Raw genomic sequence first — 56,438 nt, forward strand, 5'->3', positions numbered from 1 at the left:
TGAAGCCATCATAACCATGGATCAGAGGCCAATCATGCACTAACAATCATCTTGGCCCAGTCAGATGAGGCTGCTCACAATCGCATGGAATGCTGGCCTGTCCGAAAGGCCACGCAATGGTGGGGCTCCATGCAGCCAAGAACGTGCTCGCGTGTGTGGATGTTCGCAACGACGCTCCTCCTGGAAAAAATCTTGAGGTGTTTGTTGATCCAGATAGTCAGCGCGCGCCTGGTACCGTAACCATGCATACATGTGGCCACGAATTGGACGCCTTCATGATAGGTATCCACGTTGGTCGGAACTTGCTTCTATGTGGAAGGTATCGCTAGTAAAGCGCATTTAGATCCCGAGCAAACAAGAAGCGATAGATACCAACTGCACCTGGGAAGACATCTACTGCATCTCGTTAGTTCAGCTTGGGTTCCACCAATGCCATGCGCATGAAACAATGCCGCGAACAGGTAAGAAGGGCTGATAGGCGCCTTCGTAAACGATGCAGCATCGGTCATGAGCGGCTCGAACCGGTCCTTCTCTGCGCACAGCATCAAGGCCAGATGAGCGGACAAAACAACCATTCGGAAGGATTGTTTCCGACGGCCACGGCACAGAAGACGGCCACGGCACAGAAATAGCGGAAATTCTAAGCTTCCGCCAACCACCAACAGATCCCCGGCTGAAGTGACGCTGGACGGAGCCAACACAAGGAACCGGACCGTGCTGTTCTATCCAGGGGGAAATACGATTGATGATCTGCTGATCGTTGATGGGGTGAACCACTTCGGGAAAGCGCAATACCAGATCGACGATCCTCTGGGCGACATCGGGTTCAAGTTCTCCACCGGAGAGCGCATTCAGGCCGAGTGCGTCAGAGAGGGCAAGAACATCATCGGTGACCCCGAGTGCCAACGATATGAGGTCTACCGGTCGTCCTTCGACCCGATCGACGGCACCCAGGCTGATCGACCGATCCCCGGTCTCCAGCGCCCTCTCACGCGGCCTCAACACTCCGGATGGTCGCACCTGACACTCCAGACCGCACCCGTGCTGACCTCCGCCCCAGACGGTCTATGATACCTCAAGAGGCGCTCACACAGTCTCTGCTAAAACCGCCGACTCTCACGCATTCTTGGCTGCGTTTTGCCCCTACCACCGCCCCAATAATGACGGGTTCTCCGAAAAGCTGATACAATTCATGGACCGACAAGGGTTCCTGCCTTCCCAGCCACTACCCTCTCAGACAATGTGGTAAGGGTCCCGGGTCCTCGGATCGGCCGGAAATGCCCCTGTTTATGCCCCTGTTTGTGGGTGGGTTGTTGGCTGTCCAGGAGAGGGTTTCCCATACGGGGCCCATAAATGAGGAGGGGAGAATATCGGATCCCCCAGGGCGAAAGCTGAGCAGCCTCATCTGCATTTATCGGTGTCACGAGTGTGGTAACGGGTCTGGTTTGATATCAACCAATGCTTGCCAGCCGATACCACCCCAATTTGTCGATCGTTTGAGGCTGGGTGCTCACCATTCGAAACTACTGATGATCATTTGCCAGTAATAGTGATCCGGGACTCACCATTTGTCGTAGTAAAGGCATGATAACGCAAATTCTTGATTCCCCTTACGCCGCTCGGCGGTCTAACGTGGTTCAAACCCACGAAAGAATGCCTGTGCCTAAAAGCAATACCGAGATTTCGCAGCAGACCCGGTGGATGATTGCCGTACGTGACAACCGCGACCGCAACGCATTTGCTGCTCTGTTTGATCACTTTGCTCCTAGGCTCAAAGGGTTCATCATCCGTGCGGGGGCGTCGGCGCATCAGGCCGAAGAAATCGTACAGGATGTGATGCTGACGATCTGGCGCAAGGCGGCACAGTTCGATCCGCATCGCGCTCAGGTTTCAGCATGGGTTTATCAGATTGCCCGTAATCGGCAGATCGACATCGCCCGCAAAGAAAACCGTCCCACTCCCGAGGAACTAAAAGAGGAGCCGGGGACGGAACCCGACGCCAGCCAGATCCTTGGGCTGGAACAGGAAGCCAGGCAACTAAGACAAGCGCTTGCTGCGCTCAAACCCGAACAGCGCGAAATCATAGAACAGGCCTATCTTGGCGAGCTGACCCATCAGGAGATCAGCGCGCAGACGGGCCTCCCCCTTGGAACCATTAAGTCGCGCATCCGGTTGGGACTGGAGCGCCTCAGACACGAATTGAAGGACCTCAAGCAATGAGTGCCATTTCCCATCATGTCCCCGACGCCATGTTGGCGGCCTATGCGGCTGGCAACCTTCCGCACGCTTTCGCGGTGACCGTCGCGAGCCACGTGTCGTTGTGCGGACAATGCCGCGTGGCTCTGGGCGCGCATCAGGCGGTTGGCGGTGCCGTTCTCGAAGACACACCAGTTGTCGCGGTGTCGTCTTCATTGAAGGACGATATTTTTGCCCAGCTTGACGCGCCCTTTACGCCCGAGCCGGTGCACGAGCGCAATGGAATATTCCCCGGCCCGGTAATGGAAGCATTGAAGGGCCGTGAACCTCAGTGGAAAACTCTGGGCATGGGCGTCCGTCAGGATATCCTGTCAGCGGACACAAACGGTTCCGTCCGACTGCTCTACATCCCGCCGGGTCAGGCCGTGCCGGATCACAGCCATAACGGGCTGGAATTGACGCTGGTCCTACAGGGCAGTTTCAGTGATGAAACCGGTCGGTTCGGTGTTGGCGATCTTGAAATTGCCGATGAACACCTTGAACACACACCGGTTGCCGATGACGGAGCCCCCTGTATCTGCCTTGCCGCAACGGACGCGCGATTGCGGTTCCGCGCATTGGTGCCACGGCTGTTGCAGCCGCTGTTTCGCATCTAGGTCCAACGGCAAACGAACAACACTTTGAAGCCGCCATTTTTGGCGGCTTCTTTTTATTTTCAACGATTTACATCACGAATCCGTGAGGCCGTGATCCATCACAGGCGGCACACCGTAACCCTTGTACGAACATGAATTGAAACCGGGCAGGACAGGCCCATCAACAAGGAGACTACCCATGAAAACCACGATCAAAACCGCCATCGCCGCCGTCGCACTCAGCCTTTCTGCCGCCGTCGCGCAATCCAACACCATCGTCGACATCGCGGCTGGGGATGACCGCTTCTCGACGCTCGTGGCCGCAGTCACCGCAGCCGGCCTGGCAGAGACTTTGTCCGGTCCGGGCCCCTTCACCGTGTATGCCCCGGTGAACGATGCCTTCGCGGCCCTGCCCGAGGGTACGGTGGAAACCCTTCTCAAGCCCGAGAACAAAGGCCAGCTGACCAACGTGCTGCTGTACCACGTTGATGACCGCGAACTCACTGCCAACATGATCCCGACCGGGTCGAACTATTTCAAACCCGTCCTGAGCAGCGAGCGCCTGTGCATCACGGCCGGTGCTGAGGGGGTCAAGATTGCCGATGGCACGGGGCAGATGGCCAACGTGATCATCGCGGACATCAAGGCAGACAACGGCGTCATTCACGTGGTCGACAAGGTGCTGTTGCCCGGCACGCGCCCGGCCTGCCACTAAGATCGCTAGCCCTGCCATTTGAGGCAGGGCACCCAAAACAACTTGGGGCTGCCGAACTCTCGGCAGCCCCATTGTTTTGGTTAAAGGAAGAAAGGGCGTTACTTGCCGCGATAAACCAGCCAGTCCGGCAAAACTGCAAGCCAGCGGATCAACCAGGAAAACGGCGCTGGGAAATCCGTGCGGAAACGGCGCTTCTGCATGGCCTTGACCACGCGTGCGGCCGCCTCGTCGGGGGCCATCAGCATGGGCATGCGAAAGTCATTCTTCTGGGTCAGGCGGGTCTTGATAAAGCCGGGATTGACCAGCCGCACCACAATACCCGTGTCTTTCAGATCAAAGCGCATTGTTTCTGCCAGGCTGACCAGTGCCGCCTTGCTGGCGCCATAGCCGATAGCGGCGGGAAGCCCGCGATACCCGGCCAGCGAGCCGATCAGGGTAATGTCGCCGCGATCCTGCGCAACCATTTTTGGAACCACTTCGCCAAGGACACGCATCGCCCCGGTAAAATTGACATCCGCCAAGATCAACGCGGTTTCGCTGTCCCACTCTGTCGTGCGCATGGGCTCATAGGCGCCGGCGTTATAGATCACACCGTCCACGTCACCCACTGCTCGCGCCGCGCGACGCACGGAGTCGCCATCGGTCACGTCCAGCGCAAGCACGGTTGCACTGGTCAATTCGGCGTTAAGGGTGTCCAGTCGCTCTCGGTTGCGTGCCGACAAGATCAGCCGGGCGCCTTCTGCATCCAAACGTTTCGCCAGGGCACGCCCCAAACCTTCGCTTGCCCCGATGAGCCAATATGCTTTTTCGAAGAAATCGGTCATTTGCCGGGGCCACTCAAGGGCTGGCTTTCGCTTGTGAAAGTCGCGGGCGCAGGTTGTTTGCGAAGAAATGGTGCGCGTTTCAGATACAGGATCGCCGCTTGCCAATGGATCAGTGCCAGAACCCGAACCGCACCCAAGGGGCGGCGGACGGCGGCCCACAGAAGCGACTTGTTTGTGGCCACACACCGGTCGCCGGCCAACGTCGCAAGAACGCCCTGATCCTCATTTTCAAAGGAAATGCGAATGTCGATCCGTGTGTCGCTGAATCCGAAATTGAATCGGTAATGACCTGCGATTTTCTGAAACGGCGACACATGCATCAGCTTCTCGGCGATCAGGGCGTCGCCGCGTTCAATCGGGCGAAAATCTTCGTGTGCACAGAAATAGCAGTGTCGCTGGCCGAAGGTGCTGTTCACCTCGGCAACAAAGGCCCGCGGGGTGCCATCAACCAGCGCAATCCAAAAGCTGACCGGGTTGAAATGAAACCAAAGGAAGCTGGGCTGGGTCAGCAACAGAAGCTGCGCGTTCTTGGTTTGAAACCCGCGCTTGTGCAGAACCTGTTTGAACCACGCCAGGCCGCGCCCGTCGCCCCGCGCGCCGCCATGATGACGATCCCACAGCGACCACAGATTGAAACGGTTTCGCGACATCAGCGCAGGCGTCTTGGTGCCAAGATCGGTCAACACGAAATCGACACCGTAGCTGAAGGTGTTCTTCAGCGTTCCGCGGCGGGCGTGAAGGGTTTGGGCCTGAATATGTTCCAGCATCATACCTCGAATACGCGTGCGCGTGCCTGTTGGATCAGAACGCGTTGAAAACTTTTCTCCTGCTTTTCTGATCCAATCTGACGGGCCCCGCGTAAAAGCCTCATAACGTTGCAAAGATGAGGACGGAATGTTCGATCAGATCCACGGCCCAAGAAAGAAAATCGCAATTGTCGGCGGTGGCATATCCGGCCTCTCGGCCGCCTATTACCTGGCGCCCTACCATGACGTCACCCTGTTTGAAGCAGCCCCGCGGCTGGGCGGTCACGCCCGAACTGTTATGGCAGGCAAGAACGGCGACCAACCGGTCGATACCGGTTTCATTGTTTTCAACTATGCCACCTATCCCTACCTGACGCGGCTGTTCCGTGATCTCGACGTTCCGGTGATGAATAGCGAGATGAGCTTTGGCGCCAGCATCAATGATGGCTGGCTGGAATACGGCCTAAGCAACATGGGCGCGATCACGGCGCAGAAAAGCAACCTGCTGCGGCCGCAGTTCTACAAGATGATGGCAGATATCCTTCGCTTTGGAAAACGTGCCGAGGCCGCTGCCACGGATGACAACAAGACCATTGGTGAACTGGTCGATGAGCTGGGCCTCGGCGATTGGTTTCGCAACAACTACCTTATGCCGATGTGCGGTGCGATCTGGTCGACCCCGGTTGAAGATGTCGACCAGTTCCCGGCGAAATCGCTAGTACGGTTTTTCCGTAACCACGCGCTTTTGGCCGGGTCCGGCGAACATCAGTGGTGGACGGTGAAGGGCGGCAGCATTGAATATGTCCGCCGGTTGGAAACTGCGCTTTTGGCAAGGGGTTGCGTCATCCGCATCGATACGCCGGTCCGGCATGTCCAGCGCGACACCCACGAGGTTCGCATCTTCGCTGACAAGGGCTTGTCAGCATCTTTTGACGAGATCATCATGGCCTGCCATTCGGATCAAGCCCTGCAAATCCTCGGCAAAGATGCGACAACAGCCGAAGCCGAAGCACTTGGTAGTATTCGCTATCAACCCAACACGGCGGTCTTGCATTGTGATGCAAACCAGATGCCCCGGCGGCGCGCCTGCTGGTCCAGCTGGGCGTACCGGTCGCAAGACGGCGAAATCGGTCTCACCTACTGGATGAACCGACTTCAGAACATCCCCGAGTCCGACCCTCTGTTCGTCACCCTGAACCCGTCAACCGAGATCCCTCAGGACACGATCTATGACGTGGCGCACTTCGCCCACCCGATGTTCGACAAGGCCGCGCTCAAGGCACAGTGCGACATCCGCGAAATGCAGGGCCGCAACCGGACATGGTTTGCCGGGGCTTGGAACCGGCACGGGTTTCATGAGGACGGCATCGCCAGTGCAATGCGTATCGTGCGCGCCCTGAATGAACGTCACCAATTCAAAGGAATAGAAAATGCGCTTGACCAACAAGGCCCTGAAATCGAATTTCCTGTCGACCTGCGAGCGACTGCGTGACGGGCAACTGACCCTGCGAACCCCCGAGGGCGAGCGGTATCATTTTGGCCATTCCGGCCCCGAGGCCGAGATGACCATCCGTAACTGGGTCGCTGTGTCCGCATTGGCCGCGCATGGACAGGTCGGTCTTGGTGAAACCTATGTTCAGGGCCTGTGGGATACCCCATCGGTTGAAGGCTTGGTTGCCTTGGCCATGCGCAATCGCGAGCATCTGGGCGCCTTTGATCAGGCAAGCCCGTTCAACAAGGCCAAGTTCCGGTTGGTCGATACGGTCATGCGGGCCAACACCCGCCGCGGGTCGCGCAGAAACATCCGCTCGCATTACGATGTGGGCAACGAGTTCTACGCGCTGTGGCTGGATGAAGGGATGACCTATTCCTCCGGGCTGTATGAGCAGGCCGATGACGATCTGACACGCGCACAGACCCGCAAGAACGCGCGCGCCTTGTCGCGCCTCGGAAACGGAGAGCGCACGCTTGAAATCGGCTGCGGATGGGGCGGTTTTGCGGAACATGCCAGCGAAGAAGGGCGCGACGTGACTGGCGTGACCATATCCCGTAACCAGCACAGCTATGCCGAATGCCGCCTCGATGGCCGTGCTGACATTCAGCTTCGCGACTATCGAGACATCGACGGGCAATACGACAACATCGTTTCGATCGAGATGATCGAGGCCGTAGGCGAACGTTACTGGCCCAGCTACTTTGCCACGCTCAAGCGTAACCTCGCCGAAGGCGGGCGGGTGTTGTTGCAGGCAATTACCGTCAAGGACAGTTTCTTTGACACCTACAAATCTTCGTCCGACTACATCCGCCAATATGTCTTTCCCGGCGGTATGTTGCTGTCGGACAGCGTGATCGAGGGTCAAGCCAACAACGCGGGACTTGAGGTGCGTGACAGCTTTGCATTCGGGCAGGACTATGCTCAAACCTGTCGCACCTGGGCCGAGCGCCTGACCGCGCAAAAGCGTCGCGTTTCCGAAATGGGATATGGCGAGAGCTTCTTCCGCAACTGGCAGTACTATCTCGAGATTTGCGCGGCGTCCTTCGCCGTGGGGCACACCGATGTCGTTCAGGTGGAGTTGGCCCATGCGTAAAGTTATTTTAGCTCTCGTCGCGCTGGCGTTGCCCATGGGCGCGCAGGCGTCCACGATCAAAACCGCTTTGCCCGGTGCAGAAATGCGCGGCGCGGCCACCTTCCGCTATATCGGCTTCCCGCTCTACAAAGCCCAGCTGTTCACCAAGTTTGGTGCCCCGCTGGATTGGAGCAAGGACTTCGCGCTCGAGCTGAAATACCTGCGCAACCTGAGCGAATATGACCTGGTTGAAGGCACAATGCGCGAACTGAACCGTACCGGCGCCACCCTGCCGGTGCGCGGCCAGTTGCAAAAATGCTTTCGCCATGTGCGCAAGGGAGACCGCTATGTAGCTATCTCCGAAGGGCCAAACCAGGTCCGGTTCTGGCACAATGGAAAACGGGTTTGCACGCTAAGCCATCCGAGTATCAAAACCCGCTTCATGTCGATCTTCCTGGGCGACAACACACGTTCGAAATCCTTCACCCGGAAACTGAAAGGCGAGTGATGCTTTACCCGCGTGTCAGCCTCTATGCGCTGATGCTGGCCGCGGCTGGCATTCCGCTTTACATTCACTTGCCGCGATTTGCGTCGGTCGAGCTGGGCATCGGGTTGGGGGCAATTGGCACGATCCTGTTGGTTATCCGGCTGGTCGATCTTGTGCAGGACCCGCTGATCGGCTGGGCAATCGACCGCTGGCCGCGGGCGCAAATCCTGTTTGCCAGCGCCGCAGCGGTTGGGCTGGCCATCGGCTTTCCGTTGCTCTTTACCGCCCAACCGGGGCCAAACGGGGTGCCACGCCTGGTGGCAATCCTTGTTCTGCTGTTCTCAGCCTACAGCCTGGGCATGATCCTGCTCTACGGGCGCAGCGCCACGCTTGCGGCGACACCGACCCCGCGTGCCCTGATGACACTGGCAGCGTTTCGCGAGGGGGGTATGCTGGCCGGTGTCGTCATCGCCGCCATTGCGCCAGCGATCCTTGTCGTCCTCGGGGCTGCTGGACAAGGATACGAAGCCTTAGGTCTGTTTCTGGGCGCGTTGGCCCTTGGAGTGGCCGTGATTACCTTGCCGATCTGGCGTCGCGAGCCCGTCTTGGGTGAACGGCTTTCCCTTGTCGGCCTGCGCCAGGCCGGTGCGCTAAGGCTTCTTGTGCTGGCATTGGTCAACAGCCTGCCCGTGGCCATCACGTCCACCTTGTTCCTGTTCTTCGTTGAAGACCGTCTGCAACTGCCGGGCAAGGCCGGACCCTTGTTGATCCTGTTCTTTCTCAGCGCGGGTTTTAGCGTGCCGCTCTGGACCCGTCTGAGTCAGAGAACGGGTCCCAAGGCCACGTTGTTGATCGCCATGCCGCTGGCCATCCTCGGCTTTGTCGGGGCCGCTTTCCTGGCCCCCGGCAGTCACTTCGGGTTTGCGCTGATCTGTCTGGCCTCCGGTGCCGCCCTGGGGGCGGACATGGTCATCCTGCCCGCGATGTTTTCCGTGGCGCTAACCAATGCAGGCCTCAAGGCATCGCTGGCCTTTGGCATCTGGTCTTTCGCCGGCAAACTTGGTCTGGCCCTGGCCGCCTTTGCCGTTCTGCCCATGCTTGAAAACAGTGGCTTTACACCCGGCGCGACGAACAGCGCTGAAGCTCTGAAAACATTGAACATCTCTTACGCCGTACTTCCCTGCATCCTGAAACTCGGCGCCCTGGCTCTTGTCCTGGCGCTTCCGACGGAGAACCCAACCCAATGAAACTTCTTACAGCCTTCCTCTTTCTTGTGATTCTGGTCATGGCAGCAAAGTCCATGTTTCTGAGCTTTCGCGCGCAAAATCCGGCAGACTATGCCGATGCGGGACCCACCTTCTCACTCAAGACGCACCTGAACGGTGAAATCCTTTCCGAGGGACTGATCTACGGTCCAACGGGGAAAATGACCAATAGCTTCGTGGCCAAAATGGTCGGTGAATGGGACGGCGACACCGGTACGCTAAGTGAAGAGTTCACCTACTCAAACGGCAAACAGCAAAGCCGCAAATGGTTCCTGAAACTTGGTGATGGCAACACCTTCACCGCAACTGCCGACGACATCGTCGGCGAGGCACGTGGCGTCGTTTCGGGATCGACGATCAAGATGGAATACCAGATCGTTCTGCCGGAAGACGCGGGTGGTCACACGCTGACAGCAACCGACTGGCTTTACCTGACTGAAAGCGGCGTGATCATGAACAAGTCCGAGATGCGCAAGTTCGGCATCAAGGTGGCCGAGCTGGTTGCAACCATGCGCCCGGATCCCGACGCGCAACGCTGAACCGGCGTCGGCCCCGAAACAGAAAGACCCGTCCTGATGCACAAAAAATACCCCATTGTTGCGATAGCAGTTGCACTAGCGACAGTTGCGTTTGCGCTGTCGCCGTTGATGACAAGTGAATTCGCGGGCTACAGGCCCGAACAGTTTCCCGTGGTTCTGGAGTTCTGGCCGGTTCAACCAGCAGGGTGGGCCTTTGGCATCTGGGGTGCGATCTATATCTGGCTAATCCTTGGGGCAATCTGGGGATTGCTGAATGCGCCTCAGGATGAGCATTGGCAGCGGATGCGTCCACCGCTGCTGATCAGCCTTTGCCTTGGCATGTTCTGGATTGCCGCCGCGAACGCCGCGCCGATCCTGGCAACCGTGATGATCTTTGCCATAGCGGCGACCGCCGTTTTGGCCATGCTGCGCGCCGGGACAGACACCCCGGTGTGGCAGGTGCGCCCGGTCGCGCTTTACGCTGGGTGGCTGACGGCGGCGACCGGCGTTGGTGCCGGTGTTGTGCTCGGTGGGTACGGTGTGCTGAGTGGACAGGCTGCAGCTTTGGTCATGCTGGTGGCCGTTTTGGTGGTGGCATTGATCGTGCAATCCTTGCGACCGGCCGAATGGGCCTATCCGCTGGCGGTGATTTGGGCGTTGTGCGGTGTCATTTCGGCCAACGCATCGTCGTCCAACCTGACTGTGATCTTGCTGTCAGCGTCTGGAATCGTGGCGCTGGCCTTGGGCTACGCTCTGCGCAGGTCGACACCTTCGCCCCGCAAAAAAATCTTGTGACAGCCGATGCAACGCCCAATCGCATTTGCGCCACATCCCTCCAAATCGTGCCTTTCGGAGAAGCCTCTATGAAAACCATCCTCGCCCCGTTCACCTTTTTGATGTTGATGGCCTGTTCCGGCACACCGGGGCCGGATGACAAACCCCTTTCTGACCGGACCCTGAACCTTGAAGACTTCTTCGAGGGTGAAACAGTGGCCTATGGTCAATTCCAAGACGTGTTCGGCTATGTTCAACGTCGGTTCAAAGTCCAGATCTCGGGCACGTGGGACGGTAGAACTCTGCAACTGGTCGAAGATTTCACCTACGACGATGGGGACACCGAACAGCGTATCTGGACCCTTGAGAAAACCGGTGAAGACACCTGGAAAGGCACCGCTCCGGGTGTTTTAGGTGTCGCCACTGGCCGTGAAAACGGCGACACTTTTAACTGGACCTATCGCATCGACCTGCCGGTCCGAAAGGGAACCATGCGCGTCGATTTCAATGACTGGATGTGGATGCTGACAGATGATCGCGTTCTGAACCGTGCCTACGTGTCGCGGTTCGGAGTGCGCATTGGCGAAGCGACAATCGTTTTCGAAAAGGATTGATTGGTCGAGATCGCACTCAGGTCAGAAAGGCCGCTGGCTTTCCAGACAAGTGTTTCTGTACACGTCGGAGCCGGCCGCCTGCAAACATAAACGCCGCAATCCGACGACGCTGGACCATTGATCAAGCTGTCTGTCGATTATTAGTATAGCTTCTTCAAATCTTACTGGTGAGTTGCCGCACCGCACAAACCTTAGAAGTAGTGTGATCTTTGGCGTTGGTCAAAACAGCCTGACATCCGATACAGAGATGTCCGCTTGGAAAACGCGTCCCACTGCAACGATACCAATTCGACGCAACTTGGCGGGATCAAGAACTTGCTCCGTTCTGTGAGGTTCAAAGACACAAAAGGGGCAGCGCACAGTTGTCCATTGCGCTGTTGCACGGAATGACGTGCGAAACGAGTGCCATGGCCGGTCCAGACCTTCTGTTCGAATACGAAGATCATAGATCTCGTCATTACCGCAGATATCAATCTCGATGCCGGTCCAGTTGGTTGCATCCAGACTTGAACCGTCCCGCTTCAGATCCGACGCCATTTGAATGAAGCCGCCGTTGTTTTCCAGCGAGATCATCCCGGTCAGCCGTGTCGCGCTGCGCCCAACCACAACCTGAGTGGCAATTCGACCGCGCGAAACACCGCCCATTACGGCATCAGCGACATACTCCCAATTCGTTTCTAGCTTTAACACTAGGGCATCCTCTCAATGCGTTGGTGCCGAAATCAACGCGCCTCATAAGCTGCAAGAGCCCGTTGCCGACCTTCATTTAGTCCGACAATCGGGGTCGGATAAGGATCATCCGGTGACAGCCCCCAAGCGTGCGGGCAGGCGTCGAAAAACGCCAGAGCCTCGGGGCCGGGGTCAGTCACGAGTTCGGCCACAAATCTTTGAATGTACGTCTGTTCGGCGTCGAACTTCTGGGCCTGCGTTTCTGGATTGAAAATGCGGAAATAGGGCGCGGCATCCGGCCCGCTACCTGCAACCCATTGCCATCCCATTGCGTTTGCTGCCGGGTCCCAATCAATCAGGCACGCTTCGAACCACTTCTGTCCGATACGCCAATGCTTGAGCATGTGTTTGGTAAGATACGACCCAACAATCATGCGACCACGATTATGCATATGGCCCGTTACGTACATCTCCCGCATGGCCGCGTCGACAAGGGGAACACCCGTCCGACCCTGTTTCCAACGCAGGACCACTTCGTCCTCAAGGTTCGACCAAGGGAAGGCGTCCCACTCCGATCTCCAGTTGCTGTGAGTGATCTCGGGGGTGTGGAAAACCAGATGGTAAGCAAATTCGCGCCACACGAGTTCTTTCAGGAAATGCTCTGCCCCGCCAAGGCCTTTCAGATGCGCACGCAGTCCAGCATGCCAGACGGTACGAGGCCCGACCTCGCCCCAGGCCAGGTTCTCAGACAGTCGCGAGGTTGCATCTTGCGCCGGGTAGTCGCGACACTCCTTGTAGTCTCCGATTGCTCTCCGCAGGAAACTGGAAAGGCGCGCATTGGCCGCAGATTCGCCAACATGGGTATATCGCGCCAATACTTGTGCTCCCCGCTCCATACCCTTGCCGAGCGCCCAGCTCTGAGGCCGATCCGACGCCGGCCAGGTTTCAGGCGCCAAAAGGCGCGCCGGTGCGGGGTAAGACGGCGCGACATCCAGATCTCTTACCGCCCGCCACATCGAGCTATAGACCTTGAAAAAACCGCCTTGCTTGGTTTTGACCGTCCATGGTTCGAAAAGAACATGACCGGGCCAGCTTTTCGCCCCGAAACCCGCGTCTTTCAGCACTGATTTGACCTTGGTGTCACGCACAATCGCGTCAGGATCATAGGTCCGCGTCCACCAGATGTCCCCGGCACCGGTTTCACGCGCCAGGGCGAGCAGTTCGTTTGCCGCAGTTCCGCGACGCAAGATCAGTCTGGATCCAATTTCTTTCAGACGATCGTCAAAACATTCAATTGCTTTCAACAGGCGCCATTTAGGGGCCGCTCCGAAGGTTTCCGCTGCCTCATCCAGCAAGACCACTGGAATAACGGGGCGCCCGCTTTTGCCTGCTTCAGTAAGCGCCGCGTGATCCGCAAGCCTGAAATCCTTTCGGAACCAGAGAATTATGGGTTTTGCCTTGGTCATCAAACTTACGCTCTTTCTTGCTTCTCATATCACTACGAAGGCCAACCAGAGACGGTTCAAAAGAAGCCAGTTTGAGGCTCTTTTTTTGATCTTAACCAAGGTCCGAGCCGTATCAGCAACATGATCAAAAAATGCGGGCCTGATCACCATGCTGATTCAGGCCTCAGGAGGTCAAGAATCATGCGAAAATGCGAGATGCCCTTTAAGTCGTGTCCGGTGTGCTGTCGGCCGTTCTCGTGGCGTCGAAAATGGGCGAGATCGTAGAGCAATGTGCGATTCTGTTCTGAACGCTGTAGCAGGTCAAAGAAGGTAAATGCAGGATGACGCGCCGCGCACTTGTCATAGGGGCATCTGGGGGGATCGGCACGGCGCTGTGCACGGTTCTCGCAACTCGTGGCTCTGAGGTTACGCAGCTTTCGCGCTCGGTAGACGGTTTCGATGTGACGGACCCCGCGAGTGTTGAGGGGGCCATGAACGGGCTCTGCGCACCTTTCGATATGGTCTTGATTGCCAGTGGCGTTCTGGCCCCTGAGGGTACTCGACCAGAGAAGTCGCTCGCAGAGATCGATGCAGAAAACATGGCACGGGTCATGGCTGTGAATGCCATTGGCCCGGCGTTGGTTTTGCAACACACGCCTCGGCTTTTGCCGCAAGACGGACGTTGTGTGGTGGCAGTTCTAACCGCCCGCGTCGGGTCGATCGGCGATAACCAACTCGGTGGCTGGTACAGCTACCGCGCGGCCAAAGCTGCGGCTAATCAGATTGTGCGCACGACTGCCATTGAGATCGCGAGAAAGAGTAGAAAGGCTATTGTTGTGTCGTTGCATCCGGGCACTGTCGAGACGGCGTTCACCAAGGCTTATCCCGGGCATTCCAAAGTGACGCCGAATGAGGCGGCCACGAACCTTGTTGCAGTTCTTGATCAACTGACCCCAGCCCACAATGGTGGTTTTTTCGACTGGGCGGGAAAACCTGTCCCATGGTGAAATCTCGTCTTACCCTGGTGCTTGGTGACCAGTTCAGCGCTGACATTTCTTCCCTGCGAATTGCCGATAAAGAGCGGGGCGTCGTCATCATGGCCGAAGTCATGGCTGAGGCCACTTACGTACCACATCATCCCCAAAAGATCGCGTTTGTTCTGGCTGCGATGCGCAAATTTGCAATGGCACTTTGAGAAGATGGATGGGCGGTCGCCTATCTGCACAGCGCCGATCTTGATGATCCGCGCAAAATTAATGCACGAGCTTTCCTGGCCGTGAAAGACCGTTTTTCTTAGATTGGCGCGACGACAGTGCTGGTGCAGAGAATGGCCTCTCCACCCTGGGTGCTGGGAAGTCATGCATGTTTAACGCAGCACAGCTTTCACATCGCAGAAGTTTGAACAAAGCGTAACGTTTCCAGCGTGGCAATGACCAAATTGCAAAACAACACGGTCGTTACGTTAGTTCGCATTCAGAATTGGTAGCATTGAAAGGAAAACTCCAAAATCCTTTTCTAACCGCGTCGTCTTAGCGGGTGGGTTACCTCTAGCGTAATATCGCGCAAGCACGGCATGCAGTTTTTTGAATGCCGTGGCACTGGCGCGCTCGGAACGGTCTAATGTGGGATTGATGACAGCCATGTCATGATAGCGGAGCGGCGTAGGAGGGGTTCGTTGATCATTCAGCGTTTTAGCCAAAAGACTGCGGACAAAACCCGGATCGTGAGATTCGGCTTTGGCAACGGCGAAGGGTGCCAGTGATCCGAGCTTGTTGGCATAAATTGTTTTGCCGACATGCTTGCCACCGACGACCTTTTCCGTGGTGATCGGATCGTTTGAGACCAGAACACGGTACCCGGCGGGACGTGATGGATTTACAAGTCGTGGCAGGATCGACGGGTCATGTGCGGTCAGGGCCCTGACGTCGACCGGCCAGAAGGCCGTGTTGAACGCGACCGATTGCAATGATTTTTCCGTCAGCGTGGCGGCCCAAAGCTCATCTCCGGCGCGCGGAGCGCTGAAGCTGATCATTTTAGTTGCTGCCCACGGCCATGACCGGAGCCGGTTCGGCATTGATGGCCCTGCACCGTTCGGGCCGTACTGGTTGCCAAGAAGGACAGCGCTGACGAAATGCTGCGCCAGACCACCGCCGAGGCTGTGGCCTGTTACATAGATGTTTCGCGGCGCGGCGCCGCCGGTCAAACTGGCGCCACGATCAAGACAAGCAAAAACCTGCGGCAGGGTTTGGATCATCGATTTGGCAAATCCGCGATGCACCGTGCCAACCGTCGTAATAGCAGCCGCGCCCTCGTCTGGCCCGATGCGGAACCAACCCAGATCGGTTACCCAATCCGGATTGCCGCTTGCCGTTTTGGTGAAGTTCGCTTTCACAGCAGCGCGAAAGGCGGACCCGCTTCTGCTGCCGCGAAAAACGATATGCGCGTCATACTTGTTGCTACCGGGAAGAAACCGCAACAACACGAAGCCCATCAGGCTTTGCGAGGCCGGTTGCCCGGGCTCCCCCTTGTCGCCGGTGGCCCCCTCGAAGGCCAGAAGGATGTCGCGAGCGCCTTGATTGGCGGCGGCCTGTTTCGTGACCACCCGATTGACCGCGACATCGCCTTCGGGGCGCCCGGTTTTGCGGTAGCACATATAGGCATCGCGTATGCGGCCGACGATTTCCTTGGGCGGGGTGTACTCGGTCCAGCGGCCCGCCGGATTGAAGAGTGTCGAGCGCCAGGGATAAAGCTGATCATAGCGATAGATGATCGGATCGCTTCTTGGATTATCGTCAAACCCGGCAAGACGCCCGGGGCCACGATACCCGCCCAGCGGTGGGCGGGTTCGTTGCTGGCTGCGGCCCACAGCCCGGGCCCAGCCACGAACTTTGTTCATGATCTGGCCACGGTTCACGTCGCCCTGTGCAAATTCTTCGTAATATGGATCAAACGGCCAAATCAGGGTCTGGCTGTAAAGCTGATAGGCCAGGACCGACAAATCGAGGTTGTAGATCAGCGGCGAATAGGGAAATCCTCCGAGGTTCTGATTTTGCACGGTGTTTGGTGCCGGCGACCGCATTTTCACTGCGGTGCATGCGCTTAGCGCCAAGACCGCGAGTAAAAGCGAAACGTTCAAAGTTGTTCGCGGTAAATTGAATTTGGCCAAAGCCCGTATCCAAATTGCCATGGCAATTACCCTCCTTGGGCGGCCCTGCCAACCTGATTGACACCTCCGCAATTAGTCATATCGCGGCACTGTAAACGCCGGGCGTTTCCAAGCCAAGCTTTGTGACAACACGAGAGTTTTGAGGACCCAATCGGTCCCGGAAACCCCCCGATTGATTCAAGGCTTGTCCCGACCCTTAGCTGCCGTTGGCCGACGTCACCCCAGATAAATTTGGCATCCTGGAACATTGCCTGCGCCCTAGCGGATCCGATATTCTCCCCTCCTCATGTATGGGCCCCGTATCGCGTCCGCATCCTGCCCCTCACCAACCGTCCCGCTGGTCGTGTCTTCGCTCTAGCTCCGTTTGCCCGTTTCGCCCCCAGGAATGCCCCACTCTCGCGGCTCCTCAGGCTAAGTCGATGAATGGAGTTCCCCCGGTTTGATGGACACTTTTTCACTGATGAAGGAGAGTGTTTGTTATGCCGAGAACGAGGAACCCGTACCCTGCGGAATTCAGGGAGCAGATGGTTGCGCTGGTTCGCACCGGGCGCAGTGTTGAAAGTTTGGCGCGGTAGTATGAGCCCTGTGCTGCCACGATCCACGAGTGGGTCAGGCAGGCGGCTGCCGATGATGGTGATGATCCGAGCAGCCTGACCAGCGAAGAACGTGACGAACTGCGCCAGCTTCGGCGGGAGGTGAAGCAGTTGCGCCAGGAGCGCGACATTCTCTCAAAGGCCGCGGCCTGGTTTGCACAAAACGACGTGACATCGCGCAGGTCTTCAAATTCATGACCGCAAATCAGGCCGAGTATTCGATCCAGATGATGTCACGCACGCTGGGGGTGTCTCGCAGCGGGTTCTATGCCTATCACAGCCGCCCGCCGAGTGTTCGCCAGGTTGCCGATGAGGCGTTGAGCAAGCGGGTCACGGCGATCCACGAGGCTTCGAAAGAGACCTATGGTGCCCCCCGCATTCACGCCGAACTGGCCGATGAAGGTATCTTCGTTGGTCGCAAGCGTGTCGAGCGTCTGATGCTAGCTAAGGGCTTGAGGGGCGTTAGCCGCCGCAAGTTCGTGGTGACCACCGAGCGCGACCCAAGGGTGCGCCCTGCCGCCGATTTGGTGTATCGCAACTTCTATGCCCATGCGCCGAACGTGCTGTGGGTGGCCGACATCACCTTTGTGCCGACCTGGACGGGCTTTCTGTATCTGGCTGTCGTACTGGATGCCTTCAGCCGCCGTGTTGTCGGCTGGGCCATGGGCACACACCAACGAACGCAACGGGTATTGGATGCGATGAACATGGCCGTCACGCAGCGAAAGCCATCGAGTGTGATCCATCATTCGGATCAGGGGTCGCAATACACCTCTAATCCGATGGACTACGAGCCGGAACCGTCGCAGTACTGCGAGGGTTCACTTGGGCATGTTATTTTGACAACTGATAGCGGGTACTTGGCGCGAACCGCTTGTGCGTTTCAAAGCCTTGCCGGATGCATTTTTTCTGTTAACCTGCTCGTGGTATTCGTTTCTTGCTTTAGACGGTTTCTGTGAAGAACTAACAACAGGGAAAACTATGAAAAAGATACTACTTGCCGCCGCCGTGACCGGATCGTTGGTTGCTATGCCTGCCATTGCCGACACCAAGGCCGACCCGTTTGTTTCGACGCAGGGAGCGTTGAGCCCGTTGGCCGTGGCCGGGATCGCGGGTGGCATAATTATTATTGGCATTGCGGCTTCGGACGGCAGCTGAAAACAGTAACCTTACGATCTCCAAACCCAAAAACCGAGGGCGGTGCGGCCCTCGGTTTTTCTTTTTGTTCTATCGGAGGAAATCATCCGGATTTACTTTTCAAGTTGCTTCTTTTTCCGCGTTGATTGGAACCAGCGCGACCGGGTTCAAAGCAGTATTGCGAGGCAGGACCGGATGCACAAACTGTCCTCTTGAGTTGATGGAGCGGTTGTTCGCGGCGCAGGATCGGACAGTTAGGAGCATTGCCGCGCTATTGTCGCGTGATTTTGAGCGTTTGGAGTATCGGGTTTCAAGAAGAGACACGAACCTGAGACCATTTAATGCCGGTTTACAGCGCCGCCGCAAAGATCGGCACCGCTTCAGTCGTCCCATTCAACGTCAAACCGTGTCACGACATTTCGTACGTCTTCGTCACTGAGCCCCAAGGCCCGGACCCCGCGCAAGATGATCGCGAGTTTCGCGGTTTCCTCCAACTCCTCTATCGCGTTGCAGGCCGCCTCGACGTCCTTGCCCGCAACCACCGGGCCGTGATTGGCCAGCATGACGGCGCTGCGCTTACCCGCAAGCCCGCGTACAGCCTCGCCCATTGCTGGATCGCCCGGCATGAAAAACGGCAGGAGTTTCACCTTGCCCAATTTCATGATCGCATAGGGGGTTAGGTGCGGCAGAAAATCATCCGCGTCCGCGTCCGGCATCATCGACCAGGCAACCGCGTGGCACGAATGAAGATGAACAACGGCCCCGGCTGAGTGTCGCGTGTCATAAAAGGCGGAATGCAACGGCATTTCCTTTGTCGGCTGATCACCGCCAATTAGGTTGCCCTTGGCGTCAAATCGGCTGAGCCTGCCAGGGTCGAGACGGCCGAAACTTGTCCCTGTCGGTGACACCAGCAACCCGCCATCATCCGTCCGGGCGGAAATATTGCCGGTACTGCCACCGGTCAGTCCACGATCGAACATCGACTTCGCCAACAGGCAAATCTGTTCCCGCAATTCGGTTTCCGCGCTCATGTCGTCTCCAGCATGGCTTGGGCGTCCCGGAAAAACATTTCAGCCCCGAAATTCCCAGATTTAAGTGTCAGGGCGATGACATGCCCGTCCGACCGACAATAGGTCCAGGGCACACCGGGGGCAATTTCTTCACCGATATGCAATCGGTTGACGCCCAATGCCTGTGTCACCGCCCCCGATGTTTCACCACCCGCGACCACAAAGCGGCGCGCCCCGGCATCCCGCGCGGCGACAGCGCAGGCCGCCAAGGCGTGCTCGACAAGCTCGCCTGCATTTTCAGCACCTAGAATACCCTGCACTTTCTTCAACTCTGCTGGCTCTGCGGTGGCATACAGGATCGGTGCTCGGGTCAGATCTTGCTGTGCCAACCAGTTAAGGGCCGCCTGGGGCCCGTTGTTTGCCAGCTCGACCGGGTCGATCTGATATGCCGGAGCATTCGTTTCCAGATAACGGGCGACCTGCTGACGCGTCATTGCCGAACAACTTCCGGACAACACGATCGTCCCGGGGTCGGTCGAAGGTGCGAAGGCCTTCGACGCATCGGCGGCCAGAATACCCTCGGCCCGAAAAAGCTCGGGCAACGGCATCGCCACCGCGCTTCCTCCTGTTAAAAGCACCATTTCCCGGCAGGCATGCGCAATGACCTCGAGATCGGAATTGGCCACAGCGTCGACGACAACATGGGCCACCCCCTCCTCTTGCAGTTTTCGCAACTCTTTGCGGACTGTTTCGTCTCCTGCCGCCACGGCCAGCCGGTTGATCAGACCCACTTTCCCCTGCACCTGAGGGGACAGAATGCGCATCAGATTGCTGTCGCGCATGGGGGTCAGTGGATGATCTTTCATTGGGCTCTCCGCCAGGAGCTGTTGCCCGACAAAGAGATTGCCCATGAACACCGCACGGCCATTTTCGGGAAAGGCCGGACAATAGATCGTCTGTTCAGCGCCCAGATCTTTCATCAGGGCCTCGGCAACCGGGCCGATATTCCCTTTTGCGGTGCTGTCGAAGGTAGAGCAGTACTTCCAGAAAAACCGCTTGGCACCGGCCTGCTGCAACCATTTCAAAGCTGCTCGGGCATCTGAAACCGCCTCAGGCACGGGTGCTGTACGACATTTCAGTGCAATCACTTCCATCGCTGCCGCGTTGACAGGCGGTTCCTCTGGAACCCCGATCCGAAGTGACACGGGGACACCGCTGCGTGCAAGAAGGCCCGCCAAATCGGTAGCGCCAGTAAAGTCATCGGCGATACATCCAAGAACTGTCGGCATGGTTCGGATTCCCCCTGGTTTGAGCTGGCTGACCCGGAATTTCCTGCCCTAGTATCCTCAATCATCCCCATTTGGTATACCATTTTTGAGAAAACGGGCTAATATCCTAGGTAAACGAAGATCGATCAGAGGTTCCGTTGAAAATCACGCAAGTCATCAGCCATGTGCTGCAATACGATATGCCCGAGGAACTGGGCTATTCCCAGCAGTATTACACCAAACGCAGCGCCCATCTTGTCGAGGTTCGAACCGATGAAGGCATCACCGGGTGGGGCGAGTGTTTCGGGCCCGGCAATGTCGCGCTGGCCAACAAGGGCATCGTCGAGAAGGTCATTCAGCCGCTCATTCTGGGGGATGATCCGCTGGACCGTGACGTGATTTGGCACAAGGTTTACAATCTGACGCGCGACCACGGGCAAAAGGGTATGCCGCTGCAATCCCTGTCCGGTGTCGACATAGCCCTTTGGGATATCGCAGGGAAGGTCGCGGGACTACCCATACATAAACTGATCGGCGGTGCCCATCGCAGCGAAGTCGGCGTTTACGGATATGGCATGATGCTGCGGCGCGAGGACACGACCTCGCTTGCTGCGCGTTTTGAGGACGAGGCGGCCGCCATTCGCGAGATGGGTTTTGAGGCCACGAAAATGAAGGTCGGCTTTGGCCCAAAGGATGACGTGAAACTGGCCGAGGCCGTTCGACGCGGCGTCGGGCCGGACTATCCCTTCATGGTGGATGCCAATCATTGCTACACGACTTCCGATGCGTTTTACGTCGGTCACGCGCTCGAAGAGTTGGAGGCTTACTGGTTCGAGGAACCCGTGGCACCCGAAGATCTGGACGGATACCGTGAGCTTCGCCGCGGCCTGAAGTTGAACATCGCAGGCGGCGAAGCCGAGTTCAATCGCTGGGGCTGGCGGTCGATCCTCGAAAACCGTGGTCTGGACATCGCTCAACCCGAGGTCTGCGCCCTGGGCGGCATTTCCGAATACCTTCGCGTTCTGGCCCTGGCGCATGCCCATTTCACACCGGTGGCCAACCACGTCTGGGGCTCGGCCATTGCCGTTGCGACCAACCTGCAACTTTTGGCCGCTATGCCGCCCCTGCCAGGCGGAATGCATCAATGGTCACCTTGGCTCGAATTCGACACCACCGACAACAAGTTCAGGGACCAGCTGCTTGTCGACCCGTTGAACATTCAGGAGCAGGTCAAGAAGACCGGTGGCAAAGTCGCCATTCCAACCGGCCCGGGGCTTGGCGTTGAGCCGGACATGGGCTTCATCAAGGCCTATGAAGTTGATGCCTGACCGAAAAGCCACCATTTCAACCGGGATAAAACGACATGCCTTTTCTAGACGAAGATAGGCTGTTCCCTTCTGAACCGGGCCAGCGCGCGGTTGCCAGGGAACTCTATTCTACAGTGAGGGACGCACCGCTGGTCTGTCCTCACGGACACACCGAGGCACGCTGGTTTGCCGAGGACCTGCCATTTCCCGACCCGTCCGCTCTTTTTGTAATCCCGGACCACTACGTGTTCCGGATGTTGTGTTCCGCCGGAATCGCCCTGACTGACCTGGGTGTGCCGCGGGTCGATGGCGGCCCGGTCGAAGCCGATCCGCGCCGCGTCTGGCGGCTGTTTGCCCGGAATTACCACCTGTTCCGCGGCACCCCAAGCCGCCTCTGGCTGGACCATGCCTTCCAGGACGTGTTTGGCTGCGACACCCGGCTTACCGCTGACAACGCAGACTGGTACTTCGACCATATCAGTGACTGCCTGACGCGCGCGGAATTTCGCCCCCGCGCGCTGTACGACCGGTTCGGGATCGAAGCAATTTCGACAACGGACAGCCCGATCGACGACCTTCGGTGGCATCGCCAGCTCAGAGAAAGCGATTGGGCTGGCCGGATCGTACCAACCTACCGCCCCGACACTGTCATCGACCCCGAGCATGAAGGCTTCATCGAAAACATCGAAACGCTGGGGGCATTGACCGGCACGGACATCTCATCCTGGCAAGCCTATCTGGATGCGCATCGCATCCGCCGGGCCGCCTTCAAGTCCCTTGGAGCGACGGCGACAGATCATGGCCATCCATCGGCCAGAACCGCCGATCTACCCACGCCGGAAGCTGCTGCGCTCTATGCAACCGTTCTGGCTGGCAAAGCAACTCCCGACGAGGCCGAATTATTCCGCGCCCAGATGTTAACGGAAATGGCCCGGATGAGCCTTGAGGACGGTTTGGTCATGCAGCTTCACGCAGGGTCGCACCGGAACCATTCATCCACGGTTATGGCGCGCCATGGCCGCGACATGGGCTTCGACATTCCCGGACGAACCAGTTTCGTCGAACACCTCAAACCCCTGCTCAATGCGGTGGGTATGAAACCGCGCATGACGCTTATCCTGTTCACACTGGACGAAACCACTTATGGCCGTGAGCTGGCCCCCTTGGCAGGGGCGTACCCTGCACTCAGGCTCGGCCCGGCCTGGTGGTTTTTTGACAGTTTCGAAGGCATGTTGCGATACCGCCGACGCGTCACGGAAACTGCCGGGTTCTACAACACCGTGGGCTTCAACGACGACACGCGGGCGTTTTGTTCGATCCCGGCACGGCATGACGTGGCGCGCCGGGTGGACAGCACCTATTTGGCCGAGATGGTCACGACCGGTCGCCTCGACATTGACGAAGCGCATGACCTGGCACACGAGCTTGCGGGCGGCCTTGCCAGAAAAGCCTACAAGTTATGAAACACGCTGCCCGGTTGAACCGAAATGCCTTACCGCCAGGTACATCCATTCCAAGGCCGGGGATCGTTCATCTGGGTTTGGGGGCTTTCTTTCGGGCACATATTGCAACCTATCTGGCCGACGCCATGGAGGCCTCCGGCGGCGATTGGGGTGTGGTCGGCATCAGCCTCCAATCCACCGCTACGCCGGACAAGCTGGCACCACAAGACAATATGTACAACGCCGTCGAAGCGGGCCCCACGGGACATCGGTTCCGGCTAATGTGTAACATCACCGAGGCCATCGCAGCACGGGGCAACCCGGCCGCGGTCCTGGAACGCATGGCCGACCCCTCGACAAAAATCGTAACCCTCACCGTCACGGAAAAAGGGTATTGCCACGAACCCGCAACCGGGCGCTTGCGGCGCGATGCCCCGGAGATCAAGCACGACCTGATACACCCTGACGCCCCCCAAACGGCCATTGGTTACCTCGTCCGCGCCCTTGATCTGCGCCGTCGCGCAGGACATCGCCCATTCACGGTGCTAAGCTGCGATAACCTGCCGGGCAACGGCCACATGACGCGGGCGCTGGTGCTGGAATTCGCGGAAGCGATGGATGAAACCCTAGCCGTCTGGATTGAAGCAGAGGCACGGTTCCCCAATTGCATGGTTGACCGAATTGTACCGGCCACGACCGAGGCCGATATCGACATGGTTGCCGCAGAAACCGGTTGGCTTGATCTAACACCGGTCATTCACGAACCGTTCCGGCAATGGGTGATAGAGGATGATTTCGTCGATGATCTGCGACCTGCGATGGAAAAAACCGGTGCACAAATGGTCAGGGATGTCACCCCGTTCGAGGATATGAAACTGCGCTGCCTGAACGGCACGCATTCGGCGCTTGCCTATCTTGGCTATCTTTCCGGATATGACACGGTCAACGACACGGTTGCTGACCCGGTTTTCGAAACTTTCTGCCTGCGGCTCTGGGATACCGAGATCATTCCAACGCTTGAGCCAGTACCAGATATGAATATGTCAGCGTATTCCCGCCAATTGCTTGAACGTTACCATAACCAATCCATACGTCACGCGACCAGTCAGATCGCGATGGACGGTTCGCAAAAGCTCCCCCAGCGGATACTGGGGACAATCCGGGACAACCTGATGCGGGATCACCCCTGCCCCGGGTTGTTCCTGGTTGTTGCAGCGTGGATGAAATACGCGTCCGGGGTCGATGAGGACGGCGCGCGGATCAACGTCAGCGATCCTTTGGCCGGGCGTACAGCCGGGCTTTGGCAGAACAACCCATCGGCCCGGACCCGTACCAACGCCTTCCTCGCAATCAGGGACGTGTTCGGCGCGCGGGCAGAGGACAGAGCGTTTCGCGTAGGGCTGGAAAGCGCCTGTTCGGAACTGGAAACATTCGGCGCCCGCGGTGCTGTGGAAAGGAGCCTCCAATGAAGGAAAGCTGGCGTTGGTATGGCAATCTCGACAGGATCACGCTGCCCGAAATCGCCCAAACCGGGGCGACTGGCATCGTCACCGCCCTGCACGACATCCCATACGGTGAAGTATGGCCGGTCGAGGCAATCCGCACCCGTCAGGGTGAAATTGCTGCGCCGAACCTCGGGCTGGGCTGGAATGTCGTGGAAAGCCTGCCTATCCACGAGGCGATCAAGACGGGCGAGGGAAATCTTGCGCCGCTTTTTGCCGATTACCGGCAATCCATGGCCAACCTGGCAGCCTGCGGCGTGCGCGCGATCTGCTACAACTTCATGCCACTGCTCGACTGGACCCGCACGGACCTGGCGGCGCGGGTCGAAACCGGCGGCACGGCATTGCGGTTTTCTCAGGTGCACATGGCAGCATTCGAAATCCACATGGTCGGGCGAGACGGCGCACAGGATGACTATTCCGCGACCGTCCAGGCGGACGCGGCGCTCTGGTTTGAAAACAGCACGCGATCGGACCGCGACATCTTGCTCTCCAGCATCATGGCCGGCCTTCCCGGCGCATTCGCGCGCTATGACATCGCTGGCCTGCGTCGGGCGCTTGACGGGTATCGTGACATTGACCGCAATGCGCTTCGGGCCAACTATGCGCGTTTCCTTGCCGAAATCATACCCGCCGCAACCGACCTCGGCATCCGCATGTGCGTGCATCCAGACGATCCCCCCCGCGACATTCTTGGTCTGCCGCGCATCGTGTCGGACGCTGACGATATTGATTGGATCATGTCACGGCAGGACAGCATCGCGAACGGGTTGACGCTCTGCGCCGGCTCGCTGGGCGCGCACCCTGAAAACGATGTGCCCGCCATCGCACGGCGGTTCGCCGAACGCATCCATTTCGCCCATCTGCGCAATGTCGCCAAAGAACCGGACGGATCCTTTGAAGAAGCGGCGCATCTGGCCGGGGATACCGACATGCCCGCCCTCATCTCCGCCCTCTTGACCGAGGAGCAGCGGCGACAAGAAGCGGGATGCGTTGACTGCGAAATCCCGTTCCGCCCGGATCACGGTCACGAACTTCTGTCTGACGTGGGACGTGGAACGCACCCGGGCTATCCGTTGATTGGCCGCATGCGCGGACTGGCCGAGTTGCGCGGGGTGATTGCCGGGTTGACCTATGCCCGGTCCGCGACCGCGGCGTCATAAGCGGCAACAAGCGCTTTCGCCGCCTTGCCGACATCACTTGCCGACTTGCCCGGCGCGTACAAGGACGAGCCGATACCGAACCCGCTGGCCCCGGCCTGTACAAGCTTTGCGAAATTTCCGGCCCCGACGCCGCCAACCATGTAGATTTCCGTTTCCGGCGGCAAAACCGCCCGGATCGCCTTCAATCCGTCTGCGCCGAGCAGAAAGGATGGAAACATCTTCAACCCGGTTGCCCCGGCCCTAAGAGCTGCAAAACACTCGGTCGGCGTCAATGCGCCGGGGAAACTCTGCATCTTCAGCCGGACGGTCTCGCGGATCACGTCGACATTCGTGTCCGGCGACACCACCAGCTTACCGCCCGCGTCGGCAACACGTCGAGCATCACGCGGCTCCAGTACTGTTCCGGCGCCGATCAGGGCGGCGCCATTCAGGCGCGCCAATCGCTCGATACTGTCAAACGGGCGTGGCGAGTTCAACGGCACCTCGATCCGATCGACCCCCGCTTGGATCAACTCGGTTGCCACGACCTCGATTTCCTCTGGCGTGATCCCCCGCAGGATCGCAATCAGCTTTCTACTCATGTCTTGCCCCTTCCAGGATGGATTTGGCCGCGCATAACCCTTTCAGGGTTGCGGTTTCGACCGGTACCTCGCGCACTGTCACCCCGGCGTGGCGCAAAGCGTCGCCATAGATACCCGCAATCGACCCGCTCCCGACAACAGTAACGTTGTCCACTGAGCCGGGCTTCAACATCCGACCCAATTCCGCCCCAACCAACAATCCAGACAAGCGCGCCCGCGCTGCGCCTGCGTCTGATTCCTCCAACAACCCCTGTGCACGGATTCCGAACAGCGCCCCGGGCAACGCGCCGGGATCGGACCACGTTTCCTCGACCGCTGCTTGGAAAGACGCGTCGTCCCAGCCGGAATGCCTAACCGAATGCCGAAGGACCGAGGCCTCGGACAACACCGCAAACTGCTCGCCCGTCATGAAGGTCTGGAAACGCACGATCAAGCCATCTTGAACCTGAACCCACTTGGAATGAGTTCCCGGCAGGCAGACCAAGCCGGAAAAGCCCGGGTGGTCAAGAAGCAGCCCGGCAATCTGGGTCTCCTCCCCGCGCATCACGTCTGGTGGTATGCGTTGGCTGACACCGGGCAGAATGCGAACATCCAGCCTTGCGTCCCTGGCCGGGGCGGGGATCGCCGACGCCGGATCGCCGGGCGCGGCCGGCACGGGCACATAGGGCGCCTCGACCCAACCCTGTCGCGCACCGACCATCCCGCAGGCCATAACCAGCGTACGGCCTTGCCCGGACAGCCACGACTCGACAAGATCGAGCAGCGCCGGCTCAAACTCATCCCGCGCCAGTTTTCCCATTCCCTTGTCGGACTGAGCCTCTGCGATCGCCTTGCGCCCCTGCATTCGCCACACGCGCAGACGTGTCGTCCCCCAATCCGCCGCTATCCAGTCACTTGCAGTCACGACAGGCCCTTTAACCAAGGTCTTCCGGCAACAACGCGTCGGGCATGTTCTGATAGCTCACCGGTCGCAGGAAACGGCGGATAGCCATTGTGCCAACCGAGGTATGGCCGAAATTCGTTGACGCAGGATAGGGTCCACCATGGACCATGGCGTCACAGACCTCCACCCCGGTAGGGAACCCGTTGGCCAGCACCCGGCCGGCCTTGCGTTCCAGAACAGGCACCAGGGATTGCCCCATCTCCGTATCCGCCGCATCCAGATGCAGGGTGCATGTCAACTGCCCCTGAAGGCTGTCGGCCACTGCGCGCATCTCACCTGCGTCGTCAACCCGGACAATCAGGCCCAGCGGCCCGAACACCTCTTCGCCGAGAACCTCGTTTGCCAACCATTCTTTGCCGGTGGTCGCAAACAGATAGGGCGTGGCATTGCGCAGATCACAGACCGAGGTCAAAACCTCCTGCACACCGGCCGTCCCTGCCACACGATCGCGCCCTGCCCGATACGCAGCGGCTATGCCGTCGGTCAGCATGGTTTGTGCGCCGATCGGCTCAAGCGCCTTGGTGGCCGCCTCGATAAAGGCATCAGCGTCGGGGCCATCAATCACAACTGAAATACCGGGATTGGTGCAAAACTGCCCTGCCCCCATGGTCAGGGACCCGGCCCATCCCGCCGCAATCTCAGCGCCACGGTTGCTCAGCGCGGCAGGCAGCAGAAACATCGGGTTGACCGAACCAAGCTCTCCGAAGAAGGGGATTGGATTGCCGCGTTGCGCACAAAGATCAAACAGGGCGCGCCCGCCGCCAAGCGACCCCGTGAACCCAACCGCGTTGATCAGCGGGTGCTGGACCAGCGCCGTGCCCACATCGCGTTTGCCGCCCTGGATGAGTGAGAACACCCCGGAGTGAATGCCACAGCTCTTGATGGCGGCATGGATCGCTGCTGCCACGATTTCACCCGTCCCGGGATGGGCACTGTGCCCCTTGACCACAACCGGGCATCCAGCCGCCAGTGCCGACGCCGTATCACCGCCAGCCGTCGAGAAGGCCAAAGGGAAATTCGATGCACCGAAAACGGCCACCGGCCCGATCGGACGTTGAACCATCTTGATATCCGGGCGTGGCGGTGGCTGGCGATCCGGCATCGCTTCGTCATGCCGTCTATCAAGGTAATCGCCCTTCAGAATATGCGAGGCGAACAGACGTAGTTGGCCCGTGGTGCGGCCCCGCTCGCCTTCCAACCGTGCCTCGGGCAGACCGGATTCCTGACACCCGATCTCCGTGATCTCGGGCCCGCGTTGCTCGATCTCATCGGCGATTGCATTCAAAAATGCGGCGCGGTCTTCACGCGACGAATAACCATAGGTCAGAAACGCCTCTTCTGCTGCCTGGCAGGCTTGATCCACCAGGTCAGAAGTGCCGACGGAAAAGTCATGTGCAGGCCCCGAAGATGGCTCGGACTTGAACGTGGTTTGGCCTGCAATCCAATTGCCGGCGACTAGGTGTTTTCCATGAGGGGTGAACGTCATGTCGTGCCTTTCCGTATGTCTCGGGAACCGCCCTGCGGCTCTTTGTCAATGTTGCTCGCAGTACAAATAGCTTGACTCGACTCATTTTGGTATACCATTTTTAGAAAATAATATTGTAGGAGTATTTGGCTTCCAGACGCTCCTGGGCTCGAGTTGAGGAGAGGCAATTGCGACCAAGACGCCAAACAGGACGGATGACGATCCACCAGCAAGTCGTGCGTGAGCTTGCTGTCCGAATCCTGTCTGGCGAAGTCAACCCTGGCGATGTTTTGTCCACCGAAGATATCGCCAGCGCCGAGTTGGACGTCAGCCGCACCGCCTATCGGGAAGCCATCAAGGTTCTGACCGCCAAGGGGCTTCTGGAATCCCGCCCCAAGGTCGGAACAAGGGTATTACAGAAGACATTTTGGAACATGTTGGATCCCGACATCATTGGCTGGAAGTCGGAGATCGGAGACCGCGCCGGCTTCATCGACGACCTTTTCGAGTTCCGCCAAATCATCGAACCCGCCGCCGCCCGGCTTGCAGCGCGCAAGGCCACGCCGCAGGACATCGAACAGATTCAGGCCGCCTTTACCCGCATGAGCGAAACCGACGCGGAAAGTCCGGAAAATTTCGAGGCTGATTTCGAATTCCATAACGCCATCCTGCAGGCTTCGAACAACGAACTTCTTTGCTCGCTGGGGCACGTGGTCGAAGCGTTGTTGCTGACCAGCTTCGAACTGTCGGCCCTGCGCCCCGGCGCACGGGAAGATTCGCTACCGCTGCACGAAACCGTCCTTACCCACATCCGTCTTGGTGCCGAAAACGCGGCACGGGACGCGATGGCTACCCTTTTGACCAGCGCACGCGATGACCTCGACGAGGTTTTCAAACCCGACGCTGAAGCCACCACTGAAATCAGACATGCCGTTCCGGAGGCCAGGTCAACCCGGAACGGCAAATACCACTCACGAAACTGACCGAATTCAACACCATAGGAGGAGACCATGTTGAATAAATTTTTGATGGGCGCAGCTGTCGTGGCCACATCGCTGACCGCGGGGGCGACCTTTGCCGACACATCTGGCAAGCGCATAGCATTGTCCAACAATTACGCGGGCAACTCCTGGCGCCAAGCCATGCTGGGCAGCTGGGAAAAGGTGACATCCAAGGCCGTGGCGGATGGCGTTGTGGCCGAGGCCCCGGCCTTTACCACCGCTGAAAACCAGGTGACCGAGCAGGCAGCGCAGATCCAGAACATGATCCTGGAAGGCTATGACGCCATCGTCATCAACGCCGCGTCGCCCGACGCCCTGAACGGTGCAGTGAAACAAGCCTGTGACGCCGGTATCGTCGTGGTGTCCTTCGACGGCATCGTGACCGAGCCCTGCGCCTATCGCATCGCGGTGGACTTCAAGGCCATGGGCAAAGTTGAGGTCGACTACCTCGCCACGCGCCTCGATGGCGGCAACCTGCTTGAAATCCGCGGCCTTGCCGGGGTGTTCGTCGATGACGAAATCAGCGCCGGTATCCACGCCGGTGTCGCCGAGCATTCACAGTTCAAGATCGTCGGTTCGGTCCATGGCGACTGGGCCCAGGACGTGGCGCAGAAGGCCGTTGCAGGCATCCTGCCCTCGCTTCCGGAAATCGCCGGTGTCGTGACCCAGGGTGGTGACGGTTATGGCGCGGCTCAGGCGTTTGCCGCCGCGGGCCGCCCAACCCCGTTGATCGTCATGGGCAACCGCTATGACGAAATGCTGTGGTGGAAAGAGCAAAAAGACGCCAACGGCTATGAAACCATGTCAGTGTCAATCGCCCCGGGTGTCGGTACACTGGCCTTCTGGGTCGCCCAGATGATCCTTGACGGCAAAGAGATTCCGCAAGACCTGACCGTGCCGTTCCTGACCATCACTCAGGACACGCTGGAAGAAAGCCTTGCAGGTACCCAGCCGGGCGGCGTCGCGAATGTCGAGTACTCGCTCGAAGACGCCATGGCCGTAGTCGCAGGCGACTAAGCCAGGACACAAGGCAAGGGCAAGACACATGACCGTAGCTGCAAATAACATCGTCACCCTGGAAAACGTCGCCAAGCATTTCGGTGCGGTGCGGGCTCTCGATGGTGTCGACCTGACTGTGGATACGGGAGAGTGCCTTGGCCTTGTCGGCCATAACGGTGCCGGCAAGTCGACCCTGATGAACGTGCTTGCCGGCACGCTCACGCCCGACCGGGGTGTGATGGGCATCCACGGCAAGGACCTGTCCGGACAGTACAGCGTGAAGGTCGCCGGTGAAAACGGCATCCGCTGCGTATTCCAGGAACTGTCGCTGTGCCCGAATCTGACGGTCGCCGAAAACGCCCGTATCTTTCATCCGTCGCTGACTGGGTTCGGATGGAAACGCCGCGCGGGTCGGATGATCCTCGCAAAACTAGACGAAATTTTCCCCGGTCACGGAATTCAACCCGACGACGTGGTCGGTGACCTGTCCATTGGCAAGCGCCAGATGGTCGAGATCGCACGCGCGTTCACCACCACCGACGCACCCTTGCACCTCGTCATTCTTGACGAACCGACGTCCTCTCTGGATGCGGTGACTGCGGGACAATTGCTCGACTTCGTGCGCAAGGTCGTGGGTCAGGATATGAGTTGTATCCTGATTTCCCACGTGCTGGGCGAAGTCCTGGACTACTCTGACCGCATTGTCGTGATGAAAGACGGGTTGGTCGTGGCAGCCAGGCCTGGTAAGGATTTCACCCGCGACAGCCTGGTTGCAGCCATGGGCAACGTCGTTGAAATGGATGAAATCCAGGAACATGACGCGTTCGAGATCAAGCGCGGGCGCACCCCGATTGTCATAGAAGCCAAGGCCGATGGCGGGCGTGACAGCGCGCCGTTCGTCGCCCACCGAGGCGAGATCATCGGACTGGCCGGGCTTGCAAGCCACGGCCAGACGCGGATGCTTCTGAGAATCTACGACGCCGCGATGAAGAGGAGCCGGTCGACGAAAGTCGAAGGGCCAGTGGCCCTGGTGGCCGGGGACCGACAGACCGACGGGGTGTTTCACCTCTGGTCGATTGCCCAGAACATCGGCATTCGCAGCCTGCCCGGAATGGTCAAACGTGGCTTGATCGACCCGCTGGCCGAGGCGGCCATGGGCCGGGAATGGCAAGAGCGGATCAAGATCAAGACACCAGACATGAACGACAACATCCTGTCGCTGTCAGGCGGCAACCAACAAAAGGCCCTGTTTGCCCGGGCACTGGCCTCGGATGCCGAGATCATCTTGATGGATGACCCGATGCGCGGCGTCGATATCGGCACCAAGCTGGAGGTCTATGATCTGATCCGGGAAGAGGCCGAAAAGGGTCGCACTTTCCTGTGGTACACCACCGAGACGGATGAACTCTACAACTGCGACCACACCTATGTGTTCCGTGACGGTGTGATCGTGGCAGATCTGCCACGAGACGAGCTGTCCGAAGAAAAAATCCTGCATTCCTCGTTCAAGGAGAGCGCCTGACTATGCTGGCCCAACTCACCTCTCCCAAGTTCCTGCGTGCCGCGCTTCCCGCGGCTAGTTTTACAATCCTGCTTGCGGCGATCTTCTATGTTCAGCCGCGGGCGATGAGCTACTTCGGCATGAACCTGATGCTGCAATACACGGTGCCGATTGCGCTTGCGACCATTGCCCAGATGTTCATCATCACGGTGAACGACCTCGACCTGTCGATCGGGGCCTTCGTCGGGCTGACCGCCTGTATCGGGGCAACCCTGCTGGCAGACACGCCTGTTCTGGGTGTGCTCGCCCTGACCGCCTGTGTGGCGGCCTATGCGGGGCTCGGCGCATTGATCCATTGGCGCAACCTGCCCTCCATCGTGGTGACGCTAGGCATGTCGTTTGTCTGGTTGGGCATCGCCGTGCTGATCCTGCCGACGCCGGGCGGCACCGCGCCGGGTTGGGTCAAGGCGATCATGGGGTTGAAAATCCCTTACGTTCCCTTTCCCATCGTCGCCGCCATCGCTGTCGGCCTTGTCGTACATGTCGCGCTGATGCGGTCAAGCTATGGTGCGGTGCTGCGAGGTGCCGGTGGCAACCCCAAGGCCATAGGCCGTGCAGGGTGGTCCCTTTTGAAAACCAAGATGGTCATGTTTGGCGCGGCAGGGTTCTTCGGTGTCTTGTCTGGCCTTTCGCTCATCGGCCTCACCTCGGCGGCGGATGCCCATATCGCAGACCGCTACACGCTATACGCCATTGCCGGTGTCATCCTTGGCGGCGGTGAATTCGTCGGTGGCCGGGTGTCGCCGATCGGCGCGGTTATCGGCGCGCTGACGCTGGCTCTGACCGGCTCGTTCCTGACATTTCTGCGTATCTCGCCCGACTGGCAGATCGGAGCGCAGGGCGGAATTCTGATCCTCGTTCTGGCACTGCGTGCGCTGATCAACCGGCGGGAGGGCTGAGCCATGACCCTGGTCAAAACACTCTCGCAAAAGGCGTGGATCTGGTCCTTCCTCGGCATGTTCCTCGTCTGGCTGGCAACCGCCGTCTACACTGGCGGCAAAGGCAGTGCTGATGTCATCACCGCCGCCTTGTCCTTTGCAACATTCACCGTGATCGTCGGCATCGGCCAGATGTTCGTCATCACCACCGGCCCTGGCAATGTCGACCTGTCTATCCCGTCGACGATCTCGCTTTCAGGCGCCGTGGCGATGAAGATCATGGACGGTTCCAACGCCATGCTTGCCATCGGCCTTCTGGTCTCCTTGGGCTGCGGCCTTGTGGTGGGCATGTTCAACTACATGCTGATCCGGGTGCTGCGCATCCCACCAATCATCGCCACGCTAAGCTCAAGCTTCCTGATCCTGTCCTCGGCCATTGCCTATGGCCGCGGTCTCAAAATCAAACCGCCACCGCTTCTGGCCGAATTTACCACCGCGCAGGTGCTTGGCGTGCCTGTGCTGGCGATTGTGATCATCTTGTTCGCCATTGTGATGAGCGTCGTTCTCAACCGCACCCTTTACGGCCGTTCGGTCCTCGCCATCGGTCAGAGCATGCGCGCCGCCTGGCTTGCCGGTATCAATGTCGAGCGCATCCGCTTCATGACCTATGTGCTCAGCGCCCTGCTCGCCGCGCTCTGCGGGTTCCTGTTGTCGGGCTTCTCTGGCGGCGCGTCCCTGAACATGGGGCAGGAGTATCTGCTTGCTTCCATCGCAGTTGTTGTCATCGGCGGCACCTCGGTCGCTGGCGGCAAGGCTAACGTACCGGGCATCTGGGGCGCAGCAATGTTCATGTTCCTGCTGGTCACGATGCTGAACACCTTTGGCGCCAGCGCCGGCATCCGCCTGATCCTGACCGGTCTGATCATTGTCGCGGTCATCACCATTGCCGGCGGCGACGAACCCCAAAGATAGGAGACGACACATGGCCATGGTCGGAGACAGCTACGAGTATTACGACAAGCGGTTCTATGACCTGACCGTGCCCATCGCCGATGTCGAAGAACTCTACGGCGGATGCCGCTGGGCCGAAGGGCCGGTCTGGTTCAACGAACACTCTACGCTGGTCTGGAGCGACATTCCCAATCAAAGGCTGCTGCGCTGGACCGAAGGCGTAGGCGTCTCGGTGTTCCGCGATCGCTCGAATTTTGCCAATGGCAACACCCGCGACCGGCAGGGTCGCCTGGTCAGCTGTGAACACGGTGGCCGCCGGGTTTCTCGAACCGAACCCGATGGTTCGATCACCGTGATCGCCGACAGCTACGACGGCAAGCGCCTGAATTCCCCGAACGATGTCGTGGTGAAGTCGGATGGCACTGTTTGGTTCACCGATCCGAATTACGGGATCATGTCGGACTACGAAGGTTACAAGTCGGACATGGAACAGGAGGGCTGCTACGTTTTCTGCGCCAATCCCGATACCGGTGAGTTGAAAATCGTCGCTAACGACTTCGTCAAGCCAAATGGGTTATGTTTCAACGCCGATGAAAGCCGCCTCTACATCGCCGATAGCGGGCGCAGCCACGATCCCGACGGGCCGCACCATATCCGCGTGTTCGACGTCAATGCCGACGGTACGCTCTCAAATGGCCGGGTATTCTGCGACGTCGATCCCGGCGTGCCGGATGGGTTCCGCCTCGATATTCACGAAAACGTCTGGACCTCCTGCCAGGACGGCGTGATCTGTTTCGAAAAATCGGGAACGGCGCTTGGCAAGATCAGGATTCCGACCATGGTGTCAAACCTCACCTTCGGCGGCCCGCGCCGCAACCGTTTGTTCATCACCGCAACCCATGCGGTCTATGCGGTCTACGTGGCAACCACCGGCATTCAGATGCCTTGATCGGCCCCCAAGCGCAGATCAAACCGTGACAAGCGCCCCCGGTGCGCGGACGACCTTGGCGGCCACTTCCGCACCGCGCGCCACAGCCTCCCGCACATCTGCGCCTTGAAGGTAGGCAGATAGGAAGCCGGCGTTGAAACTGTCGCCGGCCGCTGTGCTGTCGAGCACATCTCGCACCGGGTCAGGCGCAAAGCTGAAGTCTTCGCCGTCATGTCGTGACACCAGAATCTTGCCAGCGCCGTTCTTGATCACGACAAGCTTGGCCCCGGCCTCACGGTACCGTCGAGCCACCGCGCCCAGTGTCGTATCGGCGAAAGCATCCTGTTCATCGTCGAAAGACGGAAGGACGACATCGGCCTGGGCTGCGCCCTGCATAATACCCGCGCGCATGGCGTCCGGGCCATTCCATAACTGCGTCCGCATATTGCTGTCGAACACAGTCAGCGCACCTCGCGCCCGCGCACGTGCTAGGGCCGCGCTGAGCCGTTCGCGGGCAGGATCGTCAAGAATGGCCATGGTGATCCCCGAATAGAACAGAACATCGGCACCCGAAAATGCCCGGTCCAACCAGTCTGATTCGTCCGCCAGCATGCGGGCGGCGGACTGGCCACGCCAGTAGGAAAAACTGCGCTCGCCGTTCTCCAACTGGATCATATAAAGGCCTGCAGTCCGGTCCCGCAATTGGCGTACGTGATCGGTATCTATCCCGGCCTCCCGCATAAAGGCGAGCATCCGTTCGGATACGGCATCGGTTCCCACGCAACTGGCATAACCGATCCTCCAGTTTTGCCCAAGCAGCTGCTTTACGTACCATGCGGTGTTGAACGTGTCCCCGGCAAACCCCATGCGAAACTTGTCATCGCCCGCAGGCGACAGTTCAACCATGCATTCACCAATGCATAACAGTCTTGCCGGTGTCTTCATCCGTTCCTCCTGACGGGTTGATCTCAGATCAAACCGCGCTGCGCAAGATTGCGCATGGTTGCGGCGATTCCAATCGTCCATTCCGGGCATTCGGTGGACAACCGGACGGTATTGCGGAGCAATCCCAGATTGGGCTCGGAGATTTCAACGACATCGCCGGTTTTGTGCGTGAACCCCTGCCCTTCGTCATCGCGATCCTGAATCGGCGCGAACAGCGTGCCGAGGAATAGCATGAATCCATCCGGGTATTGATGATGACGGCCAATGGTCTGTTTAACGATGCTTTCAGGATCGCGGCTGATCTGGGTCATAGAAGACGATCCATCCAGAACAAAGCCGTCTTCACCTTCAACCTTCAGGGTCAGTTCCGCCCGGCACACCTCTTCCATACCATAACCGTCATCGAAAACCCGGATGAACGGCCCGATGGAACAAGAGGCATTGTTGTCTTTGGCCTTGCCCAACAGCAAGGCCGAACGCCCTTCGACATCACGCAGATTGACATCGTTGCCCAGGGTCGCACCACGGATTTCACCGCGGCTGTTGACCGCCAACACGATTTCGGGCTCGGGGTTGTTCCAACTTGAGATCGGGTGCAATCCGACCGAAGCCCCCCACCCGACCGAAGACGTCGGCTGCGCCTTGGTAAAGACCTCCGCATCCGGCCCGATGCCGACCTCCAGGTATTGCGACCAAAGGCCCTCGTCGATCAGAACCTGTTTCACCTGCATCGCCTTTTTCGACCCCGGCACGATCCCTCTTAGCGACTCGCCGATGATGCCGGCAACCTTGACGCGGATTTCCTGGGCCAGATCGGCATTGCCCGCCGCCTGCTCCTCGATTACCCGTTCCACCATCGACTCGGCAAAGGTAACGCCGCTGGCCTTGATGACCTGGAGGTCGGCCGGCGACAGGAAGTGAACGCTGTCCCACGAAGCTTTCTCTGTCGAATTCTTGGATATTTCCGCGAGCGATCCGAGGTCATCGCCGCTTGCCGTCTGCACGTACCCCACAACATCTTCCATCTCCATCAGATCGCGCATGGTGGGCGCATGGCGGCTGGTAAGATCAACCACCCGGTCACCTCGGATCGCCACAACTGATGCGCCACTTGCGTCAGGGCGCCAGACGCGCCCGACCAGCGTGGCGTCCGGCAGTGAGTTTTTCATCGGCAGCATCGCGTTCTTCTCCGCATTTCAAAGTCTTCGTTTTATTTCCCCCACCCAAGCACGATCGGCCTGAGAGGGCGCAGCAATTCGATCAGCATCGCGCGTGTTTGCGGATGCAGCGGCGGGATCGGGTGACGGCAGAACGCCGAACCGATCACGCCCCCCTCGACCATCGCCGCCTTGGCCGCGCGGAACCCACATTGCCGGTTTTCATGGTTGATGACCGGCAGGACCCGCGCATATTGCGCCATCGCGGCCTCTCGATCGCCGCCCAGATGTGCGGTGACGATCGGCTTGATCAGGTCCGGGATCAGCGCCGAGGTCATCGTGCCACTGGCGCCTGCATCCAGATCAGCCATCAGGGTAATCGCCTCTTCCCCATCGAACGGCCCTTCGATCGCGGCACCGCCCTGCTCGACCAACGCGCGCAGCTTGGCGGCCGCCTGTGGACACTCGATCTTGAACAGCTTCAGCATCTCGATTTCCTGCGCCATCTGCACCAACAGCGGCACCGGCAGGTCCACACCGGAAAGCGGCGCATCCTGCAACATGATGGGAATGCCCACCGCGCCCACGCGCCGGAACTGCTCGAACGTCTGCTCTGGCGTCCCCTTGAGCAACGCGCCGTGATAGGGCGGCATCATCATCACCATGGCCGCGCCAAGCGCCTTGGCCTGCTTGGCACGTGCCACCACAATCTCGGTCGCGAAATGACTGATGGTGATGATCACCGGCACGCGCCCCGCAACGTGCTCCAGCGACAGCCGGGTCAGAAGATCTCGCTCGGCATCCGATATCAGGAATTGTTCAGAAAAATTGGCCAGGATACAGATGCCATCCACACCTTGGTCAATCATGCAATCCAGAACCCGGCGCATGCCCTCCTCGTCGACGGAACCGTCGGGATGAAACGGTGTCGGCGCCACCGGCCAGATACCGGAATAGGTGTAGTGAGCCATGGATCAGCTTCCTTCTCGGGTCGTGCGTCTGACGGTGGTATAGGCGCGGTCCAGATCGGGGTTGAGCTCCATCCCCAGCCCCGGTCCGGGTGGAACCGTGATCATGCCGTTTTCCACACTCGGCAGCGCCGTCACCAAGTCTCGGTACCAGGTGTTGTAAAACGCCCGTACGCTTTCCTGGATCAGCGCATTGGGCGCCGCCAGCGACAGGTGGGTCGAAGCCGACAAGACCACTGGCCCGGTACAGTCATGCGGTGCGATCGGTAATTTGTGCGCCTCGGCCATCGCCGCCACCTTGCGCGCGGTCGTAAGTCCGCCGCACCAGCTAAGGTCCAGCATGACGATCCCGGCCACGCCGGTGTCCAGCAAATCCTTGAAGGCACCGATCCCGCCCAGCGTTTCCGATGCCGTGATCGGTGCGGGCGAAACCTCGGCATAGCGTTTCAACAAATCAAGACTGTCCAGGCGGATCGGGTCTTCGTGCCAATAGGTGTCGAATGGCGTCAGCGCGCCGGCAATTTCCATTGCGGGCAACAGCTGCCACATCGAGTGGAACTCGACCATGATGTCCATTTTGTCGCCAACCGCGTTCCGGATCTTTTCAAACGGGAGCAACGCTTTTTTCAACTGGTCCTTGGAAATCGACACGCCGTTGTTGGCTTCAGCCGCTTCGTCGAACGGCCAGATTTTCATCGCGGTTATCCCATCGTCGAGAAGCGACAGCGCCAGCTCGTCGGCGCGATATAGAAACCCGTTCAAATCGTCGTAATCCGCGTGCCGGTTGGTCGAGAGCCCGTAGTTGACCATCTTCTGGCCTTCGGTGTTCTTGACGTATTCGGTTCCGGCACAGGTGTTGTACGTCCGGATCTTGTCTCGCGTGAACCCACCTAAAAGCTGTGCCACGGGTTGACCCGAAAGCTTACCCACCAAGTCCCATAGCGCGATGTCCAGCGCGGAATTGCCCCTGGTCTCTGCCCCGCTCGAACGCCAGCCAAGATACCCCTCGGAAAGGCGGGCAATGTGTTCGATTCTGCGCGGGTCCTCCCCGATCACGCGTGGTGCGAGTTCGCTGTGGACATAGGCCTCCACCGTGGCGGCACCGAAAAAGCTCTCGCCCAGTCCCATGATACCTTCATCGGTGTGAACCTGTAGCCAGATCAGGTTGGGACGTTCCTCGATGCGGATGGTTTCGATGGCGGTGATCTTCATCCGCGCCCTCCAAAGCTTGATAGTAAGGCCAGGGCCACAACGCCCAACATCGCCAGCGCCATCAGGATGTTGATGCGGTGATGCGCGGCTTCACTCAGATTCAGACGATGCAGAACCGCGCCCGCATATAGCCAAACCAGATGGATCGGGACCCAGATGGCGTTGAAAATCAAAAGCTTTACCAGGGTTTCCACAGCAAGGCTCTGCGGGTAAAAGGCAAACCCGGTAAACAGTGCGGTGTTCACCACGTAAGCCTTGGGATTGATGATCTGCAACATGATCCCGGAGGGGATGCCGGGCGCCTTTTTGGCCTCAATGAAGGCGACCCGACTACCGGCAAAGGCGATACGGCCAGCGAGGTAGAGCAGGTACCCGATCGAAGCGACCATCAGAACGGTCCGTACGGCCGGCGGGCCCATGACAATCGCAGCGAGGCCTGAAATCACGGTCAACGCGACAAGGTTGTTGCCAAAGAACAGGCCGATGACATAACGCAGCCCGGGCCGGAACCCATAAGCCGCGCCCATCCCGGCAGCGGACAGAACGCCAGGACCGGGCGTTATGATCAACAGGAATACGGCGGCGGCAAAGGTCAGCATGGCGCCTGTCCTTTCCCGGTTCGGTTTCTTGGCAAATCAAGCAAAATCAAACTGCACCTTCATGGACAGGGCTTTGTCTGCGGCTACCGCAAAGGCCTTTTCGTGATCGGCAAATGGATAGACATGAGTCAGCAGTGGTTTCACGTCGATCAACCCTTTTTCCATCAGATCGATTGCCACCACGAATTCGGTGTGGAATCGAAACGAACCCTTGAGCGACAGCTCTTTCACCGTGATTTGCTGCATCGGCACGGTCATGTCGCCGCCCATGCCAAGCTGCACCACCGTGCCCCGCGGGCGCACCGCGGCAATGCCCGTCGCAAGGGCAACCTCGGCACTCGAGCATTCGAACAGGACGTCCATCGTGCCCTTGCCCGCCTGGTAGGCCGCCAGACCGTCTTGATCGGTGCGCGTGTTCACGACCCGGTCCGCCCCGGCCGCGCGCGCATAGTCCAACGGCTTATCCAAAATATCCGACACCACAATTTCCGCCGCCCCCGACCGCCGTGCAACCAGCGCCATCAGAACCCCGATCGGGCCACTTCCGGTGATCAACACGCGTTTGCCCAGCAAGTCCCCCGCTTGTTTGGCCGCGTGCAGACAGACGGAAAGCGGCTCGGCCATCGCCGCCTCTTCCGGGCTCAACCCTTTGGCAGGCACGCATTGAGACACGTTCGCCACCAGTTCCTGTCGAAAGGCGCCCTGGATATGCGGCATAGGCATGGCCGAGCCATAAAACCGCATGTTTTCACAGTGGTTCGGTAAACCGTCCCTGCAATACTGGCAGGCCTGGCATGGGCGCGAGGGCGAAACCGCCACCAGATCCCCAACCGCCAAGCCAGCAACCCCTTCACCGATCTCGACAATCTCACCCGACACTTCGTGCCCAAGGATCATCGGTTGGCGCACTTGAATCGCCCCCATGCCGCCATGCAGGAAATAGTGCAGGTCGCTGCCGCAAATACCTCCGCGCCGGATGCGCAGCCGAACCTGCCCAGCACCGACAGGCTCATCGGCGATCTCTTCCACCCGCAAATCGCGTTCACCATGAATCACCAGTGCTTTCATTCGATGACGGCCTTCTGTTTTTGGCAATTCCATTCCGTGCGACCGGTTGATACTTGCAGCCACCGTAAAATGGTATACCATTTTTGAAAAGCTGCAAGCACTCAGGCGGATCCAAATCTGATTCTGTCCGCGTGTGCAGAGATTCTGACGCCGCGGGGGTGAAATGACACAAATCTTCGATCTGAATGGCCGAACCGCGCTGGTGACAGGGTCGACGATGGGCATTGGCAGAGGCCTTGCAACAGGCCTGGCCGAGGCTGGCGCGCACGTGATTCTGAATGGCCGCAATGCCGACCGTTTGGCAAGCGCGACGGATGCCATGCGCGCGGATGGGCATAGCGTATATGACCTGCGGTTCGACGCGACAGACCCCGATGCGGCCGCCAAGGCCATTGACCGTTTCGAAGACGAGACCGGGCCGATCGACATTCTGGTGAACAACGCCGGCATGCAGCATCGCGGCCCGCTGGAAGAGTTCGATCCGACCGATTTCGACCGATTGATGAAGACCAACGTCAATTCGGTGTTCTATGTCGGGCAGGCCGTTGCAAGGCACATGATCCCCCGCGGTCGCGGCAAGATCATCAACATCGCATCGGTGCAAACCGCCCTCGCCCGCCCCGGCATTGCGCCCTATACGGCCAGCAAGGGCGCTGTGGCCAACCTGACCAAGGGCATGGCAACCGATTGGGCACGTTACGGGCTGCAGATCAACGCCATCGCGCCGGGATATTTCGACACGCCTTTGAACAAGGCGCTGGTCGAAGACCCCGAGTTTTGCGCCTGGCTTGAAAAACGCACACCCGCAGGACGCTGGGGCCGGATCGAGGAACTTGTTGGGGCCTGCATCTTCCTCGCCTCCGACGCATCAAGTTTCGTCAACGGACACACTCTTTTCGTAGACGGCGGCATCACCGCCAGCCTCTAGACCTTGCTAATGAAATTCAGGAGACATCATGTCACACAGTAACGGAAAACCCGTCATCGGCTTTATCGGCGTTGGTTTCATGGGCCACGGAATGGCCAAGAACATCCGCCTTGGCGGCTACGATCTGTGGGTCAAGGGCAACCGTAACCGCACGCCCGTGGACAACCTCATCTCTTTGGGTGCGAAGGAGGCCCAGAGCGCCAAGGAAATCGCATCGAATTGCGACATCGTGCATATCTGCCTGCCCAACAGCGACTTTGTTGAACAGATCATTCGCGGCGAAAACGGCATTCTCGCCGGCGCGCGTGAGGGATTGATCGTGATCGACACCACGACTGCCGACCCAACCTCGACCATGGCATTGGCCGAAGAGATGGCCAAACAGGGCGTGACCATGGTCGACGCACCGTTGGGCCGCACCCCCAAGGAAGCCGAGGAAGGCACGCTTGACGCCATGGTCGGGTGCGATGACGATACCTTTGCCAAGGTTCAGCCGGTGATCGACTGCTGGGCCGGTACAATCAATCACGTCGGTCCTGTCGGCAGTGCTCACAAGATGAAGCTTCTGATGAACTTCCTCGCCATGGGCTACGGGGCGCTCTATGCCGAAGCCCTGTCTCTGGGTGCCAAGGTCGGTATTTCGCCGCAGAAACTACGCGAGGTGATCGCCCCCAGCCGAATGGGCAACGGCTTTTTCGACACCTTCATGAGCTACGCCGTCGATCGCAACCGCGACGCCCACAAGTTCACGATCGAGAACGCGTCCAAGGATGTCCGCTATGCCAACAACATGGCCAGCAATGCCGGCGTAGTCGGCATCATGGCCTCGGCGGTCAAGCACTATTACACACATGTCGAAGCCATCGGCAAAGGCTCCGATTTCGTGCCGATGGTGGCCGATCACGTGGCCCGGCTGAACGGGCTCGACCTCGAAGAAGAGGTCAAGAAGGGCGGCTGACGTTCCGACCGGAAGGAGACAGGCGATGCTGAGCGCTGCGCAAAAAAGCTTCTACGAGGAGAACGGCTATCTCAAGGTTGAACGGGTGGTCACACCCGATCAACTGGCCGAATTGCGCCGCCTCACCTATGACCTGATCGACCAGTCACGCGACATCACCGTATCCAACGACCGGTTCGAACTGGATGCGGGCCATAGCCGGGACAATCCCCGCCTGACCCGGATCAAACTGCCGCATAAGCAGCATCCGTATTTCTGGGAGATCTTGCAAAATTCGGCGATCACCGAGGTCCTGACCGACCTTCTGGGCCCGGACACAATGATCCAGACCTCGAAGCTCAATACCAAGGCACCAGGTGGCGGCGCCGCGGTGGAATGGCATCAGGACTGGGCATTCTATCCGCACACCAATGACGATATGCTGGCCTTTGGCCTGTTGCTCGAAGACATGTCCGAGGAAAACGGGCCGCTTCAGGTCATCCCCGGCACCCACAAGGGCCCGATCCTGAGCCACTTTTCCGACGGCGTGTTCTGCGGGGCCGTCCACCCCGATGACCCACTGTTCGAACCCGACAAGGCAGTCACCTTAACAGGCAAAGCCGGAGATATGACCGTGCACCATGCCCGAACCTTGCACGGTTCGGCTCCCAATATGAGTGAACGCAACCGGTTAATCCTGTTCTACGAATGCCACGCCGCCGATGCCTGGCCGCTGCTTGGGGCCGGGTCGTATATCCACAGCCTGGGACAGGCGGGGTTGTGGGACGATCTTCATGATCGGCTTGTGACCGGGAAACTCTGCCTGACGCCGCGGATCGAACAGGTGCCGGTCTCGATCCCGCTGCCCCCGGCCCCGGATGCCAGTTCCATCTTCAAGAGCCAGCAATCCGGCGGCGCGAAAAGCGCCTTCGACTGACCCGCCCGCTGCTGCCGATAACACCGGCTGACCGCGGGGTTCAGCCCGACCGTGCCTTCATCCTGTTTCTCATCCTATCCCCAGAAATATCGCAGGAAATACAGTGTTCCCATTCCGGCGATGATGGCAAAAACGGTATTGAACTTCAGGCCGACAAGAAACACCGCCAAAGCTGCGACAAGCCGTTTCGGATCAAACTCGCCACCCGTCACGTCAGGCCAGAGAACCAGTGGCGTGACAAGGGCCGGGAAGATCGCAACCGCCGTATAGCGCAGATGCGCCGAAACCCATTCCGGCAACTCCCGGTCGCCAAGAAGCCCGAGAAAGGAAAACCGGATCAAGAAAGTCCCGATTCCCAACAGGATGGTGACGGTCCAGAACAGGCTTTGCGAAATCATGCTGCCGCCTTCCGCTTGAGATGAAACTCGGCCTGTGCCCCGGCCATCATCGCCAGAAGCCCGGCAGCAATTAGCCACAGGTTATAGGGCATCCACTGAAACAGCATCGCCGCCAGCACCGACACAAACGCCGCCACGACATGCGGCAGGCTGTGCAGCATCGGCGCGGTCATGGCGATAAAACAGACCGGCACAGCAAATTCGAGCGCAAAGATCGGCGGGATCGCCTGCCCGATCACCGCACCAACAAAGGTGCAAATATACCAAAGCGGCGCCACCGCCGTCAGCGCGCCAAAGTAATAGGCTGCCTTGGCCGCAGGTGTCATATCCGGCACCTGCGCATATTTGCGCACCGACAGGGCAAAGCTCTGATCCACCATCATGTAGGCCAGAACCGCCCTCGCCCACAGCCGCAGATGCCCCAGATGCGGTGCCAGTGCCGCCGAGTACATCGCCATCCGCAGGTTCACCGCCAGCGCCGCAAGCAGGATGACGATCACCGGTGCCTGTTCCTGCATCAACGCCACGGCGGTGAACTGTGACGCCCCCGCGATGACGATGACGGACATGGCCATGACCTCGTACACCGCCAACCCGGCATCCCGCGCGACAACACCAAACAGCATGGCATACGGCACCACGATGATCGTGAACGGTGCACAATCCAGGAATCCGTGCCAGAAAACCCGCCGGTTCGAATGCTGCATCCCGGTTTCCCCGCCTATTTCAGGCCGCTGGATTGGAAAAAGAGTTTGGCGTAGGCCATCCCGACCGCTGTCGCCTCGCAACGCAGGCGCGTATACACCGTCTCCTCGCCCGGGGTTTTTTGCACAAGAGCAAGCTCTTCCATGCGGTCACATTGCATAAGGTTGCCTTTGAGGTCGTACTTCACCTCGATCCCGGCAATCGCCGCGACCTCCTCGCTGGCCGAGGTTGTTATCTGGTCCATCTTTGCGGCAATCAGGCCGCCCCAGTGATCCTTGGCACGGCGATAGCAATCCGCTCCGGCCATGCTGGGCGCATCATAAGACAAGCAGATTGACTGCAACTCGGTCACACATTGTACGATCGGTTGTCCTGCCTCTATTTGTGCTTTCAAGCAGGCAGTCATATCGCCAAACTCAGCGGCCTGCGCCGAAGACTGCATTGCATGAAGGCCCGCGAATGCGAGTGGCAACATCACCAGCGGCACCGCTCTTTTTCTCTGTTTCAATCGATTGTCCTGTCAGGTTGCTCAAACTTGGGAAGATTGCCGCGCACAGCGAAATGTTTCTCTTGATTTTGGTATACCAAATTGCAAATCTGTTTCAAGATCAATGAACAAGACCGGGGGAGAATCATGTCTGATACCAGAGCGCACAAGAAGTTCAGGTCTCAGGAATGGTTCGACAATCCGAACAACCCAGGCATGACCGCTCTCTATCTCGAACGGTACCAAAATCAGGAGTACACCCGCGGAGAGCTTCAGGGGGAACGCCCCGTGATCGGGATCGCGCAGACCGGCAGCGACATTGCGCCTTGCAACAAGATCCACGTCTTTCTTATGGATCGGATCAAGGCCGGCATTCGCGACGGCGGTGGGATCCCGATGGAATTCCCGGTCCACCCGATCCAGGAAACCGGAAAACGCCCTACGGCGGCGCTGGATCGCAACCTTGCCTACCTGTCTCTGGTCGAAGTTCTGCACGGCTATCCCATCGACGGGGTGGTGCTGACCACCGGATGCGACAAGACAACCCCGGCGATGCTGATGGGCGCGGCCACGGTGGACCTGCCCGCGATCGCCCTGAATGGCGGCCCGATGCTTGATGGCTGGTGGAAGGGCGAACGCGCCGGCTCGGGCACCATCGTCTGGGAAAGCCGTCGCCTGTTGGTCGAGGGAAAGATCGACTATGACGAATTCATATCCCGCGTCTGCGCCTCGGCCCCCTCGCTGGGCCACTGCAACACCATGGGCACCGCCAGCACCATGAACGCCATGGCCGAGGCCCTGGGAATGAGCCTGACCGGCAACTCTGCCATTCCCGCCCCGTTCCGTGAACGTATGGCGATGGCCTATGAAACCGGAAAGCGGATTGTCGCGATGGTCTATGAAGACCTGAAACCCTCCGACATCCTGACCCGCGAGGCGTTCGAAAACGCTATCGTGGTGAATGCCGCGATCGGAGGATCCACCAACGCACCGCCGCATTTGCAGGCAGTTGCGCGCCATGCCGGGGTCGAGTTGAACGTCAAGGACTGGGAAACGGTCGGCTTTGACGTGCCCCTTCTCGTGAACATGCAGCCTGCTGGCGAATACCTTGGTGAAAGCTTTTTCCGCGCAGGTGGCGTGCCCGCGGTGATGGGCGAACTTGGCAAGGCCGGACGCATCCACCAGGGCGCGATGACGGCAACCGGCAAGACCATGGGCGACAACTTGCGGGGCTGTACCAGCGACGACACCGAGGTGATCAAAACCTATGACGCCCCGATGCGGGAAAATGCCGGGTTCCTGGTGCTGTCGGGCAACCTCTTTGACAGCGCCCTGATGAAAACCAGCGTGATTTCCAAGGATTTCCGCGAGCGCTTCCTGTCCGAGCCCGGCAACGAGGGCGTGTTAGAAGCTCGGGCCGTAGTGTTCGAAGGCCCGGAAGACTATCACGAGCGTATCAACGATCCCGATCTCGGCATAGATGAACGCTCCATCCTGTTCATTCGCGGTGTCGGCTGCGTCGGGTACCCCGGTTCGGCCGAGGTGGTGAATATGCAGCCGCCGGATGCGATCATCAAACAGGGCATCAACCACCTGCCTACCGTGGGCGACGGCCGCCAGTCGGGCACCTCGGAAAGCCCGTCGATCCTGAATGCCTCGCCCGAATCCGTTGTAGGCGGCGGTCTGGCCTATCTGCAAACCGGTGACTTTGTCCGTCTCGACCTCAACTCCTCAAGCATGAACGCCATGGTCGATGAGGCCGAATGGCAGGCCCGGATTGATACCTGGGAAGCCCCTGACATCCGCAGCCAAACACCATGGCAGGAGATCTACCGCACCCATGTCGGTCAATTGGCAGATGGCGGCTGTCTGGAACTGGCAACGGCTTATCAGAAAGTCGGCCGCGACCTGCCCCGCGACAACCACTAGCCCACCTTCGATACGAACAGGTTCTGGGCGTCACGCGCGCAGATCGCCCTGCGCATCCACGGCATCTTCGTGGACCCGTTCGCGTAACCAGATATAGACACCCGACACGATTATTATGGCCGTGCCCAACGCTGTCCAGATTGTCGGCAGGTTGTTGAACACCAGGTACCCGACCGCGGTGGCATAGATCACCTGAACGTAGACCACCGGTGCCACGGTCGACGCTGGCGCAAACCTGTATGCCAGCGTCGCCAGAATGTGGCTGACCCCACCGAGAAACCCGATGAACAGGAAGAGAAACATCGCCACCCCCGCTTCCGGCCACACGAAATCCCCAAACGTGAAAGGCACAAGCGCCAGCGTGGCAACCCCGTTCGTCCAAAGCTGGCTGGTTGAGTTGTTGTCCGTGCCCGCCAAAAGCCGCGTCAGCACGAAGTAGATCGAGGCCGACAAAAGCGCCCCGATCGAAAAGAAGATCGCCCAATGGAATTCGGCGCCCCATGGCTGAACAATCACAAGCACACCGACAAACCCCGACACCACGGCCAGAAAGCGCCGCAATCCAACTTTTTCACCCAACACCGGGATGCTCAGAAGCGTCGTGACGATGGGAATGGCAAAAAACATCGCAATGGTCAGCGTGATGGGCAAATAGGACAGCGCCAAAAAATTGAAAACCGTGCTGCCCAGCAATGCCATCGCGCGGGTCAACTGGATCCATGGCCGGTTGGAGCGAAATTCGCCCATCCCCCCGCGCGGCAGGAAAAAGACCAGTGCCGTCAGCAAGGCCCCGGCATAACGCGAGAACACCACTTGCAGCGCGGGCACCCCGGCCATGATCAACCATTTTGCCGAAGTGTCGATCAGGGTGAACAGGAACACGGCGGATGCCATGATCAGCACCGCCGCACCCGGCCTGTCCTCCCGAGGGGACGCCGCCATCAGGCGCGTCCAACGATATCGTCTTCAAGAAACCAGTGTACGGTGTCCTCAAAGGACCGGTCTTGAACGAAGCCCAGCCGCAACGCCTTGTCCGAAATCACCCGGTTGCGCCACCCATGCACGATCTCTTCTATCACCGGGTCAGAATCCCAGGTGATCCGCGCTTCGGCCTCCGGTCCGAATACCCGGGTCATGGCGTTGACCATTTCCGCTACCGTGTCGCTTCGCCCAGGCAGGTTGAGACACCGGTTGTAGCCAAACACCTCTGCCTCCAGTTCCGCCGCGATGATCAGGTTCTCGACGATGGTGCGCGGTGCCGTGTGGAAGATCAGGAAATCCCGGCCCACCGGGCAATTCGATGCCTCGCCCTGCATTGTGTCGCGGAAAATCGACGACATGAAACTGGACGCGGCCGCATTGGCCTTGCCCGGCCGGATCGAAACCGTCGGAAGACGCAGGCCGCGCCCATCCATGAACCCCTTGCGGCTCATATCGTTGAGCAACAGCTCTCCAATCACCTTCTGGCTTCCATAGGAAGTCTGAGGATTGAGCTCGACCCCGTCCACGATCACTTCTGGTTCTTCGCCGCCATGTGCCGCGATAGACGAGGCATAGACCACGACCGGGCAATTCCCTGCGGCGCGGGCGGCTTCGAACAAATGCAAAGTTCCAAACAGGTTCACCCGCATACCCAGGTCGAAATCGGCTTCAGCCGCGCCGGAAACCACCGCCGCAAGGTGATAGATCACGTCAAACGGCCCGTGCCCGGCAAATAGTGCCCGGACCATCGCATCATCGGCGATATCGCAGGCAAGGCACGCAACGTCGAAACCCGCGTTCGGTGCGGCGGGTTCAACCACGTCCATCAGGGTCAGACTGGAAATCGGTTGGCCGCGTAACTGTCCACTTGCGGCCAGTTTTCGGGCAAGCTTCTGTCCAAGGAAGCCACCGCCGCCGGTGATCAAAACACGCATAATTTCATCCTATCCATTGGCCCAGCCGCCATCGACGATATGGGTCTGCCCCGTGGTAAAGGCACTTTCCTCCGATCCCAGATACACAGCCAATGCCGCAATTTCCTCAGCGCGGCCAATACGCCCCATCGGTTGTCGCGCAATGAACGCCTCCAGCGCGGCCTCGTAGTCGCCGGTTGCCCGCAGCCGATTATGCAGTGACGGGCTGTCTACCGTGCCCGGGCAAATGGCATTGCAACGGATATTATTGGTCACGAAGTCCACCGCGACGGATTTGGTCAAACCGATCACCGCAGCCTTTGTCGTGCCATAAATGAATCTATTCGGCGCCGCCAGGATCGACGAGGCAACCGAGGCAATGTTGACGATTGCCCCCTGCCCACGCTCCAGCATCCCCGGAATTGCCGCCTGGATCGAATGGAACATCGCCCGGACATTCAGGTTCAAGGCAAAGTCCAGCTCCTCGTCCGTGGCTTCAAGAATCGAACCGGCATGGACGAACCCGGCACAATTCACCAAAATATCCGGTGCCGCCTCTGAAACAGCCCCCTGCAACGCGGATTTGTCGGTCACATCCAGTGCGCTGCAATCCGCCCCCGACAACCCGGTCAGCAGATCCTTGTTCAGATCGGTAGCATAAACCTCAGCCCCCTCGGCGACATAGGCTTCGGCAATGGCGCGACCGATCCCCTGACCGGCCGCTGTGATAAAGGCGCGCTTGCCCTTCAGTCGGGTCATTTGCCCAGAACCTTCGCGAAGTAATCGACCATTTCCGGCACCATGATATCGCCTTTGCCATCGGCGATGGCCGATTTCAATGCACCGTCTGCGGCAACGGACATCCGCGACGGCGCCCCCATATCCTGCGACATGGTGTTGTAATACCCGACATCCTTCGAGGCGTTGTTCACCGAGAAGGCCAGGTCGATCTGTCCGTCGGTCGCGTAATTCTTGATGAACTCCATCATGCCGGATTTGAGCGGCCCTGCCGACATCACATCGAACAGTTTCTGACGTTCAATCCCGGCCCGGTCGGCAATGGCAAAGGCTTCGGACATGGCGCAGGCGGTGGTCATGGCAAAGAAGTTGTTGATCAGTTTGATCGTATGCCCAGACCCCAGCGCGCCCAAGTGGAACACGTTCTCGCCCAGCACATCAAGCTCCGGCTTGATCTTGTCATAGGCGGTCTTGTCACCCGAACACATGATGTTGAGCAAACCATCAATTGCGTGCGCGGGGGTTCGGCCCAGCGGCGCATCCAGATAGGTCACCCCCCTGGCCGCCATGTCCGCCCCGATCTTCTTGGTCGAAGCCGGTAGCGACGTGCCGAAGTCCACCACGATCTGCCCTTCACGCACACCGGCGAGCACACCGTCGTCGCCGTAAACACGGGATTCGACATGATCCGACGTGCCCATGCAGAACATTACCAGATCCGCGCTTTCCGCCACCTCCCGGGCATTCCCAGCTTCGGTTGCCCCGCGCGACAAGGCCGCCTCGATCCCGGCCCTGTCACGGTTCCCCAGAACCACGAGGTCATAACCCGCCTTTTGCAGGCACTCCACCATGGCAGATCCCATCAGGCCAAGACCAATGAATCCAATCTTGGGTTTACTCATCTTCTTTCTCCTTTTCCCACACCCGCGTTCACGCCGCCGGGGGTTTGTTTATGCGGTCAGACCGCTGAATTCCTTGGGGACATCCCCCATCCTGATCGGCTGCCGCGTCTGCGCAGACAAAACCGCCGCCAACGTGGCTTCAAGGGCTGCGCGCCCATCCTCCCCCGTCGCGAGGATCCCGGTCTCGCGCCCGGACACGAGACCCGCGAACAGATCCATTTGTGTCGCAATCGGATCGGCCGATTCATGTTTTGGCCCGATCTGCTTGACCAGCGGATTGTGCCAGTTGACCTCTTGCCCGAGCGCCCCCAGCCACAAGGTCAAGCTCGGAAACCCGATGGCGCCACGCGTTCCGCTTATCCTTATGTAATCTTCTCCGGAAAAGGCGATATGCGGGTTCTCGTCGCTGGCAGCCTCAAACGACCATGGCGAAGCCCCGGCATCGGACATCAGGAAACTGCCCAGCACCCCCGAGGCAAATCGGATCGAAACCGTCGATGTATCTTCGATCGGATGCCCCCGCAGGGTATTCGACGACAGGGCCGACACCTCGGTGATGTCCCCGAAAAACAGGCGCAGCAAATCAAGCTCGTGGCTGAGATTGGTCATGAGCGGTCCCGACCCCGGCGCCCGCCGCCAGTCGGGGCGGAAATAGGCGTCATCCTTGCGAAGCGACCACATGCCCTGAACCGCCACCGGATCGCCGATCCGTGCCAGTTGCTCACGGGTTGCCTGCACGAAAGAATGACATCGGCGGTGATGCCCGGTCACCAGGGGAAGGCCGGCGCGACCCGCCGCAAGGATCATCCGATCCGCGTCCTCCAACGTTCCGGAAATCGGCTTTTCAACAAGAATCGCCCACCTGCATGCCAATGCTTCGATAGCGGCACCGGCATGATCGGGTGTCGGCGTCGCGACAATCGCCGCCCGTGTCCTCGCGGGCACCTCCTCCAGCGACGGCACAACCGGCAGACCTTGCGCGTTCAGCACGACACGCAAATCCGCGTTTGGTTCAACCACGGCGGTCAACTCAACGTCATCCGACGCAATGGCAACCTGCGCATGGCGCAGACCGATCAATCCACATCCGATAACCGCTATGGGAAGTGGTGCCGTCATGACGGTTCCTCGACAGGCATCAACCTGTTCAACCGGTCCAGAATTCCATGGCCGGGATCGCGCCCAGACAGGATCTTGAACTGCTGAACCGCCATGTGTTTGAACAATTCGAACCCACTGACAACGCGGGCGCCGGCTTTTTCGGCCGAGACAAGGAATGCCGTCCGAACCGGGGTGTAAACCGCGTCAAACGCCCATTTCGGCCCAGCGGGCAACGAGTCGGGAAAGGCCGACCCACCATAGCCTGTCATGCCTTGGTTCGTGGCATTGACGATGCCATCGGCCCTTGTGATTTCTGTTGCGGATACCGTCGCCGGAACCGCCCGGGCGGGGTGGCCAAGCTCGGAAGCCAATGCCTGAGCCTTCTCCGGTGCCTTGTCCCAGATCACCAAGTCCGAAACGCCAAGATCGATCAGCGCCCGGCCAATCGCCCGTGCCACGCCGCCGGCTCCGGCCATCGCAACCCGACCCGGGGCTTGCCCATGCAACAGTGTTTCCCACGCCGACAGGAAACCGGTGTAATCGGTGTTGAACGCCTTGGGCTGCTCGCCGAAAACCAGAAGGTTCGCCGCCCCGAGCTGCCCAGCCGGTCCAGCGAACAGCGCCGCCGCATTGGGTTTGAACGGATGGGTGACCGAAACGCCAGCCCATCCCGCGGCGCGGCAGTCGGCCACACAAGCCGCAAGGTCGAACTCCGACAGTTCGGCCGTATCGATCAGATCGAATTCCAGCGCCATATCCGCTTCGCGGCACATCATCTCCAAGGCCGCGGGCAACCGTGTTCGACTGATGTTTTGCCCGATCAGGCCGGTTCTGAGCACTTCAAGCGACATGGGCTTACATCACCGCACCGATCTGCCACGGCACAAACTCGTAATCGCCCAACCCCTGCGCTTCGGATTTCGACGGCGTGCCCGAAGCCACATCAAGGATCATCTTGAAAATCTCCCTGCCAACGTCCTCGACGCTGGCCCCATCTGTCAGAATGCGACCCGCGTTCACGTCCATGTCTTCGGTCATGCGCTTGAACATGTCGGTATTGGTCGCAACCTTGATCGATGGGGACGGCTTGGCCCCGAACGCCGACCCGCGACCCGTTGTGAACACGACGATATTGCACCCCGAGGCAATCTGCCCCGTTACCGATGCCGGGTCGTAGCCCGGGCTATCCATGAATGTGAAGCCCCTGGCCGTCACCGGCTCAGCATATTTGTAGACCCCGGTCAGTGGCGTCGTACCGCCTTTTGCCGCTGCCCCGAGGGATTTCTCCAGGATGGTCGTCAAACCTCCTTTCTTGTTACCGGGACTGGGGTTGTTATCCATGCTGCCGCCATTGCGGGCGGTGTAGTCCTCCCACCACTTGATCAGCCCAATCAGCTTTTCTCCCACCGCACCATCCGTGGCGCGCGCCGTCAGCAGGTGTTCGGCGCCGTAGATTTCAGGTGTTTCGGCCAGAACCCCGGTGCCGCCCTGGGCGACCAGCATGTCAACGGCAAAACCCAAAGCCGGATTGGCGGTGATCCCGGACCAAGCGTCCGAGCCACCGCATTGCAATGCAACCGTCAACTCAGACGCCGGGCATACCTCACGCTGAGTATCGTTGACCAGCGGCAGCATCGCTTCGACCTTCTTGATGCCGAGGGCCACCGTCTTGCGGATACCGCCAACGTCCTGAATGTTCATCGTCTGGAACAAGGGGCCGGGCTCGATCCCCATCGCCTCGACCAGCCAGTCGATCTGGTTGGTCTCGCACCCCAGCCCGGCCATCAGAACGCCGCCCACATTGGGATTGCGCGCATAACCCCACATCACCCGCTGAAGCGCCTCGAAGCCTTCACCATTCGTTGCCATCGCACACCCGGTGCCATGGTGGAACGCCGCCACACCATCCACGTTCGGATAGTCCGCAAGCCGCTCGGGCGTGAAATGGTCCGCAATCATGCGCGCCGCTGTGGCCGAGCAGTTCACGCTTGCCAACACGGCGATGTAGTTTCTTGTGCCAACCTTTCCGTTGCTCCGACGATAGCCCTGGAAGGTGGCCGGTTCCCGGGACGTGACCGGGCGCAGGTTGGTTCCGAATTCATAGGCGGTGTCGACGTTGCGGAATTCGACATTGTGAGTGTGCACATGATCTCCCACAGCGATGTAATCCGCAGCGTAACCGATAATCTGGTCGTATTTTCGAACGGCCTCACCCTTGGCGATTGCGGCAGTCGCCATCTTGTGCCCTCTCGGAACGGCGGCGCTCGCACCCTCCTCTCCAATTGCCAGTTGTGATATCGCGGTCACGACATTGTCGGCAGATGAAAGACGTACTGTTTTCAAAGTTGCACCCTCTGGTTTGGATGTGGGTTGGTTGATCTGGTTCAGACCCGGATTTTCTCAAGCTGTTCCCAATCGAACGCCACGCCATGGCCCGGACGATCCGCAGCAATTGCATGACCGTCCTCGATCCGAACGGCTTCTTCAACATAGTTATCCAACCCAAACCCATGCGCTTCTAGGTAGCTTCGGTTCGGGCAGGCCGCGAGCAGATGAACCGTGATATCGTGTGCCCCGTGACTCGTCACCGGCAGGTGAAACGCTTCGGCAAGGTGGGCGATTTTCATGAACGGTGTTATCCCACCGCAGTTGGTCACGTCCGGCTCGGGGAAAGTCACCCCGCCTGACGCGATCAGTGATTTGAAATCCCACAATGTCCGCAGGTTTTCTCCGGCCGCAAGCGGCAGCCCCCCCTCGCGCACGACACGGGCATGGCCCTCCAAATCATCCGGTGGGATCGGTTCCTCGAACCAGGTCAGGTCGAACTCGGCAAACGCCCGCGCCGCCCGAATGGCCTGATCCACAGTGTATTTCATGTTGGCATCCACCATCAGTGGCATGTCCATACCAAACCGGTCACGCATCGCGGCGATCTTCTCGACATCTTCCGCCAGTCGATCGCGCCCGACCTTCATCTTGATCGCATGGTGCCCCTTTTCGAAGTTGGCTTCCGTCTGTTCGATCAGTTCGGACGCGCTGAGGTCTAGGTCAATCCCCCCCGCATAGCATGGCACTTTGTTGTCAAACCCGCCCAACAGCTTCCACAGCGGCTGGTTGGCCCTCTTAGCCTTGAGGTCCCACAACGCCATATCGAGTGCCGACAAGGCAAACACCGTCGGCCCACCCCGCCCGCCATAATGGAACGCCCACCACAGTTTTGTCCAGATGTGCTCGATCCGGTCGGCATCCTCGCCAACCACCCTTGAGGGCATCTCTCGCCCTAGAATATCGGCAATGGCCCCACCGTTAACCCCGCAGGTAAAGGTATAGCCGACACCTTCCATTCCGTCCGCATCCCGAACTCGCGCGGTCACGATTTCAAAACCTGACATCGCTCCGTGCATGCTGTCGGTCAAAACCGTCTCAAGCGGGATCAAGTAGTGATCAGCGCGCAGAGATTTAATCTTGCTCATGGCCTACGCACCTACAAGAACAGCGTCACGATGTTGGGCCAGATAAGCAGAATCGACAGGGCAATCAGTTGAATCCCGATGAACGGTAGGAAGCCACGGAAAATGTCGGTAAGCGTGATATGCGGCGGTGCCACGGACTTCAGGTAGAACGCAGCAGGACCGAACGGCGGCGACAGGAAGCTGACCTGCATGTTCATGGTAAACAGCACCCCGAACCAGATCGCCACGTGGCGCGCGTCCAAACCACCCATGAACCCAAGTTCCTCGACCGGCAGGCGCTGCACGATCGGCAGGAACACCGGCATGACCAACAGCACAATCCCAACCCAGTCCATAAAGGCCCCCAGGAACAGGAAGATCACCATCATGACCAGAATGATGCCCATTGTCGGCAACTCCGCTCCGACAATGGTGTTCGCTATGTAGGTAGGCCCGCCCGCGATGGTATAGGCCCCCGCGAGCGCTGTCGCGCCGATGGTCACCCAAATGATGGTCCCGGTCGAGCGCAGCGTGCGCTTGAGACTGTCCCAAAGCAGGTGGAAACTCATTTCCCCGCGCAAGGCCGCAATGACCCCGACGGCAATCACGCCCATCCCGGCGGCTTCGGTAATACCGGTGATGCCCCCGTAAATTGAACCAAGCACCACCCCAATCACCACGATGGGTGCCACAAGCCCCTTGCCCATGCTCCAACCCGTTGCGGTCCGCT

General features: G+C 59.2%; 57 protein-coding genes and 1 pseudogene (1 of these 58 running past the window's edge). 30 read left to right on the forward strand and 28 right to left on the reverse strand.

What is annotated here, in order from left to right; translation table 11 throughout:
• Window positions 1–714 precede the first annotated feature (714 nt).
• From RXV86_RS06420 to RXV86_RS06435, 4 genes are all read left to right on the forward strand, one after another.
• Window positions 715–1,071, forward strand: a complete 357-nt coding sequence (locus RXV86_RS06420) for a hypothetical protein (RefSeq protein WP_316298483.1) — start codon at window positions 715–717, stop codon at window positions 1,069–1,071.
• 513 nt (window positions 1,072–1,584) lie between these two features.
• A complete protein-coding gene (locus RXV86_RS06425) occupies window positions 1,585–2,220 on the forward strand; it encodes a sigma-70 family RNA polymerase sigma factor (RefSeq protein WP_316298485.1) in 636 nt (211 codons plus the stop codon).
• Complete coding sequence (locus RXV86_RS06430) at window positions 2,217–2,852, forward strand: ChrR family anti-sigma-E factor (protein WP_316298486.1); 636 nt, start codon at window positions 2,217–2,219, stop codon at window positions 2,850–2,852. The genes RXV86_RS06425 and RXV86_RS06430 overlap by 4 nt, the downstream gene beginning before the upstream one ends.
• 178 nt (window positions 2,853–3,030) lie before the next feature.
• Window positions 3,031–3,546 carry a fasciclin domain-containing protein gene (locus RXV86_RS06435; protein ID WP_316298488.1) on the forward strand — a complete coding sequence of 172 codons (516 nt, stop codon included), beginning with the start codon at window positions 3,031–3,033 and terminating at the stop codon, window positions 3,544–3,546.
• Between the two features lie 98 nt (window positions 3,547–3,644).
• On the opposite strand, the gene RXV86_RS06440 is transcribed toward RXV86_RS06435, so the two are convergent.
• A complete protein-coding gene (locus RXV86_RS06440) occupies window positions 3,645–4,370 on the reverse strand; it encodes an SDR family NAD(P)-dependent oxidoreductase (RefSeq protein ID WP_316298490.1) in 726 nt (241 codons plus the stop codon).
• Window positions 4,367–5,137: a DUF1365 domain-containing protein gene (locus tag RXV86_RS06445; RefSeq protein ID WP_316298493.1), complete on the reverse strand. Its 771-nt coding sequence runs from the start codon at window positions 5,135–5,137 to the stop codon at window positions 4,367–4,369. Before RXV86_RS06445 ends, RXV86_RS06440 begins: the two co-directional genes overlap by 4 nt.
• A 127-nt stretch (window positions 5,138–5,264) precedes the next feature.
• Between RXV86_RS06445 and RXV86_RS06450 the strand changes: the two genes are divergently transcribed.
• From RXV86_RS06450 to RXV86_RS06480, 7 genes are all read left to right on the forward strand, one after another.
• Entirely contained in the window at window positions 5,265–6,608 is a 1,344-nt protein-coding gene (locus RXV86_RS06450) for an FAD-dependent oxidoreductase (protein ID WP_316298494.1), read from the forward strand.
• On the forward strand, window positions 6,547–7,704 hold the full coding sequence (locus RXV86_RS06455) for a cyclopropane-fatty-acyl-phospholipid synthase family protein (protein WP_316298495.1): 1,158 nt from the start codon (window positions 6,547–6,549) through the stop codon (window positions 7,702–7,704). The genes RXV86_RS06450 and RXV86_RS06455 overlap by 62 nt, the downstream gene beginning before the upstream one ends.
• Entirely contained in the window at window positions 7,697–8,191 is a 495-nt protein-coding gene (locus RXV86_RS06460; protein ID WP_316298497.1) for a hypothetical protein, read from the forward strand. Before RXV86_RS06455 ends, RXV86_RS06460 begins: the two co-directional genes overlap by 8 nt.
• Window positions 8,191–9,417, forward strand: coding sequence for an MFS transporter (locus RXV86_RS06465; protein ID WP_316298499.1), 1,227 nt, complete (start codon window positions 8,191–8,193; stop codon window positions 9,415–9,417). Before RXV86_RS06460 ends, RXV86_RS06465 begins: the two co-directional genes overlap by 1 nt.
• Entirely contained in the window at window positions 9,414–9,974 is a 561-nt protein-coding gene (locus RXV86_RS06470) for a DUF3833 domain-containing protein (RefSeq protein ID WP_316298500.1), read from the forward strand. Before RXV86_RS06465 ends, RXV86_RS06470 begins: the two co-directional genes overlap by 4 nt.
• Before the next feature lie 108 nt (window positions 9,975–10,082).
• Window positions 10,083–10,748 (forward strand): hypothetical protein, encoded by a 666-nt coding sequence (locus tag RXV86_RS06475; RefSeq protein ID WP_316298502.1) that lies wholly within the window; start codon window positions 10,083–10,085, stop codon window positions 10,746–10,748.
• 101 nt (window positions 10,749–10,849) lie between these two features.
• A complete protein-coding gene (locus RXV86_RS06480) occupies window positions 10,850–11,341 on the forward strand; it encodes a DUF3833 domain-containing protein (protein WP_316300188.1) in 492 nt (163 codons plus the stop codon).
• 219 nt (window positions 11,342–11,560) lie between these two features.
• Here the strand turns inward: RXV86_RS06480 and RXV86_RS06485 are convergent, their stop codons facing one another.
• Window positions 11,561–12,031, reverse strand: a complete 471-nt coding sequence (locus RXV86_RS06485) for a CIA30 family protein (RefSeq protein ID WP_316298503.1) — start codon at window positions 12,029–12,031, stop codon at window positions 11,561–11,563.
• 32 nt (window positions 12,032–12,063) lie between these two features.
• Window positions 12,064–13,476, reverse strand: coding sequence for a deoxyribodipyrimidine photo-lyase (locus RXV86_RS06490; protein ID WP_316298504.1), 1,413 nt, complete (start codon window positions 13,474–13,476; stop codon window positions 12,064–12,066).
• A gap of 195 nt (window positions 13,477–13,671) precedes the next feature.
• On the opposite strand from RXV86_RS06490, the gene RXV86_RS06495 reads away from it, so the two are divergent.
• From RXV86_RS06495 to RXV86_RS06505, 3 genes and pseudogenes are all read left to right on the forward strand, one after another.
• The gene (locus RXV86_RS06495; RefSeq protein WP_316300190.1) at window positions 13,672–13,740 is read left to right on the forward strand and encodes a DUF2256 domain-containing protein; all 69 of its coding nucleotides are present in this window, start codon (window positions 13,672–13,674) and stop codon (window positions 13,738–13,740) included.
• 56 nt (window positions 13,741–13,796) lie between these two features.
• Window positions 13,797–14,462, forward strand: coding sequence for an SDR family NAD(P)-dependent oxidoreductase (locus tag RXV86_RS06500; RefSeq protein WP_367575555.1), 666 nt, complete (start codon window positions 13,797–13,799; stop codon window positions 14,460–14,462).
• Window positions 14,456–14,647: pseudogene (locus RXV86_RS06505) on the forward strand (cryptochrome/photolyase family protein); the annotation flags it as partial. The gene RXV86_RS06500 and the pseudogene RXV86_RS06505, both read left to right, overlap by 7 nt.
• A 270-nt stretch (window positions 14,648–14,917) precedes the next feature.
• Here the strand turns inward: RXV86_RS06505 and RXV86_RS06510 are convergent.
• Window positions 14,918–16,534 carry a hypothetical protein gene (locus tag RXV86_RS06510; protein WP_316298509.1) on the reverse strand — a complete coding sequence of 539 codons (1,617 nt, stop codon included), beginning with the start codon at window positions 16,532–16,534 and terminating at the stop codon, window positions 14,918–14,920.
• An 874-nt stretch (window positions 16,535–17,408) separates the two neighbouring features.
• Between RXV86_RS06510 and RXV86_RS06515 the strand changes: the two genes are divergently transcribed.
• The gene (locus RXV86_RS06515) at window positions 17,409–18,173 is read left to right on the forward strand and encodes an IS3 family transposase (RefSeq protein ID WP_367575556.1); all 765 of its coding nucleotides are present in this window, start codon (window positions 17,409–17,411) and stop codon (window positions 18,171–18,173) included.
• Window positions 18,174–18,195: 22 nt separating this feature from the next.
• Complete coding sequence (locus RXV86_RS06520) at window positions 18,196–18,372, forward strand: hypothetical protein (protein ID WP_316298510.1); 177 nt, start codon at window positions 18,196–18,198, stop codon at window positions 18,370–18,372.
• A gap of 359 nt (window positions 18,373–18,731) precedes the next feature.
• On the opposite strand, the gene RXV86_RS06525 is transcribed toward RXV86_RS06520, so the two are convergent.
• Both RXV86_RS06525 and otnK read right to left on the reverse strand, forming a co-directional pair.
• Window positions 18,732–19,382, reverse strand: coding sequence for an aldolase (locus RXV86_RS06525; RefSeq protein ID WP_316298511.1), 651 nt, complete (start codon window positions 19,380–19,382; stop codon window positions 18,732–18,734).
• Window positions 19,379–20,650 (reverse strand): 3-oxo-tetronate kinase, encoded by a 1,272-nt coding sequence (gene otnK / locus RXV86_RS06530; protein WP_316298512.1) that lies wholly within the window; start codon window positions 20,648–20,650, stop codon window positions 19,379–19,381. The genes RXV86_RS06525 and otnK overlap by 4 nt, the downstream gene beginning before the upstream one ends.
• Window positions 20,651–20,787: 137 nt before the next feature.
• Here otnK and RXV86_RS06535 point away from each other — a divergent pair, with 137 nt between their 5' ends.
• From RXV86_RS06535 to uxuA, 4 genes are read left to right on the forward strand one after another with little or no spacing between them, the layout of a single operon-like run.
• Window positions 20,788–21,957, forward strand: a complete 1,170-nt coding sequence (locus RXV86_RS06535) for a mandelate racemase/muconate lactonizing enzyme family protein (RefSeq protein WP_316298514.1) — start codon at window positions 20,788–20,790, stop codon at window positions 21,955–21,957.
• A gap of 35 nt (window positions 21,958–21,992) precedes the next feature.
• The gene (uxaC, locus tag RXV86_RS06540) at window positions 21,993–23,399 is read left to right on the forward strand and encodes a glucuronate isomerase (protein WP_316298516.1); all 1,407 of its coding nucleotides are present in this window, start codon (window positions 21,993–21,995) and stop codon (window positions 23,397–23,399) included.
• Window positions 23,396–24,847, forward strand: coding sequence for a mannitol dehydrogenase family protein (locus RXV86_RS06545; RefSeq protein ID WP_316298518.1), 1,452 nt, complete (start codon window positions 23,396–23,398; stop codon window positions 24,845–24,847). The genes uxaC and RXV86_RS06545 overlap by 4 nt, the downstream gene beginning before the upstream one ends.
• Window positions 24,844–26,043: a mannonate dehydratase gene (gene uxuA / locus RXV86_RS06550; protein ID WP_316298520.1), complete on the forward strand. Its 1,200-nt coding sequence runs from the start codon at window positions 24,844–24,846 to the stop codon at window positions 26,041–26,043. Before RXV86_RS06545 ends, uxuA begins: the two co-directional genes overlap by 4 nt.
• On the opposite strand, the gene RXV86_RS06555 is transcribed toward uxuA, so the two are convergent.
• The 3 genes from RXV86_RS06555 to RXV86_RS06565 are packed head-to-tail and all read right to left on the reverse strand — an operon-like array spanning window position 26,013 to window position 29,053.
• A complete protein-coding gene (locus RXV86_RS06555) occupies window positions 26,013–26,624 on the reverse strand; it encodes a 2-dehydro-3-deoxy-6-phosphogalactonate aldolase (protein ID WP_316298521.1) in 612 nt (203 codons plus the stop codon). The genes uxuA and RXV86_RS06555 overlap by 31 nt on opposite strands.
• Window positions 26,617–27,528: a 2-dehydro-3-deoxygalactonokinase gene (locus tag RXV86_RS06560; protein WP_316298523.1), complete on the reverse strand. Its 912-nt coding sequence runs from the start codon at window positions 27,526–27,528 to the stop codon at window positions 26,617–26,619. The genes RXV86_RS06555 and RXV86_RS06560 overlap by 8 nt, the downstream gene beginning before the upstream one ends.
• 10 nt (window positions 27,529–27,538) lie before the next feature.
• Window positions 27,539–29,053: an aldehyde dehydrogenase (NADP(+)) gene (locus tag RXV86_RS06565; RefSeq protein WP_316298525.1), complete on the reverse strand. Its 1,515-nt coding sequence runs from the start codon at window positions 29,051–29,053 to the stop codon at window positions 27,539–27,541.
• A 194-nt stretch (window positions 29,054–29,247) separates the two neighbouring features.
• On the opposite strand from RXV86_RS06565, the gene RXV86_RS06570 reads away from it, so the two are divergent.
• From RXV86_RS06570 to RXV86_RS06595, 6 genes are read left to right on the forward strand one after another with little or no spacing between them, the layout of a single operon-like run.
• A complete protein-coding gene (locus tag RXV86_RS06570; RefSeq protein ID WP_316298526.1) occupies window positions 29,248–30,015 on the forward strand; it encodes a FadR/GntR family transcriptional regulator in 768 nt (255 codons plus the stop codon).
• A 27-nt stretch (window positions 30,016–30,042) separates the two neighbouring features.
• A complete protein-coding gene (locus tag RXV86_RS06575; protein ID WP_316298527.1) occupies window positions 30,043–31,050 on the forward strand; it encodes an ABC transporter substrate-binding protein in 1,008 nt (335 codons plus the stop codon).
• 28 nt (window positions 31,051–31,078) lie between these two features.
• The gene (locus tag RXV86_RS06580) at window positions 31,079–32,554 is read left to right on the forward strand and encodes a sugar ABC transporter ATP-binding protein (RefSeq protein WP_316298529.1); all 1,476 of its coding nucleotides are present in this window, start codon (window positions 31,079–31,081) and stop codon (window positions 32,552–32,554) included.
• A 2-nt stretch (window positions 32,555–32,556) separates the two neighbouring features.
• Entirely contained in the window at window positions 32,557–33,492 is a 936-nt protein-coding gene (locus tag RXV86_RS06585; RefSeq protein ID WP_316298531.1) for an ABC transporter permease, read from the forward strand.
• 3 nt (window positions 33,493–33,495) lie between these two features.
• Entirely contained in the window at window positions 33,496–34,443 is a 948-nt protein-coding gene (locus RXV86_RS06590; RefSeq protein WP_316298533.1) for an ABC transporter permease, read from the forward strand.
• A gap of 10 nt (window positions 34,444–34,453) precedes the next feature.
• Window positions 34,454–35,371: an SMP-30/gluconolactonase/LRE family protein gene (locus tag RXV86_RS06595; protein WP_316298535.1), complete on the forward strand. Its 918-nt coding sequence runs from the start codon at window positions 34,454–34,456 to the stop codon at window positions 35,369–35,371.
• 18 nt (window positions 35,372–35,389) lie between these two features.
• Here the strand turns inward: RXV86_RS06595 and RXV86_RS06600 are convergent, their stop codons facing one another.
• The 6 genes from RXV86_RS06600 to RXV86_RS06625 are packed head-to-tail and all read right to left on the reverse strand — an operon-like array spanning window position 35,390 to window position 41,299.
• Window positions 35,390–36,295 (reverse strand): sugar kinase, encoded by a 906-nt coding sequence (locus tag RXV86_RS06600; RefSeq protein ID WP_316298537.1) that lies wholly within the window; start codon window positions 36,293–36,295, stop codon window positions 35,390–35,392.
• Between the two features lie 23 nt (window positions 36,296–36,318).
• Window positions 36,319–37,473, reverse strand: coding sequence for a fumarylacetoacetate hydrolase family protein (locus RXV86_RS06605; RefSeq protein ID WP_316298539.1), 1,155 nt, complete (start codon window positions 37,471–37,473; stop codon window positions 36,319–36,321).
• Between the two features lie 32 nt (window positions 37,474–37,505).
• Window positions 37,506–38,423: a dihydrodipicolinate synthase family protein gene (locus RXV86_RS06610; RefSeq protein WP_316298542.1), complete on the reverse strand. Its 918-nt coding sequence runs from the start codon at window positions 38,421–38,423 to the stop codon at window positions 37,506–37,508.
• Window positions 38,424–38,426: 3 nt separating this feature from the next.
• Window positions 38,427–39,632, reverse strand: coding sequence for a mandelate racemase/muconate lactonizing enzyme family protein (locus RXV86_RS06615; RefSeq protein WP_316298544.1), 1,206 nt, complete (start codon window positions 39,630–39,632; stop codon window positions 38,427–38,429).
• The gene (locus RXV86_RS06620) at window positions 39,629–40,231 is read right to left on the reverse strand and encodes a LysE family translocator (protein WP_316298546.1); all 603 of its coding nucleotides are present in this window, start codon (window positions 40,229–40,231) and stop codon (window positions 39,629–39,631) included. The genes RXV86_RS06615 and RXV86_RS06620 overlap by 4 nt, the downstream gene beginning before the upstream one ends.
• A 36-nt stretch (window positions 40,232–40,267) precedes the next feature.
• A complete protein-coding gene (locus RXV86_RS06625; RefSeq protein WP_316298549.1) occupies window positions 40,268–41,299 on the reverse strand; it encodes an L-idonate 5-dehydrogenase in 1,032 nt (343 codons plus the stop codon).
• 163 nt (window positions 41,300–41,462) lie between these two features.
• Between RXV86_RS06625 and RXV86_RS06630 the strand changes: the two genes are divergently transcribed.
• From RXV86_RS06630 to RXV86_RS06640, 3 genes are read left to right on the forward strand one after another with little or no spacing between them, the layout of a single operon-like run.
• Entirely contained in the window at window positions 41,463–42,227 is a 765-nt protein-coding gene (locus RXV86_RS06630) for an SDR family oxidoreductase (RefSeq protein WP_316298551.1), read from the forward strand.
• A 28-nt stretch (window positions 42,228–42,255) separates the two neighbouring features.
• A complete protein-coding gene (locus tag RXV86_RS06635; RefSeq protein WP_316298553.1) occupies window positions 42,256–43,185 on the forward strand; it encodes an NAD(P)-dependent oxidoreductase in 930 nt (309 codons plus the stop codon).
• A gap of 25 nt (window positions 43,186–43,210) precedes the next feature.
• Entirely contained in the window at window positions 43,211–44,101 is an 891-nt protein-coding gene (locus RXV86_RS06640; protein ID WP_316298555.1) for a phytanoyl-CoA dioxygenase family protein, read from the forward strand.
• A 74-nt stretch (window positions 44,102–44,175) separates the two neighbouring features.
• Here the strand turns inward: RXV86_RS06640 and RXV86_RS06645 are convergent, their stop codons facing one another.
• The 3 genes from RXV86_RS06645 to RXV86_RS06655 are packed head-to-tail and all read right to left on the reverse strand — an operon-like array spanning window position 44,176 to window position 45,691.
• Complete coding sequence (locus RXV86_RS06645) at window positions 44,176–44,499, reverse strand: AzlD domain-containing protein (protein ID WP_316298557.1); 324 nt, start codon at window positions 44,497–44,499, stop codon at window positions 44,176–44,178.
• Window positions 44,496–45,206, reverse strand: a complete 711-nt coding sequence (locus RXV86_RS06650; RefSeq protein WP_316298559.1) for an AzlC family ABC transporter permease — start codon at window positions 45,204–45,206, stop codon at window positions 44,496–44,498. Before RXV86_RS06650 ends, RXV86_RS06645 begins: the two co-directional genes overlap by 4 nt.
• Before the next feature lie 14 nt (window positions 45,207–45,220).
• Window positions 45,221–45,691 carry a hypothetical protein gene (locus RXV86_RS06655; protein ID WP_316298560.1) on the reverse strand — a complete coding sequence of 157 codons (471 nt, stop codon included), beginning with the start codon at window positions 45,689–45,691 and terminating at the stop codon, window positions 45,221–45,223.
• A 147-nt stretch (window positions 45,692–45,838) separates the two neighbouring features.
• Here RXV86_RS06655 and RXV86_RS06660 point away from each other — a divergent pair, with 147 nt between their 5' ends.
• Window positions 45,839–47,620, forward strand: a complete 1,782-nt coding sequence (locus RXV86_RS06660) for an IlvD/Edd family dehydratase (RefSeq protein ID WP_316298563.1) — start codon at window positions 45,839–45,841, stop codon at window positions 47,618–47,620.
• A gap of 30 nt (window positions 47,621–47,650) precedes the next feature.
• Here the strand turns inward: RXV86_RS06660 and RXV86_RS06665 are convergent, their stop codons facing one another.
• The 9 genes in view from RXV86_RS06665 to RXV86_RS06705 are tightly spaced (at most 48 nt apart) and all read right to left on the reverse strand, a layout consistent with a single transcriptional unit that may run on beyond the window.
• Entirely contained in the window at window positions 47,651–48,562 is a 912-nt protein-coding gene (locus RXV86_RS06665) for a DMT family transporter (protein WP_316298565.1), read from the reverse strand.
• Window positions 48,562–49,536 carry a D-erythronate dehydrogenase gene (gene denD / locus RXV86_RS06670; RefSeq protein ID WP_316298567.1) on the reverse strand — a complete coding sequence of 325 codons (975 nt, stop codon included), beginning with the start codon at window positions 49,534–49,536 and terminating at the stop codon, window positions 48,562–48,564. Before denD ends, RXV86_RS06665 begins: the two co-directional genes overlap by 1 nt.
• A 9-nt stretch (window positions 49,537–49,545) precedes the next feature.
• Entirely contained in the window at window positions 49,546–50,274 is a 729-nt protein-coding gene (locus tag RXV86_RS06675; RefSeq protein ID WP_316298569.1) for an SDR family oxidoreductase, read from the reverse strand.
• Window positions 50,271–51,155 (reverse strand): NAD(P)-dependent oxidoreductase, encoded by an 885-nt coding sequence (locus RXV86_RS06680; protein WP_316298572.1) that lies wholly within the window; start codon window positions 51,153–51,155, stop codon window positions 50,271–50,273. The genes RXV86_RS06675 and RXV86_RS06680 overlap by 4 nt, the downstream gene beginning before the upstream one ends.
• A 48-nt stretch (window positions 51,156–51,203) precedes the next feature.
• Window positions 51,204–52,274, reverse strand: a complete 1,071-nt coding sequence (locus RXV86_RS06685; protein ID WP_316298573.1) for a Gfo/Idh/MocA family oxidoreductase — start codon at window positions 52,272–52,274, stop codon at window positions 51,204–51,206.
• Complete coding sequence (locus RXV86_RS06690; RefSeq protein ID WP_316298574.1) at window positions 52,271–53,107, reverse strand: shikimate dehydrogenase; 837 nt, start codon at window positions 53,105–53,107, stop codon at window positions 52,271–52,273. The genes RXV86_RS06685 and RXV86_RS06690 overlap by 4 nt, the downstream gene beginning before the upstream one ends.
• Before the next feature lie 4 nt (window positions 53,108–53,111).
• On the reverse strand, window positions 53,112–54,599 hold the full coding sequence (locus tag RXV86_RS06695; RefSeq protein ID WP_316298576.1) for an altronate dehydratase family protein: 1,488 nt from the start codon (window positions 54,597–54,599) through the stop codon (window positions 53,112–53,114).
• A gap of 41 nt (window positions 54,600–54,640) precedes the next feature.
• The gene (locus RXV86_RS06700) at window positions 54,641–55,729 is read right to left on the reverse strand and encodes a mandelate racemase/muconate lactonizing enzyme family protein (protein ID WP_316298578.1); all 1,089 of its coding nucleotides are present in this window, start codon (window positions 55,727–55,729) and stop codon (window positions 54,641–54,643) included.
• Window positions 55,730–55,740: 11 nt separating this feature from the next.
• Window positions 55,741–56,438 carry the end of a TRAP transporter large permease subunit gene (locus tag RXV86_RS06705; protein WP_316298579.1) on the reverse strand. 898 nt of this gene lie beyond the right edge of the window, so the window shows 698 of its 1,596 coding nt (coding positions 899–1,596); its start codon lies beyond the right edge, outside the window — the gene reads right to left on this strand; its stop codon occupies window positions 55,741–55,743.

Origin of the sequence: Aliisedimentitalea sp. MJ-SS2, assembly GCF_032586155.1 — a bacterium.
Classification (GTDB): domain Bacteria; phylum Pseudomonadota; class Alphaproteobacteria; order Rhodobacterales; family Rhodobacteraceae; genus JAWHTC01.

Coding starts and splice junctions, on each gene's coding strand:
- RXV86_RS06425 (WP_316298485.1), top strand. CDS start 1,585: ATGATAACGCAAATTCTTGATTCCCCTTACGCCGCTCGGCGGTCTAAC.
- RXV86_RS06430 (WP_316298486.1), top strand. CDS start 2,217: ATGAGTGCCATTTCCCATCATGTCCCCGACGCCATGTTGGCGGCCTAT.
- RXV86_RS06435 (WP_316298488.1), top strand. CDS start 3,031: ATGAAAACCACGATCAAAACCGCCATCGCCGCCGTCGCACTCAGCCTT.
- RXV86_RS06440 (WP_316298490.1), bottom strand. CDS start 4,370: ATGACCGATTTCTTCGAAAAAGCATATTGGCTCATCGGGGCAAGCGAA.
- RXV86_RS06445 (WP_316298493.1), bottom strand. CDS start 5,137: ATGCTGGAACATATTCAGGCCCAAACCCTTCACGCCCGCCGCGGAACG.
- RXV86_RS06450 (WP_316298494.1), top strand. CDS start 5,265: ATGTTCGATCAGATCCACGGCCCAAGAAAGAAAATCGCAATTGTCGGC.
- RXV86_RS06455 (WP_316298495.1), top strand. CDS start 6,547: ATGCGCTTGACCAACAAGGCCCTGAAATCGAATTTCCTGTCGACCTGC.
- RXV86_RS06460 (WP_316298497.1), top strand. CDS start 7,697: ATGCGTAAAGTTATTTTAGCTCTCGTCGCGCTGGCGTTGCCCATGGGC.
- RXV86_RS06465 (WP_316298499.1), top strand. CDS start 8,191: ATGCTTTACCCGCGTGTCAGCCTCTATGCGCTGATGCTGGCCGCGGCT.
- RXV86_RS06470 (WP_316298500.1), top strand. CDS start 9,414: ATGAAACTTCTTACAGCCTTCCTCTTTCTTGTGATTCTGGTCATGGCA.
- RXV86_RS06475 (WP_316298502.1), top strand. CDS start 10,083: ATGACAAGTGAATTCGCGGGCTACAGGCCCGAACAGTTTCCCGTGGTT.
- RXV86_RS06480 (WP_316300188.1), top strand. CDS start 10,850: ATGTTGATGGCCTGTTCCGGCACACCGGGGCCGGATGACAAACCCCTT.
- RXV86_RS06490 (WP_316298504.1), bottom strand. CDS start 13,476: ATGACCAAGGCAAAACCCATAATTCTCTGGTTCCGAAAGGATTTCAGG.
- RXV86_RS06500 (WP_367575555.1), top strand. CDS start 13,797: ATGACGCGCCGCGCACTTGTCATAGGGGCATCTGGGGGGATCGGCACG.
- RXV86_RS06510 (WP_316298509.1), bottom strand. CDS start 16,534: ATGCGGTCGCCGGCACCAAACACCGTGCAAAATCAGAACCTCGGAGGA.
- RXV86_RS06515 (WP_367575556.1), top strand. CDS start 17,409: ATGACCGCAAATCAGGCCGAGTATTCGATCCAGATGATGTCACGCACG.
- RXV86_RS06520 (WP_316298510.1), top strand. CDS start 18,196: ATGAAAAAGATACTACTTGCCGCCGCCGTGACCGGATCGTTGGTTGCT.
- RXV86_RS06525 (WP_316298511.1), bottom strand. CDS start 19,382: ATGAGCGCGGAAACCGAATTGCGGGAACAGATTTGCCTGTTGGCGAAG.
- otnK (WP_316298512.1), bottom strand. CDS start 20,650: ATGCCGACAGTTCTTGGATGTATCGCCGATGACTTTACTGGCGCTACC.
- uxaC (WP_316298516.1), top strand. CDS start 21,993: ATGCCTTTTCTAGACGAAGATAGGCTGTTCCCTTCTGAACCGGGCCAG.
- RXV86_RS06545 (WP_316298518.1), top strand. CDS start 23,396: ATGAAACACGCTGCCCGGTTGAACCGAAATGCCTTACCGCCAGGTACA.
- uxuA (WP_316298520.1), top strand. CDS start 24,844: ATGAAGGAAAGCTGGCGTTGGTATGGCAATCTCGACAGGATCACGCTG.
- RXV86_RS06555 (WP_316298521.1), bottom strand. CDS start 26,624: ATGAGTAGAAAGCTGATTGCGATCCTGCGGGGGATCACGCCAGAGGAA.
- RXV86_RS06565 (WP_316298525.1), bottom strand. CDS start 29,053: ATGACGTTCACCCCTCATGGAAAACACCTAGTCGCCGGCAATTGGATT.
- RXV86_RS06570 (WP_316298526.1), top strand. CDS start 29,248: ATGACGATCCACCAGCAAGTCGTGCGTGAGCTTGCTGTCCGAATCCTG.
- RXV86_RS06575 (WP_316298527.1), top strand. CDS start 30,043: ATGTTGAATAAATTTTTGATGGGCGCAGCTGTCGTGGCCACATCGCTG.
- RXV86_RS06580 (WP_316298529.1), top strand. CDS start 31,079: ATGACCGTAGCTGCAAATAACATCGTCACCCTGGAAAACGTCGCCAAG.
- RXV86_RS06585 (WP_316298531.1), top strand. CDS start 32,557: ATGCTGGCCCAACTCACCTCTCCCAAGTTCCTGCGTGCCGCGCTTCCC.
- RXV86_RS06590 (WP_316298533.1), top strand. CDS start 33,496: ATGACCCTGGTCAAAACACTCTCGCAAAAGGCGTGGATCTGGTCCTTC.
- RXV86_RS06595 (WP_316298535.1), top strand. CDS start 34,454: ATGGCCATGGTCGGAGACAGCTACGAGTATTACGACAAGCGGTTCTAT.
- RXV86_RS06600 (WP_316298537.1), bottom strand. CDS start 36,295: ATGAAGACACCGGCAAGACTGTTATGCATTGGTGAATGCATGGTTGAA.
- RXV86_RS06605 (WP_316298539.1), bottom strand. CDS start 37,473: ATGCTGCCGATGAAAAACTCACTGCCGGACGCCACGCTGGTCGGGCGC.
- RXV86_RS06610 (WP_316298542.1), bottom strand. CDS start 38,423: ATGGCTCACTACACCTATTCCGGTATCTGGCCGGTGGCGCCGACACCG.
- RXV86_RS06615 (WP_316298544.1), bottom strand. CDS start 39,632: ATGAAGATCACCGCCATCGAAACCATCCGCATCGAGGAACGTCCCAAC.
- RXV86_RS06620 (WP_316298546.1), bottom strand. CDS start 40,231: ATGCTGACCTTTGCCGCCGCCGTATTCCTGTTGATCATAACGCCCGGT.
- RXV86_RS06625 (WP_316298549.1), bottom strand. CDS start 41,299: ATGAAAGCACTGGTGATTCATGGTGAACGCGATTTGCGGGTGGAAGAG.
- RXV86_RS06630 (WP_316298551.1), top strand. CDS start 41,463: ATGACACAAATCTTCGATCTGAATGGCCGAACCGCGCTGGTGACAGGG.
- RXV86_RS06635 (WP_316298553.1), top strand. CDS start 42,256: ATGTCACACAGTAACGGAAAACCCGTCATCGGCTTTATCGGCGTTGGT.
- RXV86_RS06640 (WP_316298555.1), top strand. CDS start 43,211: ATGCTGAGCGCTGCGCAAAAAAGCTTCTACGAGGAGAACGGCTATCTC.
- RXV86_RS06645 (WP_316298557.1), bottom strand. CDS start 44,499: ATGATTTCGCAAAGCCTGTTCTGGACCGTCACCATCCTGTTGGGAATC.
- RXV86_RS06650 (WP_316298559.1), bottom strand. CDS start 45,206: ATGCAGCATTCGAACCGGCGGGTTTTCTGGCACGGATTCCTGGATTGT.
- RXV86_RS06660 (WP_316298563.1), top strand. CDS start 45,839: ATGTCTGATACCAGAGCGCACAAGAAGTTCAGGTCTCAGGAATGGTTC.
- RXV86_RS06665 (WP_316298565.1), bottom strand. CDS start 48,562: ATGGCGGCGTCCCCTCGGGAGGACAGGCCGGGTGCGGCGGTGCTGATC.
- denD (WP_316298567.1), bottom strand. CDS start 49,536: ATGCGTGTTTTGATCACCGGCGGCGGTGGCTTCCTTGGACAGAAGCTT.
- RXV86_RS06675 (WP_316298569.1), bottom strand. CDS start 50,274: ATGACCCGACTGAAGGGCAAGCGCGCCTTTATCACAGCGGCCGGTCAG.
- RXV86_RS06680 (WP_316298572.1), bottom strand. CDS start 51,155: ATGAGTAAACCCAAGATTGGATTCATTGGTCTTGGCCTGATGGGATCT.
- RXV86_RS06685 (WP_316298573.1), bottom strand. CDS start 52,274: ATGACGGCACCACTTCCCATAGCGGTTATCGGATGTGGATTGATCGGT.
- RXV86_RS06690 (WP_316298574.1), bottom strand. CDS start 53,107: ATGTCGCTTGAAGTGCTCAGAACCGGCCTGATCGGGCAAAACATCAGT.
- RXV86_RS06700 (WP_316298578.1), bottom strand. CDS start 55,729: ATGAGCAAGATTAAATCTCTGCGCGCTGATCACTACTTGATCCCGCTT.